General features: G+C 69.6%; 56 protein-coding genes, 1 tRNA gene and 1 other RNA gene (1 of these 58 running past the window's edge). 29 read left to right on the top strand and 29 right to left on the bottom strand.

Annotation, left to right across the window (positions count from 1 at the left end; all coding sequences use genetic code 11):
* Positions 1-206: 206 nt before the first annotated feature.
* Together IM725_RS06155 and IM725_RS06160 are read right to left on the bottom strand one after the other, a co-directional pair.
* On the bottom strand, positions 207-968 hold the full coding sequence (locus IM725_RS06155; RefSeq protein ID WP_193779695.1) for a L,D-transpeptidase: 762 nt from the start codon (positions 966-968) through the stop codon (positions 207-209).
* A gap of 150 nt (positions 969-1118) precedes the next feature.
* Positions 1119-1532 (bottom strand): cupin domain-containing protein, encoded by a 414-nt coding sequence (locus tag IM725_RS06160; protein WP_227753620.1) that lies wholly within the window; start codon positions 1530-1532, stop codon positions 1119-1121.
* Between the two features lie 290 nt (positions 1533-1822).
* On the opposite strand from IM725_RS06160, the gene IM725_RS06165 reads away from it, so the two are divergent.
* Positions 1823-2284 (top strand): hypothetical protein, encoded by a 462-nt coding sequence (locus IM725_RS06165; RefSeq protein WP_193779696.1) that lies wholly within the window; start codon positions 1823-1825, stop codon positions 2282-2284.
* Between the two features lie 233 nt (positions 2285-2517).
* On the opposite strand, the gene IM725_RS06170 is transcribed toward IM725_RS06165, so the two are convergent.
* Together IM725_RS06170 and IM725_RS06175 are read right to left on the bottom strand one after the other, a co-directional pair.
* Positions 2518-2593 (bottom strand) — tRNA-Asn (locus IM725_RS06170).
* A 51-nt stretch (positions 2594-2644) separates the two neighbouring features.
* Positions 2645-3814 (bottom strand): tetratricopeptide repeat protein, encoded by a 1170-nt coding sequence (locus tag IM725_RS06175; protein ID WP_193779697.1) that lies wholly within the window; start codon positions 3812-3814, stop codon positions 2645-2647.
* 62 nt (positions 3815-3876) lie between these two features.
* Here IM725_RS06175 and aat point away from each other — a divergent pair, with 62 nt between their 5' ends.
* The 3 genes from aat (at position 3877) to IM725_RS06190 (ending at position 6233) form a co-directional block, all read left to right on the top strand.
* Positions 3877-4623, top strand: coding sequence for a leucyl/phenylalanyl-tRNA--protein transferase (gene aat / locus IM725_RS06180; RefSeq protein ID WP_193779698.1), 747 nt, complete (start codon positions 3877-3879; stop codon positions 4621-4623).
* A complete protein-coding gene (locus tag IM725_RS06185) occupies positions 4620-5369 on the top strand; it encodes an arginyltransferase (protein WP_193779699.1) in 750 nt (249 codons plus the stop codon). Before aat ends, IM725_RS06185 begins: the two co-directional genes overlap by 4 nt.
* A 66-nt stretch (positions 5370-5435) precedes the next feature.
* Positions 5436-6233: an IclR family transcriptional regulator gene (locus IM725_RS06190; protein ID WP_193779700.1), complete on the top strand. Its 798-nt coding sequence runs from the start codon at positions 5436-5438 to the stop codon at positions 6231-6233.
* Between the two features lie 104 nt (positions 6234-6337).
* On the opposite strand, the gene pbpG is transcribed toward IM725_RS06190, so the two are convergent.
* The 6 genes from pbpG to IM725_RS06220 all read right to left on the bottom strand — a co-directional run bounded on the left by pbpG (position 6338) and on the right by IM725_RS06220 (position 13714).
* Positions 6338-7384, bottom strand: coding sequence for a D-alanyl-D-alanine endopeptidase (gene pbpG, locus IM725_RS06195; RefSeq protein ID WP_193779701.1), 1047 nt, complete (start codon positions 7382-7384; stop codon positions 6338-6340).
* A 141-nt stretch (positions 7385-7525) separates the two neighbouring features.
* Positions 7526-9064, bottom strand: a complete 1539-nt coding sequence (locus IM725_RS06200; protein WP_193779702.1) for a 2-isopropylmalate synthase — start codon at positions 9062-9064, stop codon at positions 7526-7528.
* Positions 9065-9247: 183 nt separating this feature from the next.
* Positions 9248-10069, bottom strand: a complete 822-nt coding sequence (gene pssA / locus IM725_RS06205) for a CDP-diacylglycerol--serine O-phosphatidyltransferase (RefSeq protein WP_193779703.1) — start codon at positions 10067-10069, stop codon at positions 9248-9250.
* 73 nt (positions 10070-10142) lie between these two features.
* On the bottom strand, positions 10143-11159 hold the full coding sequence (ilvC, locus tag IM725_RS06210) for a ketol-acid reductoisomerase (protein ID WP_193779704.1): 1017 nt from the start codon (positions 11157-11159) through the stop codon (positions 10143-10145).
* A 179-nt stretch (positions 11160-11338) separates the two neighbouring features.
* The gene (gene ilvN / locus IM725_RS06215; RefSeq protein ID WP_193779705.1) at positions 11339-11830 is read right to left on the bottom strand and encodes an acetolactate synthase small subunit; all 492 of its coding nucleotides are present in this window, start codon (positions 11828-11830) and stop codon (positions 11339-11341) included.
* A 96-nt stretch (positions 11831-11926) separates the two neighbouring features.
* Entirely contained in the window at positions 11927-13714 is a 1788-nt protein-coding gene (locus IM725_RS06220; protein ID WP_193779706.1) for an acetolactate synthase 3 catalytic subunit, read from the bottom strand.
* A gap of 256 nt (positions 13715-13970) precedes the next feature.
* Between IM725_RS06220 and IM725_RS06225 the strand changes: the two genes are divergently transcribed.
* Genes IM725_RS06225 through IM725_RS06250 form a run of 6 tightly spaced genes read left to right on the top strand, consistent with a single transcriptional unit; the run spans position 13971 to position 17250 of the window.
* Positions 13971-14537, top strand: a complete 567-nt coding sequence (locus IM725_RS06225) for an RNA polymerase sigma factor (RefSeq protein WP_193779707.1) — start codon at positions 13971-13973, stop codon at positions 14535-14537.
* Positions 14534-14965 carry a DUF3619 family protein gene (locus IM725_RS06230; RefSeq protein WP_193779708.1) on the top strand — a complete coding sequence of 144 codons (432 nt, stop codon included), beginning with the start codon at positions 14534-14536 and terminating at the stop codon, positions 14963-14965. The genes IM725_RS06225 and IM725_RS06230 overlap by 4 nt, the downstream gene beginning before the upstream one ends.
* Before the next feature lie 22 nt (positions 14966-14987).
* Positions 14988-15704 (top strand): DUF3106 domain-containing protein, encoded by a 717-nt coding sequence (locus IM725_RS06235; RefSeq protein WP_193779709.1) that lies wholly within the window; start codon positions 14988-14990, stop codon positions 15702-15704.
* 4 nt (positions 15705-15708) lie between these two features.
* Complete coding sequence (locus tag IM725_RS06240) at positions 15709-16215, top strand: RDD family protein (protein ID WP_287065509.1); 507 nt, start codon at positions 15709-15711, stop codon at positions 16213-16215.
* Between the two features lie 34 nt (positions 16216-16249).
* Entirely contained in the window at positions 16250-16666 is a 417-nt protein-coding gene (locus IM725_RS06245) for a diacylglycerol kinase (protein ID WP_193779710.1), read from the top strand.
* Positions 16663-17250, top strand: coding sequence for an LOG family protein (locus IM725_RS06250; protein WP_193779711.1), 588 nt, complete (start codon positions 16663-16665; stop codon positions 17248-17250). The genes IM725_RS06245 and IM725_RS06250 overlap by 4 nt, the downstream gene beginning before the upstream one ends.
* Before the next feature lie 96 nt (positions 17251-17346).
* Here IM725_RS06250 and IM725_RS06255 read toward each other — a convergent pair whose 3' ends face one another.
* Together IM725_RS06255 and IM725_RS06260 are read right to left on the bottom strand one after the other, a co-directional pair.
* Positions 17347-17685, bottom strand: coding sequence for a P-II family nitrogen regulator (locus tag IM725_RS06255; protein WP_193779712.1), 339 nt, complete (start codon positions 17683-17685; stop codon positions 17347-17349).
* A 72-nt stretch (positions 17686-17757) separates the two neighbouring features.
* A complete protein-coding gene (locus IM725_RS06260) occupies positions 17758-19422 on the bottom strand; it encodes an NAD+ synthase (protein WP_193779713.1) in 1665 nt (554 codons plus the stop codon).
* Here IM725_RS06260 and IM725_RS06265 point away from each other — a divergent pair.
* Positions 19421-20614, top strand: coding sequence for a GNAT family N-acetyltransferase (locus tag IM725_RS06265; RefSeq protein WP_193779714.1), 1194 nt, complete (start codon positions 19421-19423; stop codon positions 20612-20614). The two genes, IM725_RS06260 and IM725_RS06265, sit on opposite strands and share 2 nt — an antisense overlap.
* 31 nt (positions 20615-20645) lie before the next feature.
* Here IM725_RS06265 and ppa read toward each other — a convergent pair whose 3' ends face one another.
* Complete coding sequence (gene ppa, locus IM725_RS06270; RefSeq protein ID WP_193779715.1) at positions 20646-21182, bottom strand: inorganic diphosphatase; 537 nt, start codon at positions 21180-21182, stop codon at positions 20646-20648.
* Between the two features lie 239 nt (positions 21183-21421).
* Between ppa and IM725_RS06275 the strand changes: the two genes are divergently transcribed.
* From IM725_RS06275 to IM725_RS06310, 8 genes are all read left to right on the top strand, one after another.
* On the top strand, positions 21422-23611 hold the full coding sequence (locus IM725_RS06275) for a sodium-translocating pyrophosphatase (RefSeq protein ID WP_193779716.1): 2190 nt from the start codon (positions 21422-21424) through the stop codon (positions 23609-23611).
* A 135-nt stretch (positions 23612-23746) separates the two neighbouring features.
* On the top strand, positions 23747-24565 hold the full coding sequence (locus tag IM725_RS06280) for a metal-dependent hydrolase (RefSeq protein WP_193779717.1): 819 nt from the start codon (positions 23747-23749) through the stop codon (positions 24563-24565).
* 116 nt (positions 24566-24681) lie between these two features.
* Entirely contained in the window at positions 24682-26115 is a 1434-nt protein-coding gene (locus IM725_RS06285) for an aldehyde dehydrogenase family protein (RefSeq protein WP_193779718.1), read from the top strand.
* A 22-nt stretch (positions 26116-26137) separates the two neighbouring features.
* Positions 26138-26899 (top strand): SDR family oxidoreductase, encoded by a 762-nt coding sequence (locus IM725_RS06290; RefSeq protein ID WP_193779719.1) that lies wholly within the window; start codon positions 26138-26140, stop codon positions 26897-26899.
* Positions 26900-26953: 54 nt separating this feature from the next.
* Positions 26954-28060 (top strand): GTP 3',8-cyclase MoaA, encoded by a 1107-nt coding sequence (moaA, locus tag IM725_RS06295; protein ID WP_193779720.1) that lies wholly within the window; start codon positions 26954-26956, stop codon positions 28058-28060.
* Between the two features lie 2 nt (positions 28061-28062).
* Complete coding sequence (mobA, locus tag IM725_RS06300; protein ID WP_193779721.1) at positions 28063-28674, top strand: molybdenum cofactor guanylyltransferase MobA; 612 nt, start codon at positions 28063-28065, stop codon at positions 28672-28674.
* Positions 28671-29942: a molybdopterin molybdotransferase MoeA gene (gene moeA / locus IM725_RS06305; protein ID WP_193779722.1), complete on the top strand. Its 1272-nt coding sequence runs from the start codon at positions 28671-28673 to the stop codon at positions 29940-29942. Before mobA ends, moeA begins: the two co-directional genes overlap by 4 nt.
* 129 nt (positions 29943-30071) lie before the next feature.
* Positions 30072-30416, top strand: coding sequence for a cell envelope biogenesis protein TolA (locus tag IM725_RS06310; RefSeq protein ID WP_227753621.1), 345 nt, complete (start codon positions 30072-30074; stop codon positions 30414-30416).
* A 63-nt stretch (positions 30417-30479) separates the two neighbouring features.
* Here IM725_RS06310 and IM725_RS06315 read toward each other — a convergent pair whose 3' ends face one another.
* The 4 genes from IM725_RS06315 to IM725_RS06330 form a co-directional block, all read right to left on the bottom strand.
* Complete coding sequence (locus IM725_RS06315; protein WP_193779723.1) at positions 30480-33644, bottom strand: efflux RND transporter permease subunit; 3165 nt, start codon at positions 33642-33644, stop codon at positions 30480-30482.
* Complete coding sequence (locus tag IM725_RS06320) at positions 33641-34804, bottom strand: efflux RND transporter periplasmic adaptor subunit (RefSeq protein ID WP_193779724.1); 1164 nt, start codon at positions 34802-34804, stop codon at positions 33641-33643. Before IM725_RS06320 ends, IM725_RS06315 begins: the two co-directional genes overlap by 4 nt.
* A 162-nt stretch (positions 34805-34966) precedes the next feature.
* Positions 34967-35431, bottom strand: coding sequence for a ribonuclease HI (rnhA, locus tag IM725_RS06325; protein ID WP_193779725.1), 465 nt, complete (start codon positions 35429-35431; stop codon positions 34967-34969).
* The gene (locus IM725_RS06330) at positions 35428-36216 is read right to left on the bottom strand and encodes a class I SAM-dependent methyltransferase (RefSeq protein WP_227753622.1); all 789 of its coding nucleotides are present in this window, start codon (positions 36214-36216) and stop codon (positions 35428-35430) included. The genes rnhA and IM725_RS06330 overlap by 4 nt, the downstream gene beginning before the upstream one ends.
* On the opposite strand from IM725_RS06330, the gene gloB reads away from it, so the two are divergent.
* A complete protein-coding gene (gloB, locus tag IM725_RS06335; protein WP_193779726.1) occupies positions 36215-36991 on the top strand; it encodes a hydroxyacylglutathione hydrolase in 777 nt (258 codons plus the stop codon). The genes IM725_RS06330 and gloB overlap by 2 nt on opposite strands.
* On the top strand, positions 36988-38541 hold the full coding sequence (locus tag IM725_RS06340; RefSeq protein WP_193779727.1) for a transglycosylase SLT domain-containing protein: 1554 nt from the start codon (positions 36988-36990) through the stop codon (positions 38539-38541). Before gloB ends, IM725_RS06340 begins: the two co-directional genes overlap by 4 nt.
* A gap of 7 nt (positions 38542-38548) precedes the next feature.
* Here the strand turns inward: IM725_RS06340 and IM725_RS06345 are convergent, their stop codons facing one another.
* The 7 genes from IM725_RS06345 to dnaX all read right to left on the bottom strand — a co-directional run bounded on the left by IM725_RS06345 (position 38549) and on the right by dnaX (position 44818).
* Positions 38549-39388 carry an ABC transporter permease gene (locus IM725_RS06345; protein WP_193779728.1) on the bottom strand — a complete coding sequence of 280 codons (840 nt, stop codon included), beginning with the start codon at positions 39386-39388 and terminating at the stop codon, positions 38549-38551.
* A 2-nt stretch (positions 39389-39390) separates the two neighbouring features.
* Complete coding sequence (locus IM725_RS06350) at positions 39391-40206, bottom strand: ABC transporter ATP-binding protein (RefSeq protein ID WP_193779729.1); 816 nt, start codon at positions 40204-40206, stop codon at positions 39391-39393.
* A 13-nt stretch (positions 40207-40219) separates the two neighbouring features.
* On the bottom strand, positions 40220-41251 hold the full coding sequence (locus tag IM725_RS06355) for an ABC transporter substrate-binding protein (RefSeq protein ID WP_193779730.1): 1032 nt from the start codon (positions 41249-41251) through the stop codon (positions 40220-40222).
* 121 nt (positions 41252-41372) lie between these two features.
* Positions 41373-41789, bottom strand: a complete 417-nt coding sequence (locus IM725_RS06360) for an MAPEG family protein (protein WP_193779731.1) — start codon at positions 41787-41789, stop codon at positions 41373-41375.
* 30 nt (positions 41790-41819) lie between these two features.
* On the bottom strand, positions 41820-42410 hold the full coding sequence (recR, locus tag IM725_RS06365) for a recombination mediator RecR (RefSeq protein ID WP_193779732.1): 591 nt from the start codon (positions 42408-42410) through the stop codon (positions 41820-41822).
* A complete protein-coding gene (locus IM725_RS06370; RefSeq protein WP_193779733.1) occupies positions 42410-42742 on the bottom strand; it encodes a YbaB/EbfC family nucleoid-associated protein in 333 nt (110 codons plus the stop codon). Before IM725_RS06370 ends, recR begins: the two co-directional genes overlap by 1 nt.
* A gap of 12 nt (positions 42743-42754) precedes the next feature.
* Positions 42755-44818, bottom strand: coding sequence for a DNA polymerase III subunit gamma/tau (dnaX, locus tag IM725_RS06375; RefSeq protein ID WP_193779734.1), 2064 nt, complete (start codon positions 44816-44818; stop codon positions 42755-42757).
* Between the two features lie 72 nt (positions 44819-44890).
* Between dnaX and ffs the strand changes: the two genes are divergently transcribed.
* The 8 genes from ffs to IM725_RS20335 all read left to right on the top strand — a co-directional run bounded on the left by ffs (position 44891) and on the right by IM725_RS20335 (position 51525).
* Positions 44891-44987: signal recognition particle sRNA small type (ffs, locus tag IM725_RS06380), an RNA gene on the top strand.
* Positions 44988-45099: 112 nt separating this feature from the next.
* Complete coding sequence (locus tag IM725_RS06385) at positions 45100-45363, top strand: hypothetical protein (protein ID WP_193779735.1); 264 nt, start codon at positions 45100-45102, stop codon at positions 45361-45363.
* A 124-nt stretch (positions 45364-45487) separates the two neighbouring features.
* Positions 45488-45892, top strand: coding sequence for a hypothetical protein (locus tag IM725_RS06390; RefSeq protein WP_193779736.1), 405 nt, complete (start codon positions 45488-45490; stop codon positions 45890-45892).
* Positions 45893-46093: 201 nt separating this feature from the next.
* Entirely contained in the window at positions 46094-46426 is a 333-nt protein-coding gene (trxA, locus tag IM725_RS06395; RefSeq protein ID WP_193779737.1) for a thioredoxin, read from the top strand.
* A gap of 200 nt (positions 46427-46626) precedes the next feature.
* Complete coding sequence (rho, locus tag IM725_RS06400) at positions 46627-47892, top strand: transcription termination factor Rho (protein ID WP_193779738.1); 1266 nt, start codon at positions 46627-46629, stop codon at positions 47890-47892.
* 231 nt (positions 47893-48123) lie between these two features.
* Positions 48124-48378, top strand: a complete 255-nt coding sequence (locus tag IM725_RS06405) for a type B 50S ribosomal protein L31 (RefSeq protein ID WP_193779739.1) — start codon at positions 48124-48126, stop codon at positions 48376-48378.
* 76 nt (positions 48379-48454) lie between these two features.
* Positions 48455-50155: a hypothetical protein gene (locus IM725_RS20330; protein ID WP_287065478.1), complete on the top strand. Its 1701-nt coding sequence runs from the start codon at positions 48455-48457 to the stop codon at positions 50153-50155.
* Positions 50152-51525: an MATE family efflux transporter gene (locus IM725_RS20335; protein ID WP_287065475.1), complete on the top strand. Its 1374-nt coding sequence runs from the start codon at positions 50152-50154 to the stop codon at positions 51523-51525. The genes IM725_RS20330 and IM725_RS20335 overlap by 4 nt, the downstream gene beginning before the upstream one ends.
* On the opposite strand, the gene phoR is transcribed toward IM725_RS20335, so the two are convergent.
* The 5 genes in view from phoR to pstA are tightly spaced (at most 16 nt apart) and all read right to left on the bottom strand, a layout consistent with a single transcriptional unit that may run on beyond the window.
* Complete coding sequence (gene phoR / locus IM725_RS06415; RefSeq protein WP_193779741.1) at positions 51443-52798, bottom strand: phosphate regulon sensor histidine kinase PhoR; 1356 nt, start codon at positions 52796-52798, stop codon at positions 51443-51445. The two genes, IM725_RS20335 and phoR, sit on opposite strands and share 83 nt — an antisense overlap.
* Positions 52799-52814: 16 nt before the next feature.
* On the bottom strand, positions 52815-53528 hold the full coding sequence (gene phoB / locus IM725_RS06420) for a phosphate regulon transcriptional regulator PhoB (RefSeq protein ID WP_193779742.1): 714 nt from the start codon (positions 53526-53528) through the stop codon (positions 52815-52817).
* A gap of 7 nt (positions 53529-53535) precedes the next feature.
* Positions 53536-54240: a phosphate signaling complex protein PhoU gene (phoU, locus tag IM725_RS06425; RefSeq protein ID WP_193779743.1), complete on the bottom strand. Its 705-nt coding sequence runs from the start codon at positions 54238-54240 to the stop codon at positions 53536-53538.
* A gap of 16 nt (positions 54241-54256) precedes the next feature.
* Positions 54257-55030, bottom strand: coding sequence for a phosphate ABC transporter ATP-binding protein PstB (pstB, locus tag IM725_RS06430; RefSeq protein WP_193779744.1), 774 nt, complete (start codon positions 55028-55030; stop codon positions 54257-54259).
* Between the two features lie 8 nt (positions 55031-55038).
* A protein-coding gene (gene pstA, locus IM725_RS06435) for a phosphate ABC transporter permease PstA (protein ID WP_407692505.1) crosses the window boundary here: on the bottom strand, positions 55039-55397 show its end. Its footprint extends 463 nt past the window's final position; the window shows 359 of its 822 coding nt (coding positions 464-822); its start codon lies off the right edge, out of view — the gene reads right to left on this strand; the stop codon is at positions 55039-55041.

Raw genomic sequence — 55397 nt, forward strand, 5'->3', positions numbered from 1 at the left:
GCCCACGCCGGCCCCGCGGCCGTACCGCAACTGAGCGCGGACGCCCCACCCCGTGCAGCCCTTGCCGCACGGGGTGGGGCTTTTGAAGCAACGGCCTGCACAGGACGGGCGCGAACGCACCGGCATCGCGCGCAGCTGCTGCGCAGGCCTGCGTCCGTGGATGCGCGCGCGCACCGGCTCTCGCGAGAGGCGGATGGCGATGTGAGCTACTGCGCGACCGGGTCCGTGGACCCGCTGTCGGCGGTGTGCGTGGCCACGGCTTCCCCGGGCGCGCTGCGCCCGGGTTCCACCTCGGGCCCGATCAGGCTGGCCAGGGGCCGGGATTCCGGCAGGATGTACACGATGCCGCCTTGCGGCGCAAACACGGGCTGCACCACCTGCTCGAAGAAGCGCACGGGCACGTTGATGCAGCCATAAGTGATGCGGCGGTCCTGCGGACGCGGGCTGCGCAGGCGCTCGAGCCGGTGCTCCGCGGGCACGTTGGTCACCACGCGATGCAGCGCGAGGGCCTGGTCGTAGTCGACCCAGAGAATGTCCTCGCCCTTGGGGCCACGGCCCATCACGGCGCGGAACCGGCCAGCGGGCGTCACGCGCTCCTCCGGGCGGATGCTGGCGATGGGCCGCAGGCCGATGCCGGGCTCCACGGCGTCACCTCGCGCGGTGCCCACCAGGGCCGGGCTCGCGCCACGCAGCTCGCCGGCGCCGTCGTACACCTGCACCTGGCTGTTGCGCTTGTCGATGATGACGAAGGGCAGCCCGCCGGCGTCATGGGTGGCGCGGGCCCAGGCCAGCAGGCGCGCGGCATCGCCCTGTGGCGCGCCGACCGCTGCGTTGCCGGTGACAGACGCCGCCTCCTGCGCAGCGCAAGGCAGGGCCGCACCCCAGGCGGCTGCGGCGAGGACCAGGGGGGCGAGTGCTCCCAGGGGAAGTTCCCACGCCCTGCCCGACCCGATGCGCCGCATTGCCATTGCCAGCCCTCCCATGACCTCGTGCATTCTGGGCGTCGGGCGGCCCCCCCGGGACGGCACGGCGGCGCGACCGGAGGTCGGCGCACTTCCCGCGGGGGCCGGGCCGGCGGCTGACATGCCGGCGCCAGCGGCGCCGGGCGCTGCGCTGGCTTACTTCACGAAGTCGTAGAGCGGCTTGTCCTTGTCGACGATGTGCACCGTCAGCAGCTTGAGGGGCGTATCGCCCACGACCTTGAAGGCCCCGTGCTTCACGTCACGCAGGTTCATCGAGGTCAGGCCGGTGGGCAGCATGGACGGCGCCTGGCCCGGTGCCTCGACCATGGCGCCCTGCAGCACGTGGAAAGCCTCGACGCCGTGGTGCACGTGCAGCTCGCTGCTCTCGCCGGGCTTGAGCTCGACGATCGACGCGATGACTTCCATGTTGGGCGCGCCCGTGAGGTCGGTGCGCTTCTGTTCCTTGCGGTTGGGCGAATCGCCCAGGGTCTGGGCTGTGAGGCCCGTGGCCACGCCCAGGGCAAAGATGAGCCCGCCGGCGAACATCAGGAAGGATTTCTGGCTTTTCATGCGTGTCTCCTCACCGCGAAGATTGCGGCGGCCCATGGTGCGGCGCAGCCACGCTCCGCGTCAAGGCGCGCCGGTGCGGCAAGGCAAAGAAAGAGGGCCGGCGCTTTCGCACTGGCCCTTTGGAATCTGGCTCCTGGACCTGGGCTCGAACCCGGGACCTACGGTTAACAGAGATAAATAGCCTCTTATTTTCAACAACTTAGGCCCGCCACGCTCCTCACGTTTCGCTAAACCTCACCAAGACCGTCGCGTTCTCTGGACCTGGACGGCGGTCGCAGTAGCATCTCCTGATGCGACCTTTGAGTTTGCCTTTCGTGCTGTTCTTTGCTTGCTGCGCCGCTGCACCAGCGACCCGCGCCGCAAGTTTCGGGATAACGGATCTGACGAGTGACCTGCAGCAGCCATGTGTCACATTCCACTCGTCCGCGAGCTCAGGTGAACGTATCAAAGTGGTCCTTCTTCCGTCTCAAAAGGTCGTCGGTGCGCGGATCACCGAAAGAATCCAGGAGTGCGGTTCTGACCAGGAAAAGGGTTTCGCGTACAAGCTTGAAATTGATGAGGCACTCGACCAAGAACGTGCGCTGATAGCGGTTCGGGGGCGTGTTCCTCCGACCATGACGTTCAAGGAGTGCGCCACGTCGGAGTCCCTGCACCTGACGGCTTGGGTCAAGGGCCGCCGGGTGTGGCACGGCTACTACTACTTGGGCTACGACGTGGCGCCAGACTGCCAGCCGGAAGAGGTCAAGCAATGACGTGCTTGCGCGCTCCTGCCCAGCCTGGATCGTGCTGAACTGTGCTGTGACGTTCTCGGCGATGCTTGTGGGCCGATGCACGGATTGCACCTGGGCGTCTGGGCACCGGCAGGCGGGGACGTCCTGCGACGAGCGCAAGGACTTGGGGGCTGGAAGTCGAGAGAGATGGCGGATCGCTACGCCAAGCAGAAAGAGAAAAGGCCCAGCACTTTCATGCTGGGCCTTGCGATCTCTGGCTCCTCGACCTGGGCTCGAACCAGGGACCTACGGATTAACAGTCCGGCGCTCTACCGACTGAGCTATCGAGGAACAGCCTCAGATTATAGCGAGGTTTCGGCTCGATTTCGAGCCAGCTCTTCTTCAGCGCAAAAAACTTTGGATCTTCCGGCGCAGCAGGCCGATCTGCTCCTGGGCCAAGCCCATCTCGACCAGCGTGCGCAGTTCGGCATCCGCACGTACGCCGTCTCCGACGCGGCCGTACGCGACGGCGAGCAGGCGGTGCAGCTCGTCGTGGCCGATCGAGATCTCGCGGGCGCGCTCCAGCGCCCGCACCGCCGCCTGCGGCTGGTCCGCCAGCAGGGCTTCGCGGCCGCGGCCTATCCAGTAGTCGGGGTCCAGCGCCTGCCGCGCCGCGATGGCCTTGGCCAGCGCAGCCGCTTCTTCCACGCGGCCCTGCGCGAGCACGAGCGCGTGCAGGCCCTGCAACGCCACCCATGAATCCGGCGCCAGGGCCAGCGCATGCCGCAGGCTGGCCTCGGCGGCCGCCTCATGCCCGTCCGCACGCAAGAGGGCAGCCAGGTTGGCATACACCGCCGCGTAGCCGGGCTGGGCCCGGGCGGCCGCGCGGAAGTGCGCGTAGGCGCGCTTACGCTCGCCGGCGGCGAAGGCCTGCACCGCCACGTTGTTGAAGTAGCGCGCCAGCACCTCGTTCTCGTCCAGCGGCCTGCCGCGGCGGCGGCTCGCCATGTCGGGCTCGAAGTCGATCGCGATGTCGTGCGCCTGCGTGTCCAGGGGCTCCTTCAGCGCGCCGGGCAGCAGCAGATTCACATGCGAGTTCACGAAGTCCATCTGCCCCTGCCGGTCGAACAGCCAGGGCCCATCGACCTCCTGCATCTGCGCCGGCATGTCCAGCGCGCGGGCCACGGCATAGGCCAGCACGGTGAGCGAGAGGCAGTCGCCGCGGGCCTCGCGCCAGGTGTCGGCCGCCACCGTCGAGTGGCCGGCGCGGTAGCGGAAGGCCTGGACCCCGTCCGGCCCGTACACCGTGGCCAGCAGGATCCTGAGCTTGTCGCGACGCCCGGGCGTTGCCTGCACCTGCGCGGCCAGCCGGGCCCGGAGCTCGGGCGGCAGGGCATACAGCGACTGCCGGGTCACCGCGGGATCGTCGCCCGCGGAGGCGAAAAAAGGCGCGTCCTGCCAGAGGCCGGCGGGCTCGGCGCCAGTCTGCGGCGTGGACGCGCAGGCGGCGAGCAGGATCCCGGCCGCCGCCATCGAGGCGGTCGCGCGCAGCAGCGATGAGGTGCGTCCCATGGCGGAGCCCGTTCACCCCACAATAGCACCGTGCAGCGTGAACCGGAAATTTCGAGGCGGCGATGAACCTCCCCTGGCTGGCCCCGGGCGATGCGTTCCCCGACCCGTCCCGCGCCTGGGACGCCGCGCAGCCGGCCCCGGGCCTGCTGGCGGCGGGCGGCGCGCTGGACGTGGACAGCCTTCGCCGCGCCTACTCGCAGGGCATCTTTCCCTGGTTCAGCGAAGGCCAGCCCATCCTGTGGTGGAGCACCGACCCGCGCATGGTGTTGCAGCCGCAGGACTTCCGACTGCACCGTTCGCTGCGCAAGACCCTGGCCCGGCTGCGCACCCTGCCCGGCTTCGAGCTGCGCTTCGACAGCGACTTCGAGGCCGTCATCCGTGCCTGCGCCGGCAGCGAACGGCCCGGCCAGAACGGCACCTGGATCGTCCCGCAGATGGTGCGGGCCTACCTGGCCTTCCATGCCGCGGGTCATGCGCACAGCGTGGAGACCTGGCTGCACGGTGAACTCGTGGGCGGCCTCTACTGCGTGGCCATCGGCCAGGCCGTGTTCGGCGAATCCATGTTCACGCGCGTGCCCGATGCCTCCAAGGTGGCGCTGGCCGGCCTGGTCGCGTTCTGCCGGCACCACGGGGTGCGCCAGGTCGACTGCCAGCAGAACACCCGGCACCTGGCCTCGCTGGGCGCGCAGGAGATGCCGCGCCGGCAGTTCCTGTCAGAAGTCGCCCGGGCCGTGCGCAAGCCCGCCCTCGACTGGCGCTTCGACCCCGTATACTGGGACGAACTCCTGCAGCCACCGCACGCAGCGTGACGCACCTCAAGGACCTCCCGCTCCAGACACTGCAGTTCTATGCGACGGCGCCCTACCCGTGCAGCTACCTGCCGGGCCGGCAGGCGCGGTCGCAGGTGGCCACGCCCAGCCACCTGATCCACAACGACGCCTACTCGGACCTGGTGACCAGCGGCTTCCGCCGCAGCGGCATGTTCACCTACCGACCCTACTGCGACGGCTGCCGCGCCTGCGTGCCGTTGCGCGTGCTGGCCGACAGCTTCAAGCCCGATCGCAGCCAGCGGCGCGCCTGGAAGCAGCACGCCAACCTGCAGGCGCGCGTGCTCAAGCTGTGCTTCGTGCCCGAGCACTACCACCTGTACCTGCGCTACCAGAACGGGCGGCATGCCGGCGGCGGCATGGACCACGACAGCATCGACCAGTACACCCAGTTCCTGCTGCAAAGCCGGGTGAACTCGCGCCTGGTCGAGTTCCGGGAACCGCGGCCGGACGGCCAGCCCGGCGCGCTGCGCATGGTGTCCATCCTGGACGTGCTCAATGACGGGCTGTCCGCGGTCTACACCTTCTATGAGCCCATGGAAGGCGTCAGCTACGGCACCTACAGCGTGATGTGGCAGATCGAGCAGGCGCGCCGCCTCAAGCTGGCGCACGTCTACCTGGGCTACTGGATCGGCGAGAGCAGCAAGATGAACTACAAGGCCCGCTACCTCCCCCACGAGGTGCTGCTGGACGGCCAGTGGGTTCCGGGCGACACCGCGGGCACCTGATCCGCTGCTTTTCAGCCAGCGGCATTTTCACAAGGTAAAATGCCGGCGGACTTTGCAAGGTTCGCCATGAGAAAAACGGAACCCGGGGCCCCCGCCACGCCGACCATCCAGGTCATCGAGCGGATGTTCGCCCTCATCGATGTGCTGGCTTCCCGCGAAGAGCCGATTTCACTGAAGGAAATCAGCGAGAAGACCGGCCTGCACCCCTCGACCACGCACCGCATCCTGAACGACCTGGCCACGGGCCGTTTCGTGGACCGGCCCGAGGCCGGCAGCTACCGCCTGGGCATGCGCCTGCTGGAACTGGGCAACCTGGTGAAGGCGCGGCTGAACGTGCGCGATGCCGCGCTCTCCCCCATGCGCGAGCTGCACCGGCAGATCCAGCAGCCGGTCAACCTGAGCATGCGCCAGGGCGACGAGATCGTGTACGTGGAGCGCGCCTACAGCGAGCGCTCGGGGATGCAGGTGGTGCGCGCCATCGGCGGCCGTGCCCCGCTGCACCTCACCTCCACCGGCAAGCTGTTCCTGGCGGCCGACGAGCCGCAGCGGGTGCGCGCCTATGCCACACGCACGGGCCTGGCCGGCCACACGCGCAACAGCATCACGCAGCTGCCGGTGCTGGAGCGTGAGCTGGCGAAGGCGCGCCAGTACGGCGTCGCCCGCGACAACGAGGAGCTGGAACTGGGCGTGCGCTGCATGGCGGCCGGCATCTACGACGACCAGGCGCGCCTGGTCGCCGGGCTGTCGATCTCGGCTCCGGCCGACCGGCTGGACGAAGGCTGGCTGAGCAAGCTGCAATCCACCGCCGCCGAGATCTCGCAGGCGCTGGGCTACAAGCCCCCGGCCGCCGTGCGCGCGGCCTGAGCCCCCGCGCCACCGCAGGCGTGGTCCTGCGGCCTCAGGCGGCGCAGAAAAAACAAAGGGCCCCGTGGGGCCCTTTTTGTTTGCGGGTGCGGCGAGGGCTGCGGTCAGCCCGACACCTGGCGCACCAGGGTGTTGCCCGTTGCGGCCGGTGCGGCGGGGACGGACACAGGGAGCGTGCCGGCGGCGGCACGCGCCTCCACCCAGTGACGCACGCGCTCGGCGTCGGCGATGCGGCTGAGCTTGCCCGCGGAATCCAGGAACACCATGATCAGCTTGCGGCCGGCCACCTTGGCCTGCAGCACCAGGCACTGGCCGGCCTCGTTGATGAAGCCGGTCTTCTGCAGGCCGATGTCCCAGTTCGGGTTCTTCACCAGGCGGTTGGTGTTGTTGAACTGCAGGGTGCGCTTGCCGATGGCCACCTCGCGGCCCGGCGTGGTGGTGAAGTCGCGCAGCATGGGGTCCGCGTAGGCGGTGTTCACCAGGGTGGCAAGGTCGTGCGCGCTGGACTGGTTGCTGCTCGACAGGCCGGTCGGCTCGACGTAGTGCGTGTCCTTCATGCCCAGCATCTGCGCCTTCGCGTTCATGAGGGAGACGAAGGTCTGCAGGCCACCCGGATAGGTGCGGCCCAGCGCGTGCGCCGCACGGTTCTCGCTGGACATCAGGGCCAGGTGCAGCAGCTCCTCGCGCGAGAGCGTGGTGCCCACGCGCAGGCGCGAGCTGCTGTGCTTCTCGGTGTCCACGTCGTCCTGGGTGATGGTGATCATCTCGTCCATGGGCAGCTTGGCCTCGGAGATGAGCAGACCCGTCATGAGCTTGGTGAGCGACGCGATGGGCAGCACCGCCTGGTCGTTCTTGGAGAACAGCACTTCATGCGTGTCCTGGTCGACCACCAGCGCGACATTGGACTTCAGGCCCAGGTTGTCGCTCGCGTGCTGCAGGCCCTGCATCTCGCCGAAGGAGGGCTTGGCCGGAATGTAGGCGGCCTGCACCATGCGCCCGCGCTTGCCGTTGCCGGCGAACACGCGGTGCACGCGCTGCTTGGCTTCGCTCTTCTTGCGCGTCGCCGCGTCGGCCGTGCCCGGAAGCACCACCGCGATCGACACGGCGGCCACGCAGGCGACCTGCACCCATTTCCTGAACGTTTGGCTCATTGCGATCGAGGTTTTGCGCACCCAAAGACTCCCTGAACGCCACACCCATGCGTCCCGTTTACCGGAAAAGCGAGAAACTTACACATTATCAAGCACTTATGTAACGTTTCTCACTCGGTGTGTCAATTATAAGGACTCGCTTCAGCCCTGTGCAGCCACTCGATCAGCTTTACTTTGTAACTTGTTGAGGGCGCTCAGGTAAGCCTTGGCGGAGGCCACCACGATGTCGGGGTCGGAGCCCACGCCATTGACCACCCGGCCCGAATTCTGCAGGCGCACGGTGACCTCCCCCTGACTTTCGGTCGAACCGCTGATTGCATTCACCGAATAAAGGACCATTTCCGCCCCGCTTTTTACGCAGGACTCGATGGCCTTCAGCGACGCATCGACCGGGCCGTTGCCGTCCGAGTCGGCCGCCACCTCCTTGCCGTCCACCGTGAACACCACGCGCGCGTGCGGCTTCTCGCCGGTTTCGCTGTGCTGCGCGAGCGAAACGAACTGGAAGGCTTCGTGCGCGTTGGCGGCGGCTTCGTCGCTGACCAGCGCCAGGATGTCCTCGTCGAAGATCTCGCTCTTGCGGTCGGCCAGCTCCTTGAACTTCGCGAAGGCGGCGTTGATGTCGGCCTCGCTCTCCATCTGCACGCCCAGCTCCAGCAGGCGCTGCTTGAAGGCATTGCGGCCCGACAGCTTGCCCAGGACGATCTTGTTGGCGCTCCAGCCCACGTCCTCGGCGCGCATGATCTCGTAGGTGTCGCGCGCCTTGAGCACGCCGTCCTGGTGGATGCCGCTGGCGTGGGCGAAGGCGTTCGCGCCCACCACCGCCTTGTTCGGCTGCACCACGAAGCCGGTGGTCTGGCTCACCATGCGGCTGGCGGCCACGATGTGATGGGTGTCGATGTTCAGCTCGAGGCCGAAGTAGTCCTTGCGGGTCTTCACCGCCATCACCACCTCTTCCAGCGAACAGTTGCCGGCACGCTCGCCCAGGCCGTTGATGGTGCACTCCACCTGGCGCGCGCCGCCGATCTTCACGCCGGCCAGCGAGTTGGCCACTGCCATGCCCAGGTCGTTGTGGCAGTGCACGGACCAGATCGCCTTGTCGGAGTTGGGCACGCGCTCGCGCAGGGTCTTGATGAAGTTGCCGTAGAGCTCGGGCACCGCGTAGCCCACGGTGTCGGGCACGTTGATGGTGGTGGCGCCTTCGGCGATCACGGCCTCGAGCACGCGGCACAGGAAGTCCATCTCGCTGCGGTAGCCGTCCTCGGGCGAGAACTCGATGTCGGCGCACAGGTTGCGCGCGAAGCGCACCGAGAGCTTCGCCTGCTCCAGCACCTGCTCGGGCGACATGCGCAGCTTCTTCTCCATGTGCAGCGGGGACGTCGCGATGAAGGTGTGGATGCGCGAGCGGTTGGCACCCTTCAGGGCCTCGGCGGCGCGCGAGATGTCGCGGTCGTTGGCACGGGCCAGCGAGCAGACCGTGGAGTCCTTGATGGCCTGGGCGATGGTCTGCACGGCCTCGAAGTCGCCGTTGGAACTGGCCGCGAAGCCGGCCTCGATCACGTCGACGCGCAGGCGCTCGAGCTGGCGCGCGATGCGCAGCTTTTCGTCCTTGGTCATCGATGCGCCCGGTGATTGCTCGCCGTCACGCAAGGTGGTGTCGAAAATGATCAATTGGTCTGCCACGGTCGTTCCTTTGAAGGTCTTGGGGTCACCAGCAGTCCCCCAATGAGAAACGGCCCGCTGCTGGTGCAATACGGGCCGTTTGTCCGGTTCTGTCGCGTGCGCGCTACCGTCTCCGCCCGTAGGGGATTAGCAGTAGGGCCAGCGACAGGCGGTTCATGTCACCAACTTTAGCACATCTGTCCATCAGTGATGCAGCCCGCGCTCTTCGGGCTCCTCGGTGGAAGTACTGATCACGCTGGTCTGCTGGCCCTTGAAGCGCCGCCAGCCGTAGACGGCGTAGCCCGACAGCCCGTACACCACGAAGATGCCGAACAGCACCGTCGGCGGATGGATGCCGATCACCGCGATGGCGAGTGCGATCAGCACGATCACGGCGAAGGGCACGCTCTTCTTCATGCGGATGTCCTTGAAGCTGTAGAAGGGCACGTTGGTGACCATGGTGAGGCCGGCGTAGAGCGCCACGCCGAACATCACCCACTCCAGCTCGTAGCCCTTGCGCTCCAGCTCGTTCATCAGCCAGATGAAGCCCATGACCAGGGCCGCGGCCGCCGGCGACGGCAGGCCCTGGAAGTAGCGCTTGTCCACCACCCCGGTGTTGACGTTGAAGCGCGCCAGGCGCAGCGCGGCACAGGCGCAGTACACGAAGGCGGCGATCCAGCCCCAGCGCCCCAGGCCCTTGAGCGACCACTCGTAGGCCACCAGCGCGGGCGCCGCGCCGAAGGAGACCATGTCGGAGAGCGAATCCATCTGCTCGCCGAAGGCGCTCTGCGTGTTGGTCATGCGGGCGACGCGCCCGTCCAGGCTGTCGAAGACCATGGCGGTGAAGACGCCCATCGCCGCCAGGTCGAAGCGGCCGTCCATGGCCATCACGATCGCATAGAAGCCGCCGAACAGCGCCGCGAGCGTGAACAGGTTGGGCAGGATGTAGATGCCCTTGCGACGGCGGCGCACCGAGATGCCGGTGCCCGCCATGTCGTCGTCCTCGCGCTCGTTGCCGTCGTGCATGGCCGGAAGTGTAAGCGCGAATACGCATGAAAAAGGCCGCACGAGGCGGCCTTGCGGGGGATGCGCGCGAGCGTCAGTTGCGGGTCTGGTCGACCAGCTTGTTCTTCGCGATCCAGGGCATCATGGCGCGCAGCTGGCCGCCCACCTTCTCGATGCTGTGCTCGGCCATGTTGCGGCGGCGCGCGGTCATCGACGGGTAGTTGGTGCGGCCTTCCAGGATGAACATCTTGGCGTAGTCGCCGTTCTGGATGCGCTTGAGGGCGTTGCGCATGGCGGCGCGCGACTGCTCGTTGATCACCTCGGGGCCGGTCACGTACTCACCGAACTCCGCGTTGTTGGAGATCGAGTAGTTCATGTTGGCGATGCCGCCTTCGTAGATCAGGTCCACGATCAGCTTCAGCTCGTGCAGGCACTCGAAGTAGGCCATCTCGGGGGCGTAGCCGGCCTCGACCAGGGTCTCGTAGCCCATCTTGATCAGTTCGACGGCGCCGCCGCACAGCACGGCCTGCTCGCCGAACAGGTCGGTCTCGGTCTCTTCCTTGAAGTTGGTCTCGATGATGCCGGCCTTGCCGCCGCCGTTGGCCATGGCGTACGAGAGGGCCAGGTCACGGGCGCGGCCCGAGCGGTCCTGGTGCACGGCGACCAGGTGGGGCACGCCGCCGCCTTGCGCGTAGGTGGAGCGCACGGTGTGGCCGGGGGCCTTGGGCGCGACCATCCAGACGTCCAGGTCGGCACGGGGCACGACCTGGTTGTAGTGCACGTTGAAGCCGTGGGCGAAGGCCAGCGAAGCGCCCTGCTTGATGTTGGGCTCGACGTTGTTCTTGTACACCTCGGCGATCTGCTCGTCGGGCAGCAGGATCATGACGACGTCGGCCGACTTCACCGCCTCGTTCACTTCCAGCACCGTCAGGCCGGCCTTGCCGACCTTGTCCCAGGACGCGCCACCCTTGCGCAGGCCGACCACGACCTTGACGCCGCTGTCGTTCAGGTTCTGCGCGTGCGCATGGCCCTGCGAGCCGTAGCCGATGATGGCGACGGTCTTGCCCTTGATCAGGCTCAGGTCGCAGTCCTTGTCGTAGAAAACCTTCATCTCACTCTCCAAAAAATTCGAAAAATTGATACTGCGCCGCGGGGCGGTCGGTCCAACCTAACCGCCTATTGTCGCCGAGCCAGGAAGCCCTCCATCCAGGGCCACCGTGGAACCGGCTTTGCCGGGCCACTGGTGGCGCCCCCTGGGGGGAGGCGCCGCAGGCGCTTCGGGGGGGTTACTTACACCCTCAGGATCCGCTCGCCGCGGCCGATGCCGCTGGAGCCGGTGCGCACGGTCTCCAGGATGGAGGCCCGGTCGATGGCTTCCAGGAAGGCATCGTTCTTGGACTGGTCGCCCGTCAGCTCGATGGTGTAGCTCTTGTCCGTGACGTCGATGATGCGGCCGCGGAAGATGTCCGCCATGCGCTTCATCTCCTCGCGCTCCTTGCCCACGGCGCGCACCTTCACCATCATGAGCTCGCGCTCGGTGTAGGCGCCCTCGGTGAGGTCGACCACCTTCACCACCTCGATGAGGCGGTTCAGGTGCTTGGTGATCTGCTCGATCACGTCGTCCGAGCCGGTGGTCTGTATCGTCATGCGCGACAGCGACGGGTCTTCCGTCGGCGCCACGGTGAGCGATTCGATGTTGTAGCCGCGGGCCGAGAACAGGCCCACCACGCGGGAGAGAGCGCCGGGCTCGTTCTCCAGCAGCACTGCGATGATGTGTTTCATGTTTGCCTCCGGCTCCTCTTCTCGCCGCCCTCCCCGCCCGGCGGTAACCGGGCGGCTTGGCGGTCGATAGATTCGCCGATTTACGGTCTTGGGGGATTAAAGGTCTTCGGAACCCAGCAGCATCTCGGTGATGCCCTTGCCGGCCTTGACCATGGGGAACACGTTCTCGGTCGGGTCGGTGCGGAAATCCATGAACACCGTCCGGTCCTTGAGCTTGCGGGCCTCGCGCAGCGCGGGCTCCACGTCACGCGGGTGCTCGATCAGCATGCCCACGTGCCCGTAGGCCTCGGCCAGCTTCACGAAGTTGGGCAGCGCGTCCATGTAGCTGTGGCTGTAGCGGCCCTCGTAGTCGAGTTCCTGCCATTGGCGCACCATGCCCAGGTAGCGGTTGTTCAGCGAGACGACCTTGATCGGCGTGTTGTACTGCAGGCAGGTGGAGAGCTCCTGGATGCACATCTGCACCGAGCCTTCGCCCGTCACGCAGAACACCTCGCTGTCCGGCTTGGCCAGCTTGATGCCCATGGCGTACGGGATGCCCACGCCCATGGTGCCCAGCCCGCCGGAGTTGATCCAGCGCCGCGGCTCGTCGAAGCGGTAGTACTGCGCGGCCCACATCTGGTGCTGGCCCACGTCGGAGGTGATGTAGGCGTCGCCGTCCTTGGTCATGTTCCACAGCGTCTCCACGACATACTGCGGCTTGATCACCTCGGTGTTCTTGCGGTCGTACTTGAGGCAGTCGCGCTTGCGCCAGCCGTCGATGGTCTCCCACCAGGCGCCCAGGGCCCCGGTGTCGGGCTTCAGGCCGGACTCGCGGATCATGGCGATCAGCTCGCCCAGCACGTCCTTCACGTCGCCCACGATCGGGATGTCGACCTTGACCCGCTTGGAGATGCTGGAGGGGTCGATGTCGATGTGGATGATCTTGCGCTCGTTCTGCGCGAAGTGCTTGGGGTTGCCGATGACGCGGTCGTCGAAGCGCGCGCCCACCGCCAGCAGGACGTCGCAGTTCTGCATGGCGTTGTTGGCTTCCAGCGTGCCGTGCATGCCCAGCATGCCCAGGAACTTGCGGTCGCTCGCGGGGTAGGCACCCAGGCCCATCAGGGTGTTGGTGCAGGGGTAGCCCAGCATGTCCACCAGGGTGCGCAGTTCCTCGGTGGCGTTGCCCAGGATCACGCCGCCGCCGGTGTAGATGTAGGGCCGCTTGGCCGTCATCAGCAGCTGCAGGGCCTTGCGGATCTGCCCGCCGTGGCCCTTGCGCACCGGGTTGTACGAGCGCATCTCCACCTTCTCGGGCTGGCCGGTGTAGAGGCACTTGTTGAAGGAGACGTCCTTGGGGATGTCCACCACCACCGGGCCGGGGCGGCCGCTGCGGGCGATGTGGAAGGCCTTGGCCAGGGTGTCGGCCAGGTGCCGCACGTCCTTGACCAGGAAGTTGTGCTTGACGATGGGGCGCGTGATGCCCACGGTGTCGCACTCCTGGAAGGCGTCCAGGCCGATCGCCGCCACCGGCACCTGGCCGGTGATGATGACCATGGGGATGCTGTCCATGTAGGCCGTGGCGATGCCGGTGACCGCGTTGGTCACGCCCGGGCCGGAGGTCACCAGGGCCACGCCGACGTCGCCCGTGGCGCGGGCATAGCCGTCGGCCGCGTGCACCGCCGCCTGCTCATGGCGCACCAGCACGTGCTGGATGGTGTCCTGCTTGTAGAACGCGTCGTAGATGTGCAACACCGCGCCGCCGGGGTAGCCCCAGATGAACTTCACGTTCTCGGCCTGCAGGGCCTTGACGAGAATTTCCGCACCGCGGAGTTCCTGGGGGTGGGACGCGCCGCCGGCCGAACCGGCCGCCGCTGCGGAGCTGAGCTCCGCCTTCGAGATTTCCATGATCAACCTTTGCGATTTTCGCCAACGAAAAACCTTGGGTGCCCCTGGGCCCGCCCTTGTGAGGCAGCTGCGGGACTTAGAGCCACGGGCCATGGGCGGGCACTTCGCACCGCCGGATCCGGACTCGTTTGCCTTTTGACTTGCCCCCGGATTATCGCACTGCAACACAGCCGGGGCAAACGCGAGCCCGGCTGGCTGACATAATTTCGGGTTTGCCGCACCTCTGCGGCGCATTCCCAGACCTTCGCAACCCCACTTGGCCACCGAAAAAGAACTCGCCGACTTCCTGCGCAGCGTGGAAAAGCGGGCCTTCAAGCGCTCCGTCTACCACGTCCGCGACGAGGAGGCCGCGCTCGACATCGTGCAGGACGCGATGATGAAGCTGGCCGAGCACTACGGGGACAAGCCGCCCGAGGAACTGCCCATGCTGTTCCAGCGGATCCTGTCCAACTGCACCCTGGACTGGTTCCGGCGCCAGAAAACCCGCAACGCGCTGTTCTCGAACATGAGCGATTTCGAGGGGGCGGGCGACGACGGCGATTTCGACCTGCTGGAAACTTTCCAGGCCCAGGACGGCTCTCAGCAGGCGGAAAGCGCCGAAGACGTCACCCGGCGGGCGCAGATCTTGCGAGAAATCGAGGCCGAAATACAGGAATTGCCCGCGCGTCAACGTGAAGCCTTCCTGATGCGTTACTGGGAGGACATGGACGTTGCCGAAACGGCGGCGGCCATGGGCTGCTCGGAAGGCAGTGTCAAGACGCACTGTTCCCGCGCGGTGCAGGCCCTCAGCAAAGCACTGAAGGCGAAGGGAATTCAACTATGACGACCACGCATCTCATCCCGTCTGCGCAGGACGCATTCGGCCAGCGGGTGGCCCGGCGCCTCGCCGCGGGCACGGCCGACCTGCCGTACGACGTCAGCGAGCGGCTGCGCGCCGCCCGGATGCAGGCGGTCGCCCAGCGAAAAAAGGAAGCGCTCGGCCTGCGCCGGGCGCCAGCCGTGGCCGCCACCGGCGGCGGCAGCGCCACGCTCAACTTCGGCGACGAGGGCCTGACCTTCTGGAGCCGGATCGCCTCCGTCCTGCCGCTGCTGGCCCTGGTCGCCGGCCTGGTCGCGATCCACACGGTCGAGAACGAGCAGCGCGCCCGCGAAGTGGCCGAGGTCGACGCCGCCCTGCTGACCGACGACCTGCCGCCCGCCGCCTACGCCGATCCCGGCTTCGTCGAGTTCCTGAAATCCAGCGGCCAGTGAGGCCGCCTTTGCGCGAGCCCACGTGAGCCAGCCTCCCGCCACCCGCCCCTTGCACCGCGCCCTGTTCGCACTGGGCGTGGCGGCGCTGGCGAGCCTGTGCCTGGCCCAGGGCGTGCCGCCGGCGGCCGGAACCGCAGTGCCGGCCGCCTCGGCCGCCAGCGCTCCCCGCGCGGCCGCCCGGCCGAACGGCCAGGGCGCCCGCGGCATCAGCCGCCAGGCCACCCGTCCCCAGTGGCGCGAACTGGGGCCGGCCCAGCAGAAGGCCCTGGCGCCCCTGGCGCCCAAATGGGACACCCTGAACGAGCCGCAAAAGCGCAAGTGGCTGGCCATGTCCAGCAACTTCTCCCGCATGGCCCCGGAGGAGCAGGCCAAGCTGCACAGCCGCATGACCGAATGGGTCAGCCTGAGCCCGCAGCAGCGCATCCAGGCCCGACTGAACTACGGCGAGGCCCGCAAGATCCCGGCCGACGACAAGCGCGCCAAGTGGGAGGCCTACCAGCAGCTCTCGCCCGAGGAGAAGCGCCGCCTGGCCGCCGCTGCGCCCAAGGCGCCAGTCACGGCCGCGGCCGCCGTGCGGCCGGTGGCGCCCGGCAAGCTGGCGGCCGTGCCCCATCCGCGGGCCTCGGCGCCGCTGGTGGAGGGGCGTTCGCCCCGGATCGCGGTGGCGCCGCATCAGCTCGACCACAACACGCTGCTGCCGCAGCCGGCCCCCGCCCACGAGGCGGCCGGCGCGCGTTGACCCCGTGACGCCCCCGCTTCGCAGGCGCCTGGCCTGCATGCTCTACGAGAGCATGCTGCTGTTCGGCATCTCCTTCGTCGCCACGCTGGCCTTCAGCGTGCTCACGCAGATGCGCAGCGGCATCGACGCGCACCGGCCCTGGCTGATCGCCTTCCTCGGGCTGGTCTTCGGCCTCTACTTCAGCTACTGCTGGAGCAAGGGCCAGACCCTGGCCATGCGCACCTGGCGCATCCGCGTCACCGACCGGCAGGGCCGTCCCCTGACCCCCGCCCGGGCGGTGTTCCGCTACGCCTGCAGCTGGCTCTGGCTGCTGCCCCCCATCGCCTTCATCGCCCCCATGCACCTGTCGGGCTGGGGCATGGCCGGGGCGGTGGCCGGCTGGATGGCGTTCTGGGCCCTGATGAGCTTCAGCAACCCGGACCGGCAGTTCCTGCACGACCTGCTGGCAGGCACCCGGCTGGTGGACGCGCCGCGCCACCAGGGCGTGCCCGGCGTGCTGCCCGCTGCCTGAGCTCCTGTCACGGGGCTGCAGCACAATCGATGCCATGTCGACGCCGCCCGAGGTCATCCCCTCCCCCGCCGCCAATCCGCAGAAGCTGCGCACCGGCCTGAGCCGCGTCTGGCACGCGACCGGCTATTCGCTGCAGGGCCTGCAGGCCGGCTGGCAGGAGACCGCCTTCCGCCAGGAGGCCCTGGCCGCGGTGGTGCTGGTCCCCGCCGCCTTCTGGCTGGGGCGCAGCTGGGTCGAGACCGCCCTGCTGGCGGGCTCGGTGCTCATCGTCATGATCGTCGAACTGCTCAACACCGGCATCGAAACCGCCGTCGACCGGATCGGCCCCGAGTGGCATGCGCTGTCCAAGCGCGCCAAGGACATGGGCAGCGCCGCCGTGCTGCTCAGCCTGCTGCTGTGCGCGGGCATCTGGTGCGCGGCCCTCTGGGAACGCTTCTCCAACCTGCCATGAACCCGAAGTTCTCCATCTGCGTCTACTGCGGCTCACGCCCCGGCCGTGACCCGCGCTTCACACAACTCGCCACGCACGTGGGCCGCTGGATCGGCAGCCACGGCGGGCAGCTTGTCTACGGCGGCGGCAACAACGGCCTCATGGGGACGGTGGCGGACGCCACGCTGGCGGCCGGCGGCCGCGTCGTGGGCGTGATCCCGCACGCCCTGGTCGAGCGCGAGTTCGCCAAGCTCGACTGCACCGAACTGCACAAGGTGGACACCATGCACCAGCGCAAGCAGATGATGGCCGAACGCTCGGACATCTTCCTCGCGCTGCCGGGCGGCATCGGCACGCTGGAGGAGCTGTTCGAGGTCTGGACCTGGCGCCAGCTCGGCTACCACGACAAGCCGATCGGCGTGCTCAACGCGGGCGGCTACTTCGACGCGCTGCTGGCTTTCCTGGCCGGGTCCGTGGACCAGGGCTTCATGGGGGACTGGCAGATGGACCTGGTGCGCGTGGGCAGCGACCCGGATGCGCTGCTGGAAGCCCTGGTGGACGCGCGCGGCACGGGCGCGGCGGGGCTGGGGCTGGACCAGATCTGAAGCGGCTGCAGCCGGGCCAGCAGCTGGCGCACGGCGCAGGCCGGGCCGCAACGGGCGCGTGCGCCCGTGCGCAGGCGGCGCGGCCCGGCCCGGGGCTCAGACCGCCGATTCGTCGGTCTCGCCGGTGCGGATGCGCACCACGCGCTCGACGCTCGTGATGAAGATCTTGCCGTCGCCGATCTTGCCGGTGCGCGCGGCCTTGACGATGGCGTCCACGCAGCGCTCGACGTCGCTGTCCTTCACGACCACCTCGACCTTGACCTTGGGCAGGAAGTCGACCACGTACTCCGCACCGCGGTACAGCTCGGTGTGGCCCTTCTGGCGGCCGAAGCCCTTCACCTCGGTCACGGTCAGGCCGGTCACGCCGCAGTCGGCGAGGGCCTCGCGCACCTCCTCGAGCTTGAAGGGCTTGACGACGGCGGTGATCTGTTTCATGGGTTCCCTCTGCGTTCTCAGGCGTTGATGCGTTCAGCCGTAGGATAGCGCGTCATGGCAGGGCTTGCGGCCTCAGGCCGAGAATTTGCCGGTGATGGGGTAACGCCAGTCCTTGCCGAAGCTGCGGTGCGTGACGCGTATGCCCACCGGCGCCTGGCGGCGCTTGTATTCGTTGATCCGCACCAGCCGGGCCACCCGCTCCACCAGCGCCCGCTCGAAGCCCGCGGCGATGACCTGCTCCACGCCCTCGTCCTCCTCCATGTAGCGCCGCAGGATCGCATCCAGCACCTCGTACGGGGGCAGGCTGTCCTGGTCCACCTGGTCGGCCCGCAGCTCGGCGCTGGGCGGCCGGGTGATGATGCGCTCGGGGATGGGGGCGGCGCCGCGGCCGTAGGGGTCGTTCTCGTTGCGCCAGCGGGCCAGGCGGAAGACGGTGGTCTTGAGCAGGTCCTTGATGACGGCGAAGCCGCCCGCCATGTCGCCGTACAGCGTGCAATAGCCGGTCGCCATCTCGCTCTTGTTGCCGGTGGTCAGCACGATGCTGCCGAACTTGTTCGACAGGGCCATCAGGAACACGCCGCGGATGCGCGCCTGGATGTTCTCTTCCGTCGTGTCCTCGGGCCGGCCGGCGAACTCGGCCGCCAGGGAGGCCTTGAAGGCCTCGAACTCGGGCACGATGGAGATCTCGTCGTAGCGCACGCCCATGCGCTGGGCCATGTCGCGGGCGTCGATCCAGGAGATGTCCGCGGTGTAGGGCGAGGGCATCATCAGCGCGCGCACCTTCTGCGGTCCCAGCGCGTCCACCGCGACCGCCATCACCAGCGCGGAATCGATGCCGCCGGAGAGGCCCAGCAGCACGCCGGGGAAGCCGTTCTTGCCCACGTAGTCGCGCACGCCCAGCACCAGCGCATCCCAGAGCTCGGCCTCGGGGCTGGGCTCGGGCGCCACCGGGCCGCGCACGGTAAGCGCGTCCTGCGTGCGTTCGAACTCCACCATGAAGAGGTCCTCGCGGAAGCCGGGCGCGCGCGCCGCCAGCCGGCCCTGCGCGTCCACCACGAAGGAGGCACCGTCGAAGACCACCTCGTCCTGGCCACCCACCAGGTGGGCGTAGGCCACGGGCGCCTGCAGCGCCTGGGCACGCTCGGCCATGCGGGCGATGCGCTCGGCCGCCTTGCCCACGTGGTAGGGCGAGGCGTTGATCACCGCCAGCACCTCGGCGCCGCCCTCGCGGGCCAGGAGGGCCGGCTCCTCGAACCAGGCGTCCTCGCAGATCAGGAGCCCCACGCTCACCCCCTCGACCTGGAACACGCAGGTGCCCTGGCCGGGCGTGAAGTAGCGCCGCTCGTCGAACACCTGGTAGTTGGGCAGTTCGCGCTTGGCGTAGGTTTCCAGCACGCGGCCCTCGCACACCACGCTGGCCGCGTTGAAGCGGCGCTGCACAGCCACCGAACGGCTGCGGATGTCACCGCCCGTGGGATGGCCCACCACCACGTGCAGCCCCTTCAACCCCGCCAGCTCGCGGGCCACCGTTTTCACGGCATCATCGCAGGCAGTGATGAAGGCGGGGCGCAGCAGCAGGTCCTCGGCCGGGTAGCCGCAGATGGAGAGCTCAGGGGTCAGCACCAGGCGTGCGCCCTGCTCGTAGGCAGCGCGCGCGGCTTCGACGATCTTCCGGGCGTTGCCCTGCGTGTCGCCCACCACGAAGTTGAGCTGGGCAATGCAGAGTTTGAGGGTCATGACGGCAGGCAAAAAAGGCTCGATCGATTATGTCACCCGGGTGCACGAGACGCCGGGCACGCTGGACGCCGCCGCATGGGACGCGCTTTTGATGCAGCAGGCCGCACCCACGCCCTTCATGCGCCACGCCTACCTGGCCGCCATGCACGACAGCGGCAGCGCCGTGCCGCGAACGGGCTGGACGCCGCGCCTGCTCACGCTGTGGCAGGGCGACACGCTGGTGGCGGGGTGCGCGCTCTACCTCAAGGCCCACTCCTACGGCGAGTACGTGTTCGATTGGGCCTGGGCCAACGCCTACGAACAGCACGGCCTGCGCTACTACCCCAAGGCCCTGGTGGCCAGCCCCTTCACCCCGGTGCCGGGCACGCGCCTGCTGGCGGTGGACGAGCCGGCCCGGCGCGCCCTGGTGCGGGCCCTGCTGGCCTGGTGCGAGGCCAAGAAGCTGTCCTCCCTGCACCTGCTGTTCGCCGACGCGGCCGACGTCGCGGCCTGCGAGGCCGAGGGGATGATGCTGCGCCACACGGTGCAGTTCCACTGGACGCGCACCGGCTGGACAAGCTTCGACGATTTCCTGGCCAGCCTCAACCAGGAAAAGCGCAAGAAGATCCGCCAGGAGCGGCGCAAGGTGGCCGAAGCCGGTGTTTCGTTCCGATGGGCACGCGGCACCGACATCGCGGGGGAGGACTGGGCCTACTTCTACCGCTGCTACGAGCGCACCTACCTGGAGCACGGCAACCCGCCCTACCTCACGCCGGATTTCTTCGCCCGCATGGCCGCGGACATGGCGGACAACTGGCTGCTCTTCATCGCCGAGCGCGAGGGCCGGCGCGTGGCCTGCAGCCTGATCGCGCTGGAGCCCAGCTCACGCACCGCCTATGGGCGTTACTGGGGCGCGACGGAACGGGTGGACTGCCTGCACTTCGAAGCCTGCTACTACCAGCCCCTGCAATGGTGCCTGGAACAGGGCTGGGACCGCTTCGAAGGCGGCGCCCAGGGCGAGCACAAGATGGCGCGCGCCCTGCTGCCGGTGCGGACCACCAGCTGCCACTGGCTGGCCCGGCCCGACTTCGCCGACGCGGTGGAGCGCTTCCTGGAGCGCGAGGGCCGCTCGGTCGAGAGCTACCTGGAACACCTGGAACAGCGCACGCCCTTCAGGCGCGAGGGCAGCGGGCCGGCCACGCCGGCCGACTGAGCCGGGCCGCTGTCACGGCCCGGGCGCCAGGTCAGCCGTTGGCCTTCTTGTAGTTCTCGATCCCTTCGAGCACTTCCTTGCGGGCGGCCTCGGGGCCTTCCCAGCCGATGACCTTGACCCACTTGCCGGGCTCCAGGTCCTTGTAGTGCTCGAAGAAGTGGGCGATGGTCTTCAGGCGCAGCGGGTTCAGGTCTTCCGGCTTCTGCCACTGGGTGTAGATGGCCAGCACCTTGTCGACCGGGACGGCCAGCACCTTGGCGTCCATGCCGGCCTCGTCCTCCATCATCAGGATGCCGATGGGGCGGCAGGTCACGACCACGCCGGGGATCAGCGGCACGGGCGTGATCACGAGCACATCGACCGGGTCGCCGTCACCGCTGATGGTCTTGGGCACGTAGCCGTAGTTGGTCGGGTAGTGCATGGACGTGCTCATGAAGCGGTCCACGAAGATCGCGCCCGTTTCCTTGTCGACCTCGTACTTCACGGGGTCTGCGTTCATCGGGATCTCGATGATCACGTTGAACGACTCGGGAACGTGCTTGCCAGGGGAGACGAGGTCGAGGGACATGGTGGTTGCTTTGGATCAGGGAAGAAACACAAAACTCGGGATTAACCCTGATTTTACTTTCGCCAGCCTTGCTCGCGCTCGCAAGCGACATGCCGCTGACACGTGTTTGCCCGTATAGTGGCCGCGTTGGCCAATCCGGGTCCTGCGTCGTGGGATGCCGAGAGGAAGCAACGCAGCGGGGGCACCGCTCGCGTGGCGCCTCTTCGCAGAGAACAGACTCACGACAGGAGAAACTTGGAATGACTGGCAACTCGGCGCTGATACTCGCGCTCGTCTGCGGCCTTCTGGCCGTCGCTTATGGCTTCTGGGCTCGCAGCTGGATCCTGTCCCAGGACGCCGGCAATGCCCGCATGCAGGAGATCGCAGCCGCCATCCAGACCGGCGCGGCGGCCTACCTCGCGCGGCAGTACAAGACCATCGGCATGGTGGGCGTGGTGCTCGCGATCCTCATCGGCGTGTTCCTGGACGGCCAGACGGCCGTCGGCTTCGTGGTCGGCGCGGTGCTCTCGGGCGCCTGCGGGTTCATCGGCATGAACGTCTCGGTGCGGGCCAACGTGCGCACCGCCCAGGCCGCCACGCGCGGCATAGGCCCGGCGCTCGACGTCGCCTTCCGCGGCGGCGCCATCACCGGGATGCTGGTGGTGGGCCTGGGCCTGCTGGGCGTGACCGGCTTCTACTGGTTCCTGGCCGGCAACGGCCAGCTCACGCCGGACGCCAACCTGGCCAAGATGCTGAACCCGCTGATCGGCTTCGCCTTCGGCTCCTCGCTCATCTCCATCTTCGCGCGCCTGGGCGGCGGCATCTTCACCAAGGGCGCCGACGTGGGCGCTGACCTGGTGGGCAAGGTCGAGGCCGGCATTCCCGAGGACGACCCGCGCAACCCGGCCGTGATCGCCGACAACGTGGGCGACAACGTGGGCGACTGCGCCGGCATGGCGGCCGACCTGTTCGAGACCTACGCCGTGACCCTGATCGCCACCATGGTGCTGGGCGCGCTGCTGGTGGCGAACGCCGCCGCCAGCGCGGTGCTCTACCCGCTGGCGCTGGGCGCCGTCTCCATCGTGGCCTCGGTGATCGGCTGCTTCTTCGTGAAGGCCTCGCCCGGCATGAAGAACGTCATGCCCGCGCTCTACAAGGGCCTGGCCATCGCCGGCGTGCTGTCGCTGGTGGCCTTCTACTTCGTCACCACAGCCTTGATGCCCGACAACGCGATCACGGCCAGCGGCACGCAGATGCGCCTGTTCGGCTGCTGCTTCACCGGCCTCGCGCTGACCGGCGCGCTGGTGTGGATCACCGAGTTCTACACCGGCACGCAGTACGCGCCGGTGCGCCACATCGCGCAGGCCTCCACCACCGGGCACGGCACCAACATCATCGCCGGCCTGGGCGTGTCCATGCGGTCCACCGCCTGGCCCGTGCTCTTCGTGTGCGTGGCCATCATCGTCGCCTACAGCCTGGCCGGCCTGTTCGGCGTGGCCGTGGCCGCCACCTCCATGCTGAGCATGGCCGGCATCGTGGTCGCGCTGGACGCCTACGGCCCCATCACCGACAACGCCGGCGGCATCGCCGAGATGGCCGAGCTGCCCTCCTCGGTGCGCGACATCACCGACCCGCTGGACGCGGTGGGCAACACCACCAAGGCCGTCACCAAGGGCTACGCCATCGGCTCCGCCGGCCTGGCCGCCCTGGTGCTGTTCGCCGACTACACCCACAAGCTGGAAAGCTTCGGCAGCACCATCAGTTTCGACCTGTCGGACCCCATGGTGATCGTCGGCCTGTTCATCGGCGGCATGATCCCCTACCTGTTCGGCGCCATGGCGATGGAGGCCGTGGGCCGCGCCGCCGGCTCGGTGGTGGTGGAGGTGCGGCGCCAGTTCAAGGAGATCGCCGGCATCATGGAAGGCACGGCCAAGCCCGAGTACGGCCGCGCCGTGGACATGCTGACGGGCGCCGCCATCAAGGAGATGGTGATCCCCTCGCTGCTGCCCGTGGTGGTCCCCATCGTGGTGGGCCTGGCGCTGGGCCCCAAGGCCCTGGGTGGCCTGCTCATGGGCACCATCGTCACCGGCCTGTTCGTCGCCATCTCCATGTGCACCGGCGGCGGTGCCTGGGACAACGCCAAGAAGTACATCGAGGACGGCAACTTCGGCGGCAAGGGCTCCGAAGCGCACAAGGCCGCGGTCACCGGCGACACCGTGGGTGACCCCTACAAGGACACGGCCGGCCCGGCCGTCAACCCGCTGATCAAGATCATCAACATCGTGGCCCTGCTCATCGTGCCGCTGGTGGTGAAGTTCCACGGCGCCGAAGGCGCGCCCGCGCACGCGGTGCAGGCTCCGTCGGCCGTCAGCGCGCCGGCTGCAAGCGCCCCGGCGCCCGCGGCGGCGCCGGCCGAGGCTGCGCCGGCAGCGGCCGCCGCCAGCAAGTAAGCCAGGCACGCGCCCGCTCCGGCGGGTGTTGCCACGAGCCCGCCGCCGGCGGGCTTTTTCATGCCGGGCGCCTGGCAGGCCGCCCCGGCGTCCCTGGGCTACAGTCGGGGTTCCTGCCGCCTGGAACCCCTAAGCATGAGCCAGCTCGTCGTCCGCCGCCTGCTTGTCGACATGGAGCGCCCGATCGCGCCCCACTGGTGCGACGGCGACCCCTTCCGCACGGCGCTGTTCAACGCCTTGTCGATGAGCTTCCCGGTCGGCGAGCAGTTCTTCATCGATTCGCTGCGGGAGGGCTTCAAGGCACTTCCGCCCGAGGGCCAGGCGCGCTTTCGCGAGGAGTTGCAGGGCTTCGTGGGCCAGGAAGCCACCCACCGCCGGCTGCACGGCCTCTACAACGAGCACCTGGAGCGGCAGGGCCTGCGCAATGCCTGGGGCCCGCGCGCGGAACGCCGCATGAAGCGCCTGCAGGGGCTGGATGCGCGCCACCCCGTGGCCATCACGGCCGCGAACGAGCACTTCACCGCCATCCTCGCCGACTGGCTGCTTCGACACCCGGCCTTCCTGGGCCGGGACGACGAGCGCCTGGCCACGCTCTGGCTCTGGCATGCCTCGGAGGAGTCCGAGCACAAGAACACCGCCTTCGACCTGTACCACGCGCTGGGCGGCACGCACGAGTGGCGCATCCGCTGGTTCCGCCGCGCCACCTTCTTCCTGCTGTCGGACCTGGCACGGCAGACGCTGGCCAACCTGCGCCGCGACGGGACGCTCTGGCGCCTGGCCACCTGGAAAAGCGCCTGGCAGCACCTGTTCGGCCAGGACGGACTGGTCGCCGGGCTGCGCGGCCCCTGGCGCGAGTACCTGCGGCACGACTTCCACCCCAGCCAGCAGGACAGCAGCGCATCGGTGCGCTGGCTGGCCGAGCACGCCCAGGCCTTCCGGCCGGTCGGCGCCTGAGCGACGGGGCGCCGCGTCCCACCCGGCCCCGGGCGAGCACCGGCGCTTCGACGGCAGGGCATCGCCCTGTGCGGCGCGGGTTCTGCGCAAGCACCCGGCGCGGCAGAATGGCTCTCATGCAATTCCACTTCATCGGCAATGCACCCTGCCCGGCCTCCAGCGGCCGCACCCTGCCCGTGGTCGACCCGTCGGATGGGCAGGTCTACGACCAGATCCAGCGCGGCACCGCGCAGGACCTGGACGCCGCGGTGCAGGCCGCGCGCCACGGCCAGGACACGGCCTGGGGCCGGCTGGACGCGGCGGCTCGCGGGCGCCTGCTGATGCGCCTGTCGCACAAGATTGCCGAGCATGCGGAGGCGCTGGCGGCCATCGAGCAGCGTGACTGCGGCAAGCCGACGCGGCAGGCCCGCGCCGATGCGCAGGCACTGGCGCGCTACTTCGAGTTCTACGCCGGCGCCTGCGACAAGCTCCACGGCGAGACACTGCCCTACCTGGAGGGCTACAGCGTGCTGACCTGGCGCGAGCCGCACGGCGTGACCGGGCACATCATTCCCTGGAACTACCCGATGCAGATCTTCGGGCGCAGCGTGGGCGGTGCGCTGGCGGCGGGCAACAGCTGCGTGGTCAAGCCCTCCGAAGACGCCTGCCTGTCCATCCTGCGCGTGGCCCAGCTGGCGGCGGAAGCCGGCTTCCCGGCGGGCGCCATCAACATCGTCACGGGGCTGGGCCACGAGGTCGGCGACGCGCTGGCGCGCCACCCCGGGATCGACCACATCAGCTTCACCGGCAGCCCCTCGGTGGGCACCCTGATCCAGCAGGCCGCGGCCGAGCGCCACTGCCCGGTGACGCTGGAGCTGGGCGGCAAGGGGCCGCAGATCGTGTTCGAGGATGCCGACCTGGACGCCGTGCTGCCGGCGGTGGTCAACGCCATCGTGCAGAACGCCGGCCAGACCTGCTCGGCCGGCTCGCGCCTGCTGGTGCAGCGCAACCTCTACGAGCCCCTGCTGGAACGGCTGGCCCAGGCCTTCGACGGCCTGCGCGTGGGCCCGGCGGCCCTGGACCTGGACGTGGGCCCGCTGATCCGCGCGTCGCAGCAGCAGCGCGTGTGGGACTTCCTGTCCGACGCCCACGCCGCGGGCATCCCGGTGATGGCCCAGGGCCGGGTGGTCGACGAGGCGCCGGAGACCGGCTTCTACCAGGCGCCCACCCTGTTGCGCGACGTCCCGGCCACGCACCGCGTGGCCCAGGAGGAGGTCTTCGGCCCGGTGCTCGCCGCCCTGCCCTTCACGGACGAGGAGGAGGCGCTCGCACTGGCCAATGGCACCCGCTTCGGCCTGGTGGCCGGCGTGTGGACGCGCGACGGCGGCCGCCAGCTGCGCATGGCGCGGCGCCTGAAGAGCGGCCAGGTGTTCATCAACAACTACGGCGCCGGCGGCGGGGTGGAACTGCCCTTCGGCGGGGTGAAATCCTCCGGCCACGGACGGGAGAAGGGCTTCGAGGCCCTGTACGGCTTCACGACCCTGAAGACCGTGGCGATCCGCCACGGCTGAACCACCACCAGGAGATCAACGCATGCGAGTGCAAGGCAAATCCATCATCGTCACCGGCTCCGGCGGCGGCATCGGCGAAGGCATCGCCCGGCGGCTTGCGCAGGAGGGCGGGCGGATCCTCGTCAACGACATCAACGCCGAGGCCGGCGAGCGGGTCGCGGCCTCCATCCGCGCTGCCGGCGGCGAAGCCAGCTTCTTCGCCGCGGACGTCACGAAGTCGGCCGAGATGAAGGCCCTGGTGGATGCCGCCCTGCAGCGCCACGGCAGGCTGGACGTGATGGTCAACAACGCGGGCTGGACGCACCGCAACCGCCCGGCGCTCGAGGTGGGCGAGGACGAGTTCGACCGCGTCTACGCCATCAACGTCAAGAGCATCTACCTGGCCACGGTGCATGCGGTGCCCGCGTTCCGCGCCAATGGCGGCGGCGTGTTCATCAACATCGCCTCCACGGCCGGCGTGCGGCCGCGCCCGGGGCTGACCTGGTACAACGGCTCCAAGGGTGCCGTCATCACCACCAGCAAGTCGCTGGCCGCGGAGTTCGGGCCGGAGAACATCCGCGTCAACTGCATCAACCCGGTGTTCAACCCCGACACCGGCCTGTCGGCCGAGTTCGCGGGCGGCCCGGTGGACGAGGCACGGCGGGCGAAGTTCCGGGCCACCATCCCGCTCGGTCGCTTCTCGACCGCCCTGGACGTGGCCAACGCCGCGCTGTACCTGGCCAGCGACGAGGCGGCCTTCATCTCGGGCGTGTGCATCGAGGTCGACGGCGCGCGCTGCGTCTAGGGTCATCCCGGCCCGGGCCGCCCACGGGCCTGGGCGCAGGCACAATCGCATCCCATGACCGACCGCGTCATCCCCCTCCTCGACCAGCGCAGCGTGGCTGCGCCGCGCGGCCTTGCCGCCACGCCCACGGGCCTGCTGGGTGACCAGCTCGGCCGGCCCCTGCGCGACCTTCGCATCAGCGTGACCGACCGCTGCAACTTCCGCTGCAGCTACTGCATGCCCAAGGAGGTGTTCGACAAGGACCACGCCTACCTGCCGCACGCGGACCTGCTTAGCTTCGAGGAGATCACCCGCATCGCGCGCGTGTTCGCGGCGCATGGCGTGCGCAAGATCCGCCTCACCGGCGGGGAGCCGCTGCTGCGCAAGAACCTGGAGGTGCTGGTGGCCCAGCTGGCCGCGCTGCGCACGCCCGAGGGCGAACCGCTGGACCTCACACTCACCACCAACGGCTCGCTGCTCGCCCGCAAGGCGCGTGCGCTCCGGGAAGCCGGCCTGCAGCGCGTCACGGTGAGCCTGGACGGCCTGGACGACGTGGTCTTCCGGCGCATGAACGACGTCGACTTCCCGGTGGCCGAAGTGCTGGCCGGCATCGACGCGGCCAAGGCCGCCGGCCTGGGGCCCATCAAGGTCAACATGGTGGTCAAGCGCGGCACCAACGAGCACGAGATCATCCCCATGGCACGGCACTTCCGTGGCACGGGCATCGTGCTGCGCTTCATCGAGTACATGGACGTGGGCGCCACCAACGGCTGGCGCATGGACGAGGTGCTGCCCTCGGCCGAGGTGGTGCGGCACATCGCCCAGGAGTGGCCGCTGGTGCCGCTGGAGGCCGCCGCGCCGGGCGAGACGGCCCAGCGCTGGGCCTACGCCGATGGCGCGGGTGAAGTGGGCGTGATCAGCAGCGTGACGCAGGCCTTCTGCGGCGACTGCAACCGCGCCCGCCTGTCCACCGAGGGCAAGCTGTACCTCTGCCTGTTCGCCACGCAGGGGCACGACCTGCGGGCCCTGGTGCGCGGCGGCGCCGCCGACGAGGAACTCGCCGGCGCGATCGCCCGCATCTGGGAAGGGCGCGCCGACCGCTATTCACAGCTGCGGGGCAGCCTGCCGGCCGACGCCGGCCCGGGCGGGCGCCGCGTCGAGATGAGCTACATCGGCGGTTGAGCATGCTGGCACCGCAGGATGTGACGGGCGTGGTCCTGGCCGGCGGGCGTGGCTCGCGCATGGGCGGGGTCGACAAGGGCCTGCAGAACTTCAACGGCATGCCGCTGGCCCTGCATGCCCTCATGCGCCTGGGCATGCAGGTCGGCGAGACGCTGGTCAACGCCAACCGCAACCTGGCCGCCTACGAGGCTTTCGGCGCGCCGGTCTGGCCGGACGCCGCCGCCGATTACCCGGGGCCGCTGGCGGGCTTCCTGTGCGGGCTGGCGCATTGCGAAACGCCCTGGCTGGTCACCGTGCCCTGCGACACCCCGCTGTTCCCGCTCGACCTGGTCCAGCGCCTGGGCGAGGCGGCCCTGGCCCAGGACGCGGAGATCGCCATGGCCTGCGCGCGCGAAGAGGACGGCCAGCTGCGCACGCAGCCGGTGTTCTGCCTGCTGCAGGTCGGGCTCCTGGAGAGCCTGCTCGCCTTCGTCCAGTCGGGCGGCCGCAAGATCGACGCCTGGACGGCGCAGCATCGCGTGGCCACCGTGACCTTCGACCGCCCCGGGGACGACCCGCGCGCCTTCTTCAACGCCAACACGCTGGACGAGCTGCGGCGGCTGGAGCTGCCATGAAGTCGCTGTCGCAGATCGCGGCCGAGCTGCAGGGCTACGACCCCCAGGCGCTGGACGTGGACGCCGTGAACGCGTTCCTGGCCGCCCTGGTGCAGACCGTGGAGGAGGTCGAGGACCTGCCCATCGCGCAGGCGCTGGGACGCGTGCTGGCGCGCGACCTGGTCTCGCCGGTCAGCGTGCCACCGCACGACAACTCCGCCATGGACGGCTTCGCCTTCGACGGCAGCGCCCTGGTGGCAGGCCAGCCGCTGGACCTGCTGCCGCCCTCTGGCACGGCGCTGGCCGGCAAGGCCTGGGGCGGCACGGTGCCGCCGGGGGGCTGCGTGCGCATCATGACCGGCGCCATCATGCCCGCCGGGCTGGACACGGTGCTGCCGCAAGAGCTGGCCAGCCTGCTGCCGGACGGGCGGGTGCGGGTGACCGCCGGCCTGCTGCGCCAGGGCGACAACCGGCGCCTGGCCGGCGAGGACATCCAGCGCGGCAGCGCAGCGCTGCCGGCCGGTGAACGGCTGGGCCCGGCCGCCCTGGGGCTGGCCGCCAGCCTGGGCATCCCGACCGTGCCGGTGCGCCGGCCGCTGCGCGTGGCGTACTTCTCCACCGGCGACGAGATCCTCAGCCTGGGCGAGCCGCCGCGCGAGGGCGCGGTGTACGACAGCAACCGCTACACGGTGCGCGGCCTGCTGGCCCGGCTGGGCTGCGAGCTGCTGGACTTCGGCGTGGTCGGCGACGACCCGGCGCGCCTGGAGGCCACCTTCCGCGAGGCCGCCGCGCAGGCCGACGCCATCATCACCAGCGGCGGCGTGAGCGTGGGCGAGGCCGACCACACCAAGGCCATGATGGCCAAGCTGGGCGACGTGGCCTTCTGGCGCATCGCCATGCGGCCCGGCCGGCCCATGGCGGTGGGCCGCATCGGCCGTGCCGTGATGTTCGGCCTGCCGGGCAACCCGGTCGCGGTGATGGTGACCTTCCTCGCGTTCGTGCGCCCTGCCCTGCTGCGCATGATGGGCGCGCGGCCGCGGCCCCTGCCGCTGCTGCAGGCGCGCAGCGTGCAGCCCATCCGCAAGAAGCCCGGCCGCACCGAATACCAGCGCGGCACGGTGTCCACCGGCCCCGACGGCCGGCTGGAAGTACGGCTGACCGGCAACCAGGGCTCCGGCGTGCTCAGCAGCATGGTGCAGGGCAACGGCCTGGTCGTGCTGCACCACGGCCAGGGCAGCGTGGCCGCGGGCGACATGGTGGACGTGATGATGTTCGAGGGCGTGGTCTGAGACGGCCCCGGGCCAGGATGCGCCGCAGGCCGACGCGCCAAGCGGCGGCGTCCTACAACCCGGGGGTCGGCAGGCACGTTGAGTAAGAGGCCTGGCTTTTCGCCGGCTTTCAATCTCAAGGAACTCATCATGATGAACAAAGCTCTGATCACCGCCCTGCTCGCCACCGGCCTGGCTGGCACCGCCTTCGCCGCCTCGCACACCGGTGCCCCGATGGGCGCGGCCTCGGCCCCGTCCACCAGCGCGTCCTCCAGCATGGGCACCAGCTCGACCATGGCCCCCACCAAGGCGGACGTGAAGGCCGCCAAGAAGAAGGCCGATGCCGACTACAAGTCCGCCAAGGCCCAGTGCAAGCCCATGAAGGGCGACGAGAAGAAGGCTTGCGAGAAGGACGCCAAGGCCGCGCACGAGAAGGCCCTGGCCGACGTCAAGCGCGAGCAGGCCGAGGCCAAGGCCGCCGCGAAGAAGTCCTGACCCCCGGCTCGCCATCAGGCAGAAGGCCCGCACTCGCGGGCCTTTTTTGTGCCTGCCCAGTCCTTACTTGGCGATCAGGTCGTGTTCGGCCGGCGTGGCGCCGAACACCTTGCGGCCCAGCGCATCCAGGTCGCGCGGGGGGCCGCGCCCGCTGTAGCGCTCCAGCGCCAGGTAGATCGCGGGCGTGATGTAGAGCGTCACCACCTGCGAGAACACCAGGCCCCCCACCACCGCCAGGCCCAGCGGCTGCCGCAGTTCGGCCCCCGCGCCCAGGCCGAAGGCCATGGGCAGGGCGCCCATCAGCGCCGCCAGCGTGGTCATGAGGATGGGACGGAAGCGCAGCCGGCAGGCCTCGCGGATCGCGTCGACCGGCGCCATCCCATCCGTGCGCTGCGCCTCCAGGGCGAAGTCGATCATCATGATGGCGTTCTTCTTGACGATGCCGATCAGCATGAGGATGCCGATGGTGGCGATCAGCGTCAGGTCGAACCCGAACACCGCCAGGGCCAGCAACGCCCCCACCACGGCCGAGGGCAGGCCCGCCAGGATGGTGAGCGGGTGCACGTAGCTCTCGTAGAGCACGCCCAGCAGCACGTAGATCACCAGCAGCGCCGACACCAGCAGCACGGCCTGGCTGCCCTGTGAATCCTGGAACACCGCCGCGTCGCCGCCGTAGTTGGTGATCACCGAGGGCGGCAGCTGGATCTCCTGCGTGAAGCGGTCGATCTTGGCGGTCGCGACGCCCAGCGGGGTGCCAGGCGCGAGGTTGAAGGAGATCGTGATGGCCTGCAGCTGGCCCTGGTGGTTCACCGCCGTCGGGCCCACGGTGCGCTCGACGGTAGCGAAGGCGCTCATGGGCACCAGGGCGCCGTTGCGCCCGCGCAGCTGGATGCGCGAGAGGCCGTCCTCGAAGCGGCGGTCCGCGTCCGAGGCCTCCAGGATCACGAGGTAGCTGTTGGCCGCGCTGTAGATCGTGGACACCTGGCGCTCACCGAACGCGTCGTAGAGCGCGTTGCGGATGTCGCCGATCTGCGCGCCCAGCAGGTTGGCCTTGTCGCGGTCTATGCGCAGCGAGGCCTGCAGGCCGCGGTTCTGCGAGTCGCTGGTCACGTCGCGGAAGGCCGGGTCGGCGCGCATGCGCTCCATCATCCGGCCGCTCCAGTCGGAGAGCGCGTCGGCGCTCACGGACTGCAGCGTGTACTGGTAGCGGCTCTTGCTGATGCGGCCGCCCAGCTGCAGGTTCTGGATGGGGCGCAGGTAGACCGCGATGCCCGGCACGCTGCGGGCCGCCTTGCGCAGCGACTCCATCACCTGCGCCATCCGGGGCCGCTCGGAACGCGGCTTGAGCACCACGAACATGCGGCCGGCATTGAGCGTGCCGGTCGGGCCGCCGGCGCCTATGAAGGAGCTGACGTCCTGCACGCTGGGGTCGGCCTTGATCGCCGCGGCGACGCGGTCCTGCAGTGCCAGCATGGCCGTGAAGGAGATGTCCTCGGACGCCTCGGTGGTGACCTGGATCTGCCCGATGTCCTCTTCCGGGAAGAAGCCCTTGGGCAGGGCCATGCCCAGCCAGGCGGTGAGCGCGAAGGTGGCCGCCGCCAGGCCCAGCATCAGGCCGCGCCGCTGGAGCGACCACTCCAGGCTGCGCATGTAGGCGCCGTGCACGGCACGGAACAGCCGCTCGAAGCCGCGGTTGAGCGGGCCGCCCGGCACCTTGGCGATGTCCTCGTGCCCCTGGCCGTCGCCGTCCTCGTGGCGCAGGAAGCGGCTGGCCATCATGGGCACCAGGGTGAGCGAGACCACCGCGGACACCCCGATGGCCAGCGAGACCACCACCGCGAACTCGTGGAACAGCAGCCCGATCACGCCCGGCATGAAGAACACCGGGATGAACACCGCGACCAGCGAGACCGAGATCGAGACGATGGTGAAGCCCATCTCGCGCGCCCCCTTGAGCGAGGCCTGCAGCGGGGGCATGCCCCCCTCGATGTGGCGCACGATGTTCTCCAGCACCACGATGGCGTCGTCCACCACCAGGCCCACGGCCAGCGTGATGCCCAGCAGCGAGACGTTGTCCAGGCTGTAGCCCAGCGCATAGAGCAGCGAGAGCGCGCCGATCAGGGAGATGGGCATGGTCACCGCCGGGATCAGCGTGGCCGTGACGCGGTGCAGGAACAGGTAGATCACCAGCACCACCAGCAGCACGGTGATGGCCAGGGTCAGGTTCACGTCGTGCAGGGCCTCGCGGATGGAGACGGAGCGGTCGTTCACCAGCGAGATGTGGATGGACTGGGGCAGCTGCGCGCGGAACTGGGGCAGCAGCTTCTTGACCGCGTCCACCACCTGCACGGTGTTGGCGTCGGGCTGCCGCTGCACCGACAGCAGGATGGAGCGCTCGCCGTTGTAGCTGGCGGAGGTCTTGACGGACTCGAAGCTGTCCTCCACGGTGGCCACCTCGGACAGCCGCACGGGCGCGCCGTTGCGGGTGGCGACGATGATGCCCTCGAACTCCCTCGCATTGCGCAGCTGCGCGTTGGCCTGGATGGTCAGCGTCTGCTGCGGCCCGTCGAGCACCCCGATGGGCGTGTTGGAGTTGGCCGCCTTGATGGCCGCTGCCAGGTCTTCCAGCGTGAGGCCACGGGCGGCCAGCAACTCGGCGTTGGCGCGTATGCGCACGGCGAAACGCTTCTGCCCGTTCACGTTCACCTGGGCCACGCCGTCGATGGTGGACAGCGTGGGCGCGATCAGGTTCTCGGCGAAGTCGTTGAGCTCGGCCAGGCTCATCGAGGGCGAGTTCAGCGCGATGAAGAGCACCGGTGCGTCGGCCGGGTTCACCTTGCGGTAGGAAGGCAGTTCCGTCAGCTCTGCCGGCAACTGCCGCTGTGCGCGCAGCAGCGCAGCCTGCACGTCCACGGCGGCAGCGTCGATGTCGCGCGTGGATTCGAACTCCAGCGTGATCTGGCTGTTGCCCAGCGTGTTGATGGAACTGATGAGCTTGAGGCCGGCGATGGTGGAGAACTGCTTCTCGAGCGGCAGTGCCACCGAGCTGGCCATGGTGTCGGGCGAGGCGCCCGGCAGCTGGGCGTTCACCGCGATCACCGGCGTGTTGTAGCGCGGCAGGGCCGCGATCGGGATGCGCATCAGGGCCAGCACCCCGGCCACCACCAGCGCGGCGCTGAGCAGCACGGTCATGACCGGCCGCCGGATGCACAGCTCGGAGATGTTCACGCCGGGTCCTTGCGCGGCGGGGTGCTGGCGCGGCCGGCCGGGGCGGCGGCGGGCGCGCGCTCCACGCGGACCCGCGCGCCCGCGCGCAGGTTCTGCTTGCCTTCCAGCACCACGCTCTCACCCGGCTGCAGCCCGCGCACCACCGCGCGGTCTTCGGCGGTGTAGTCGAGTTCGACCTTGCGGGGCTGGGCGGTGCCGTCCTTGACGACGTACACGATGCGCCCCGCCGGGCCGGTGATGAGCGCGGCGACGGGCACCACGATCGCGCCGTGCAGCACGCGCACCGTGACGCGCGTGTTGACGTACTGGCCGGGCCACAGCGCCTGATCCGGGTTGGCGAATTCGGCCTTGGCGCGCACGGTGCCGACCTGCGGGTCCACCGTGTTGTCGACGAAGCTGAGCACGCCTTGCAGGGGCGCGGCCCGGCCGGGCACCACGGCCTGCACCGGCGCGCGGCGCCTGGCCGCCTGCAGCAGGTCCTGCAACTGGCCCTCGGGCACCGGGAAGCTCACCGCGATCGGGTCGAGCTGGGTCACGGTGACCAGCGGCGTGGCCGGCTGCACCAGCGTGCCGGCAAAGACGGGGATGGCCCCGGTCCGCCCGGCCACCGGCGAGCGGATCTCGTCGTAGCCCAGGGCCACGGCCGCGGCCTGCACGGCGGCCCGGTCGGCGGCGACGGCCGCCCGCTGCGATTCGACCTGCGACTGCACGGTGTCGGTGGCGCTGCGGGCGATGAAGTTCTGCGCCAGCAGGTCCTGGCTGCGACGGAACTGGCGTTCCAGGTCGGCCAGCGTCGCCTCGTCCTTCTGCACCTGCGCGCGCGCCTTCTCCAGGTTGGCCCGGTCGGCCCGTGCGTCCAGCGAAAAGAGAAGCTGGCCGGCGCGCACCGTCTCGCCCTCCTTCACGTGCACGCGGGTCACCACGTTGCTCACCTGCGGCCGCACGTCCACGCTGTTGAGGGACACGACGCTGCCGTTGACGCTGACGGTCACCGGCACATCCTGCTGCTGTGCCGTCGCCAGCGTCACCAGCGTGGCGGGCGCCGTGGCGGCCGTGGACGCGGCCGGGGCCTGGGCCCGGGCCTGCAGCCACCAGGCCGTGCCACCCGCGAGGGCCAGCACGGCCACCGCGGCCGTCGAAAGAAGGGTCTTGGATGCCATGGAGTGAGAGTCTGGGCGCCACGGGTCTGCCGCCCGTGTGATTGCATGCCAACGTTCCGGGGAATGTAGCAGCAGCCCAGCCGCTGCGCATGGGCAAGGACCCTGCGGCGCAGGGGCGTCCGGCGCATTGCAGGCCGCCAGGCGCCGGGTTTTACGCAGCCTTTACACGGCAGGCGCCGGCCGCCGGCCCAGCGCGACCTCCACGCCCAGGTTGGCCAGCGCGTCGGCGCGCTCGTTGCCCGGGTCGCCGTCGTGGCCGCGCACCCAGCGCCACTGGATCTGGTGGCCGCTGCGGTTCACCAGCTCGTCGAGCGTCTGCCACAGCTCGACGTTCTTCACCGGCTGCTTGGTCGCCGTGCGCCAGCCCTTGGCCTTCCAGCCGGCCAGCCACTCCGTCATGCCCTTGAGCACGTACTGGCTGTCCACGTGCAGGGTCACTGCGCAAGGCCGCCGCAGCGACTGCAGGGCCTGGATCACCGCCATCAGCTCCATGCGGTTGTTGGTGGTGGCGAGTTCGCCGCCGTACAGCTCTTTCACGTGGGCACCGGCGCGCATCAGCACGCCCCACCCGCCGGGTCCGGGGTTGCCCTTGCAGGCACCGTCGGTGTAGATCTCGACCGGATTCAATCCTGTCCTTCCATTTCAAAATAAGGGCTGGGTTGGCGGTTGGCCAACGGCACGGGCGCCGACGACAGCGCCTTGGCGGGCCGCCACGCATGGCCGATCAGCTTGGCCCCGCGCACGCGCTTGACCGCCACCAGGAAATACGCCGCACCGAGAATGGGCCACCAGCGTTCGCCGGCGTGGTCCATCCAGTCGAATCGCTCCAGCCAGCGCTCGGTGCGCAGCGCCGGCCGCCAGCAGCCGAAGCTGCTGGCCTCGACCTCGAAGCCCAGCAGCCGCAGCCAGTCGCGCATGCGCCAGTAGCCGATGAACTCACCGGCGCCGGGCAGGAAGAGCTCGCCGAAGCCCAGCCGGCGGTACAGGTGGGCGCGGCGCTGCCGCAGGCCCCACAGGCTGGCCGGGTTGAAGCAGCAGATCACGACCTTGCCTTCGGGCACCAGCACGCGCTCGACCTCGCGCAAGGTGGCGTGCGGATCGACATTGAGCTCCAGCGTGTGCGGCAGCACCACCAGGTCCAGGCTGTGGGCCTCGAACGGCAATGCGGCAAAATTGGTGACCAGGCCGGGCTGCACCGCGCTGCCCGCTGCCGGCGGCTCCTGGCTCGCCAGCCATTTGTAGGGCATGCGGTTGGACGCCAGCGCATCCAGCTCGCACAGGCCCAGCTGGAGGGCGTGGTAGCCGAAGATGTCGCCGACCGCACGGTCGAACTCCGCGCGCTCCCAGGCCAGAAGGTACCGGCCGGGGGCGGTTTCGAACCACTCCTGCATTCCTATAATCGGCTCGCTCATGAAGTTGATCCCGTTACCGGCGTTCGAGGACAATTACCTGTGGTTCCTGCACGACGGGCAGCGGGCGCTGGTGGTCGATCCGGGTGACGCTGCGCCAGTCCTGGACCGGCTGCAGCAGGAAGGCCTGCGGCTGGAAGCGATTCTAGTCACGCACCACCACCGCGACCACACGGGCGGGGTCGACGCCCTGCGCGACGCCACCGGGGCCACGGTGTATGGCCCGGCGCGCGAGAACATCCCGCGGCCCTACGCCCCCCTGGCGGGCGGAGACAGCATCCAGGCCCTGGGCCTGTCCTTCGCCGTCCTCGACGTGCCCGGCCACACCGCCGGCCACATCGCCTTCTACTGCGCGGCCATGGACGGCCATCCCCTGCTCTTCTGCGGCGACACGCTGTTCTCTGGCGGCTGCGGCCGCCTGTTCGAGGGCACGCCGGCCCAGATGCTGGCCTCGCTCGACAGCCTGGCGGCCCTGCCGGGCGACACCCGGGTCTGCTGCACCCACGAATACACACTCTCGAACCTGAAATTCGCGGTGGCGGTGGAACCCGGCAACGCGGAACTGATCCATTACCGGACGCAGTGCGAAGCACTGCGGGCCGCGGGCCGTCCCACGCTGCCCTCCAGCATCGCGACGGAACTGCGCATCAACCCTTTCCTGCGCGTACGGCGGCCCGCCGTGGCGCAGTCGGCGCAGGCCCGTGACGGCAGCACCCCCCCGGACGATCCGGCCGCGGTGCTTGCCACCCTCCGGCAATGGAAGAACGAATTCAGATGAGACTGCTGCACATCGCCGGCCTGTCACTGCTGCTGTGGCTGGCCGGCTGCGCCACCACCGGCGCGCCCGGCACGGCCCCCGCCCCGGGCCAGGCCCCGGCCAAGCCGGTCGAGTTCGGCGTGATGGCCGCGCCGGACATCCCGGGCGGCGAACTCAAGCCGATCACCGCGGCCGAGGCCGCCTCGCGGGGCGTGGCCCCCCTCAGCCCGCCCGTGGACCTGTGGGACCGCATCCGGCGCGGCTTCCGCATGCCGGACCTGGACAACGACCTGGTGCGCCAGCAGGAGCAGTGGTACGCCTCCCGGCCCGACTACATCCAGCGCATGACGGACCGCTCGCGCAAGTACCTGTTCCACATCGTCGAGGAACTGGAGCGCCGCAACATGCCGACCGAGCTGGCGCTGCTGCCCTTCATCGAGAGCGCCTTCAACCCCGAGGCGGTGTCCAGCGCGCGTGCGGCGGGCATGTGGCAGTTCATGCCGGCCACGGGCCAGACCTTCGACCTCAAGCAGAACGTGTTCCGCGACGACCGGCGGGACGTGCTCGCCTCCACCCGCGCCGCGCTGGACTACCTGCAGAAGCTCTACAACATGTTCGGCGACTGGCAGCTCGCGCTGGCTGCCTACAACTGGGGCGAAGGCAGCGTGGCCCGCTCCATCGCGAAGAACCAGCGCATGGGGCTGGGCACCAGCTATTCGGACCTGTCCATGCCGGCGGAAACGCGCAACTACGTGCCCAAGCTGCAGGCGGTGAAGAACCTGGTGGCCAACCCCGACACCTACCACGTCGAACTGCCGGTGATCGAGAACCACCCCTACTTCACGACGGTCGCGATCAACCGCGACATCGACGTGAAGATGGCGGCCCGGCTGGCCGATGTCCCACCCGAGGAGTTCCGCACCCTCAACCCGTCCATGAAGCGCCCGGTGATCCTGGCGGCGGGCCAACCGGAAATCCTGCTGCCCTGGGACAACGCCGCGGTGTTCCAGCGCAACTTCGAGGCCTACAAAAGCGGCCAGCTGGCCACCTGGACCGCCTGGAGCGTGCCCACCACCATGGGTGCGGCCGAAGCCGCGCGGCGCGTGGGCATGACCGAGGCCGAACTGCGTGCGGCCAACACCATCCCGCCGCGCATGCTGATCAAGGCCGGATCCGTGCTGATCGTGCCGCGCACGCCCGAGCAGCAGGACGACGTGGCGCCGCGCGTGGCCGACAACGCCCAGCTGAGCCTGGCGCCGGAGATCACGAACCGCAAGGTGATGGCGAAGGCGGGACGGCGCGAGACGGTGGCCACGATGGCACGCCGCTACCGCGTGACCCCGGCGCAGGTGGCGGAGTGGAACGGGGTGGCGACCAACGCCACCTTCCACCCCGGCCAGCAGGTGGTGCTGTTCCTGCCCGTCAAGGCCGGCCGGGCGGCGGTCGCCGCCGGCAAGGGCGGCAAGGCTGCCACGCACGCGCGGCCCGCGGCCAAGGCCGAGTCCGCCACGGCGCGCCACGGCAAGGCGAAGAGCAAGGGCAAGGCGCACAAGCGCGCCGGCGCGGGCTGAGCGCGCCCTAGAGCTTTTCCGTTTCGCCCTGGCGCGGCTGCCAGGTCATGAGCCGGGCCTCGATGCGACCGACCAGGCCGTCCAGCGCCAGCGCGAAGGCCGTGAGCACCACGATGCCGGCGAACACGGTGTTGACGTCGAAGGTGCCCTCGGCCTGCAGGATGAGGTAGCCCACGCCGCGCGCCGAGCCCAGGTACTCACCCACCACCGCCCCCACGAAGGCCAGTCCCACGGAGGTGTGCAGGCTGGAGAACACCCAGCTCGTCGCGCTGGGCAGGTAGACCGTGCGCAGCAGCTGCCGGTGGTTGGCACCCAGCATGCGCGCGTTGGCGAGGATCACGGGGCTCACCTCGCGCACGCCCTGGTACACGTTGAAGAAGACGATGAAGAACACCAGCGTCACCGCCAGGGCGACCTTGCTCCAGATGCCCAGGCCGAACCAGAGGGCGAAGATGGGCGCGAGGATCACGCGTGGCATGGAGTTCGCGGCCTTGATGTAGGGGTCCAGGATGGCGCTGGCCGTGGGCGCGAGCGCCAGCCACAGGCCCAGGCCCAGGCCCAGCAGCGTGCCGATGCCGAAGGCCAGCACGGTCTCCAGCAGGGTCACGCCCAGGTGGATGTAGATGTCGGCGTTGCCCGGCAGGCCGTCGGGGAAGAGCGCGTTCGGCGGCAGGCTCCAGGGCAGGAACCACGACCACACCCGGCCAGCCACCTGCACCGGCTCGCCGATGAAGAACGCGGTCTGTTCGTTGCGCGAGGCCAGCTGCCAGCCGGCCAGGAGCAGCACCAGCACCACCAGCTGCCAGGCCCGCAGGTTGCGCTCACCGGGCCGCAGGGCACGCCACATGCTCAGGCCGCCTTCTTCAGTTGCTGGGCATAGCCCTTGAGCACCTCTTCGCGCAGCACGCCCCAGATCTGCGAATGCAGCTCGACGAAGCGGGGTTGGCCGCGGACCTCGGCCACGTCGCGCGGCCGCGGCAGGTCGATGCTGAATTCGCCGATCGGGTGCGTCGCAGGCCCGGCGGACAGCACGACCACCCGGTCGCTCATCGCGATGGCCTCGTCCAGGTCGTGGGTGATGAACAGCACGGCCTTGCGCTTGGCGGCCCACAGGTCCAGCACCTCGTTCTCCATCAGCTGCCGGGTCTGGATGTCCAGCGCCGAGAAGGGCTCGTCCATGAGGATGATGTCCGGGTCCAGCGCCAGCACCTGTGCCAGGGCCGCGCGCTTGCGCATCCCACCGGACATCTGGTGCGGGTAACGGTCACCGAAGTCGGCCAGCCCGACGCGCGCCAGCCAGGCCTGGGCCTGCTCACGCGCCTGGGCCTGCGGCACGCCTCGGTACTGCAGGCCGACCATCACGTTGTCCAGGGCGCTGCGCCAGGGCATGAGCGCCTCGGCCTGGAACATGTAGCCGGCGCGCGCATTGATGCCGGCCAGCGGTTCGCCGAACACGCGCACCTCCCCGGCCGAGGGCGCCAGCAGGCCCGCGCCAATGTTCAGCAGCGTGGACTTGCCGCAGCCGGTGGGCCCGACCACGGACACGAACTCACCGGGCGCGATGCGCAGCGTGGTGTCGGCCACCGCCGTGTACCGCCCACCGCCCTCGCGGGCGCGGAAGGTGACGGTGATGCCGTTGAGCTCGAGGGCGGCGGGCGCTTGCAAGGGACGCGGGCGATCAGGCCTTGAACTTTTCCTTCGCCCGGCGCGCGAACTCGTTGGTGTAGGTGCGCGAGAGGTCGATCTTGTCCGGCTTCACGCTGGGCTCGAAGCTGGCCAGGGCCTTGAGCGCCGTGCGCGGGCCTTCCTCGGGCATGAGGCCGTCGATCGCGATCGCCTCGCGCACCTTGTTGAAGGAGGCCAGGTAGAGCCCGCGGTCGCCCAGCAGGTAGTTCTCGGGCACGGTCTTGATGATGTCCGAGGGGCCGGCGGTCTGCAGCCACTTCAGGCCGTGGACAATGGCGTTGGCCAAGGCCTGGCAGGTGTTGGGGTTGTTCTTGACGAAGTCGGCGTGGGTGTAGAGGCAGGCCGCCGGCATGGGGCCGCCGAAGACCTCCTGCGTGCCCTTGAGCGTGCGGGTGTCGCTGATGATCTTCACGTCACCCTTCTGCTCCAGCATGGTCATCACCGGGTCGGTGTTGCAGATCGCGTCGATCTGGCCCGAGCGCAGCGCCGACAGCGCGCCCGCGCCCGTGCCCACGCCGACGAAGCTCACGTCGCTGGCCTTGAGGCCGCCGCGCGAGAGCACGAGGTTGGCCACCATGTTGGTCGAAGAGCCCGGCGCCGAGACGCCGATCTTCTTGCCCTTGAGGTCCTTGAGCGTCCTGTAGCTGCCCATGGTCTTGGTGGACACGCCCATCGCGATCTGCGGCGCCCGGCCCTCGAGGACGAACGCCTCGATGAACTGGTTCTTGGCCTGCATGTTGATGGTGTGCTCGAAGGCACCGCTCACCACGTCGGCCGAGCCCCCCACCAGGGCCTGCAGCGCGCGCGAGCCGCCGGCGAGGTCGGAGATCTCGACGTCCAGGCCCTCGGCCTTGAAATAGCCGAGCTGCTCGGAGATGGTCAGGGGCAGGTAGTAGAAGGCGGCCTTGCCGCCCACGGCGAGCGCGATGCGCGGCTTTTCGATCCTGCCCTGTGCGCGAAGCGAAGGCGCAGCCAGCGAAGCCGCTGCGAGGGCTGCCGCGGTACTGAAGCAGCGGCGGGACATGCGGAGATTGCGCATGGGAAAACCTCTCTTTTCTTTATCTCCGCAAGCGTAGGGATCCCCATGTTGCACCGCATCGGGACGATCCCGTGCGGGTTTCCACGTAACCTTCGGAAGAAAGGTTTCAGCGGTAACCGAAGAAGAGGATCCCGGCGTTCACGGCGAAGGCCGTGATCCACACCAGGGTGCGCGCGCTGGCGAGGTCGGCCACGTACATCGCGATGTAGATGATGCGCAGCGTGATGAACACCACCGCAAGGATGTCGATGATGGACTGGGTCGCGCCCATCTGCTGGGCCGCGAGCACCGCGGCGATGAAGAACGGCAGCGCTTCGAAGCTGTTGGCCTGCGCCGAGTTCGCGCGGGCGCGCCAGTCGGCCTGGCGGGCGAGCCAGCCCCTCGGGTCGGCGTTGTCATAGCCGCCTTCGCGCCGCGGCCTGCCGAACATGCCCGACTTGGCGATGCCGGCGCACACGATGGGCAGCACGCAGGCGATGAAGATGCACCAGTTCGCAATGGTGAAGTGCGCCGTGTTCGGCATGGGGGCCCTCCTCGTTGTGGGTGTGATCGTTCAGCGCCGGTCGACCAGCGCGTGCGCGATCGTACCCAGATCGACGTATTCGAGCTCGCTGCCCGCGGGAACCCCGCGCGCGAGCCGCGTGACCTTCAGGCCACGCGCCCTCAGGGCCTCGCCGATCACGTGGGCGGTGGCCTCGCCCTCCGCCGTGAAGTTGGTCGCCAGGATCACCTCCTGCACCTGGCCGTCGGTGGCGCGCTCGAACAAGGTGGCCAGCCCGATGTCGCGCGGGCCAATGCCGTCCAGCGGGCTCAGCTTGCCCATGAGCACGAAGTACAGGCCCTTGTAGGCCCCCGTGCGCTCCACCGCCGCCTGGTCGGCCGGCGTCTCCACCACGCACAGGCGGGTGGCGTCGCGCCGCGGGTCCAGGCAGGTGGCGCAGACCTCGCCTTCGGTGAAGGTGTGGCAGCGCGCACAGTGCCGGATGCGCGTGGCCGCCTGCTCCAGCGCCTGCGCCAGCAGCTGGGCGCCCGGACGGTCGTGCTGCAGCAGGTGGTAGGCCATGCGCGAGGCGGATTTCACCCCCACGCCCGGCAGGCGCCGCAGCCCCTCGACGAGGGCCTCCAGCGCGTTGTCATGCGCCATCAGAAGGGAAACTTCATCCCGCCGGGCAGGCCGGGCATGCCGGCCGTGATCTTGCCCAGCTTCTCCTGCGAGGTCTCCTCGGCCTTGCGCACGGCGGCGTTGAAGGCTGCGGCGACCAGGTCCTCGAGCATGTCCTTGTCGTCGGCCAGCAGGCTGGGATCGATCGCGACGCGCTTGACGTCGTGCTTGCAGGTCATGGTGACCTTCACCAGGCCGGCGCCGGATTCGCCGGTCACCTCGATGGTCCCCAGCTCGTCCTGGGCCTTCTTGAGGTTGTCCTGCATGGCCTGCGCCTGCTTCATGAGGCCGGCGAGTTGTCCCTTGTTGAACATGTCTTGGAATCCTTAGGTCGGTTTGATGCTGCCAGGCACGATTTTCGCGCCAAAGTCGCGCATCATGTCCTGCACGAACGGGTCCTGCAGGATGATCTGTTCGGCCGCGCGCTGCCGGGCCTCGGCCGCGGCCGCGTTGCGGCGGGCCGGGCTGTCCGTCACGACCCCGACCTCGACGGCCAGCGTGACCGCATGGCCGGCCGCATTCAGGGCCGTGCGCAAACGCTCGCGGCTGGCGGGCTGGTTCAGCGATTCGCGCTCCACCCGCAGCACCCAGTGGCCCTCGTCGCGCCCGACCAGCTGCGATTGCAGCGCCAGCTCACGCACCAGGGCCGTGATGCTTTCCTGCTGCACCATGGCCATCACCGTCGCATGCCAGAAGTCGCCTTCCTCGGTGGGCTGCAGGGGCGCGGGTGCGGCCACCTCGCGTCGCGGCTCGGGTTGCACCCGCACCGGCACGCCCAGCACCTCGCCGTTCGCAGCCGGCACGGGCTGGCCCGGCGCGGGCCCGGCGCCGCGCGCTTCGCGCACCGGCAGCACCTGGCCGGGCGGCGCGCTGGCCGCCGGCACCGCGCGGACCGCGGCAGGCGCAGGCTGGGACCCGGCGGGGCGTACCAGGGTCGCAGCCGCCCAGTCGGCCGCGAGGTCCGCGGGCTCGGCGGGTACGGCGTCGACGTCTTCCCAGGGGGGCAGGTTGTCGGGTGACCCGGCGGGCTGCGGCCGGCGGGCGGCCGGCGACGGGACGGGCGCCGCGGGCGGCATGACACCAGCCGCTGCGGCCGCTGCAGGGGGTGTGGATTGCGCAGGCAGGGCCTGCGCCTCGGGGACGCCGGCCTGCGGGGGGACGGCGGCCGCCACGGCCGGGCCCGTCTCGCGCGCAGGCTCAGGCTCGGGCCTGGTTGGCGGCGGCGGCGCGGCCGCAGTTCGGGCGGCGGCAACCGGCCCGCCGGCGTCAATCAGAGTTTTTTTTTCCGCCGCCGGCGACCGGAAGGCCAGCAGGCGCAGCAGAACCATCACCAGGGCGGCGTATTCATCCGTCGCCAGGCCCAGCTCGGCGCGGCCATGCAGCACGAGCGAGTAGAGCAGTTGGGTCTCGTCGGCCGGCAGCCCCTGGGCCAGGCGGGCCATCACGGCGGCGTCCGGGTCGTCGTCGGCCCGCGCGTTGGGCACCGCCTGCAGCACCGCCATGCGCTGCAGCACGGCCGCCATCTCTTCCAGGGTGGACCCCGCGCTCAGCCCATGGGTGCGCAGCGCATCCACCAGCTCGACCACCGCGGCGCCATCGCCCCGCGCGAGCGCATCGATGAGGCGGAAGACATGGGATCGGTCCACGCTGCCCAGCATCTGCCGCACCGCGGCCTCCAGCACCGTGCCGCCGCCGAAGGCAATGGCCTGGTCGGTGAGCGACAGCGCATCGCGCATGGAGCCGCGCGCGGCGCGGGAGAGCAGCCGCAGCGCCAGCGGCTCGCACGGCACGCCCTCGGCCTCCAGCACCTCGGACAGGTGCGCCTGCACCGTCTCGGGCGCCATGGGCCGCAGGTTGAACTGCAGGCAGCGCGACAGCACCGTGACGGGCACCTTCTGCGGGTCGGTGGTGGCCAGCACGAACTTCAGGTACTCGGGCGGCTCCTCCAGGGTCTTGAGCATGGCGTTGAACGCATGCCCCGTGAGCATGTGCACTTCGTCGATCATGAAGACCTTGAAGCGGCCCTGCACCGGCTTGTAGACCGCCTGCTCCAGCAGCGCCTGCACTTCGTCCACGCCGCGGTTCGAGGCGGCGTCGAGTTCCACGTAGTCGACGAAGCGGCCGGCGTCGATCTCGGTGCAGGCCTGGCAGATGCCGCAGGGCGTGGCCGTGATGCCGCCCTGCCCGTCCGGGCCCTGGCAGTTCAACGACTTCGCCAGGATGCGCGACACGGTGGTCTTGCCCACGCCGCGCGTGCCGGTGAACAGGTAGGCGTGGTGCAGGCGCTGCTGTGTGAGCGCGTTGCCCAGCGCCTGCACCACGTGCTCCTGGCCCACCATTTCACTGAAATTGCGGGGCCGGTACTTGCGGGCGAGCACGAGGTACGACATCGCGGCGATTCTACGGGCTGCGATCATCACGGTCGCGCTGCGGCGCCCCGCACTGCGCCTACAATACGTCCTGACGGGCCTCCCCGCATGGTGAAGCGGCCAACCGGGTCAGGTGGGGAACCAAGCAGCCCTAACTGTGGAGCCAGTGCCGGGGGTAAGGCTCGTCAACCTCCCTTCTCCTTCCTCTTCTTCGAGCGCGCCCGGCGCCTGCTCGGCCGTGCGAACCGGTTGACCCGCCGCGGGCCACACCTCACACTCGGCCCTCTTTTTCTGGAGGTTCGATGGAAGACGACGAAGTGCTGGCGACCGTCCAGGCACTCTTCAAGCTGTGCGGCTCCATCCTCGGCAAGGTGGAGGCGCTGCAGGTGACCCAGGACGCCCTGATCGCCACCGCCGTCGAGGCGTCGCCCCCCCTGCTCGACCCCCTGCAGGGGCAGCTGCGCAGCCTGGCCGCCGCACGCGACGGGGCCGTGCAGGACATCGCGCTCGACGCCTTCCGCAACCAGGTCGCCAACGTGCAGGCGAAGCTCTCCGCCCTGCGCTAGGCCGTCCGCGCAGGCCGGCTGCGGCCTGCATGCACGCGCCTGCCCCTCCCACCCTGCAGGTCGCAGCCGTCCGACACGCGCCCGCGCGCGCGGGCGGCACAGTGGGTTCACCAGGAGGTGAACCATGTTCGCGCGCCGCACGCGCCCCGCCGATCTCCCGCCGCAGGCCCTGGGCCTGCGCAGGGGCCCGGCCGGGCCGGCGGCCCGCACCCGGGCAGCGCTCGCTCTGGCCGCCTTCGCGTGGGCCTGCGGCCTTCCCGCCCACGCCGCCGAGGCCGTGCCGCGCGACACGCCCCCCGCAGGCGCCTGGCAGCGGGTCCAGCGGGGCCCCGCCAGCGCCATCGCGCTCATCCACGCCCGCGACGCCGTGCTGGCGAAGGCCGTGCAGGAGCGGCCGGCCCAGGCCCTGCCCCAGGCGGGCTTCGTCGCCGACCACGGCGGCATCGCCTGGCAACTCGAGGGCGGCGGCCGCATCACCGTGCGGCGCCAGCATGGCAAGCCCATGCTGTTCTTCCGCCGTGAGTTCTAGAGCAGGACCCAGGCCCGCCGGTGCCACCCTGCCGCGGCGCCAGGCGGCGCATCCCAGGGGCGCCAGCCATGGCCTTCGCTATCGCGGCGATAGCAGGCGGTGTCGCCGCGGGCACTGCCGCGGTGCCTGCTTTCTGTCAAAATGAACCCACAAAACACGGCTGCGCAGCGCGCGCGGCCACCTCCAGAGGAACCCCGCACCATGGCCAGCGACCTGATCAAGCACATCTCCGACGCCAGCTTCGAAGCCGACGTCATGCAGTCCGAGCAACCCGTGCTCGTGGACTACTGGGCTGAATGGTGCGGCCCGTGCAAGATGATCGCTCCCATCCTGGACGAAGTCGCCAGCTCCATGGACGGCAAGCTGCAGATCGCCAAGATGAACGTGGACGAGAACCGCGACATCCCGGCCAAGTTCGGCATCCGCGGCATCCCCACCCTGATGCTGTTCAAGGGCGGCGAGCTCAAGGGCACGCTGGTGGGCGCCAAGCCCAAGGCCGAGATCGTCGCCTTCGTCGAGCGCCAGCTGGCCTGAGGCTTCGCACTGCGGCCGCGCTTGCAGGCGCGGCCTGGCATCCCGCCGGGCCACCGCCCGGCATTTTTCCTGCATAATCCCGATCAGTTTCAACCGGCGGCAACGCCTCCGGTCTGAACCCCGGTTCGAGAGGCCCCCTCGCCTCGGCATCGAACCTCCCCCAGGAACGACAAGAACAAAGCTCCGCAAGGAGTCCCTCCATGCACCTGAACGAACTCAAGGCACTGCACGTCTCCGAAGTGCTCAAGCAAGCCGAGGAACTGGAGATCGAGAACACCGGCCGCATGCGCAAGCAGGAGCTGATGTTCGCCATCATCAAGAAGCGCGCGCGCGCCGGTGAACAGGTGTTCGCCGACGGGGTGCTGGAGATCCTGCCGGACGGCTTCGGCTTCCTGCGCAGCCCGGACACCAGCTACACCGCGAGCACCGACGACATCTACATCTCGCCCAGCCAGGTGCGTCGCTTCAACCTGCACACCGGCGACATGATCGAAGGCGAGGTGCGCACGCCCAAGGACGGCGAGCGCTACTTCGCGCTGACCAAGCTGGACAAGGTCAACGACGGCCCGCCCGAGCAGAACAAGCACAAGGTCATGTTCGAGAACCTGACCCCGCTGTTCCCAAAGGAGCCCATGAAGCTCGAGCGGGACGCGTTCAAGGGTGAAGAGAACATCACCGGCCGCATCATCGACATCATCGCGCCCATCGGCAAGGGCCAGCGCGCGCTGCTGGTCGCGCCGCCCAAGAGCGGCAAGACGGTGATGATGCAGCACATCGCGCACGCGATTTCGGCCAACTACCCCGACAGCCACATGATGGTGCTGCTGGTGGACGAGCGGCCCGAGGAAGTGACCGAGATGCAGCGCTCGGTGAAGGCCGAAGTCATCGCCTCCACCTTCGACGAGCCGGCCGCCCGCCACGTGCACGTGGCCGAGATGGTGATCGAGCGTGCCAAGCGCCTGGTCGAGCTCAAGAAGGACGTGGTCATCCTGCTGGACTCCATCACCCGCCTGGCCCGCGCCTACAACAACGTGGTGCCCTCCTCCGGCAAGGTGCTGACCGGCGGCGTGGACGCCAACGCCCTGCAGCGCCCCAAGCGCTTCCTGGGCGCGGCGCGCAACGTCGAGGAAGGCGGCTCGCTGACCATCATCGCCACCGCGCTGATCGACACCGGCTCGCGCATGGACGAAGTGATCTTCGAAGAGTTCAAGGGCACGGGCAACTGCGAGATCCACCTGGACCGCCGCCTGTACGAGAAGCGCGTCTTCCCGTCCATCCAGCTCAACCGCTCGGGCACCCGCCGCGAAGAACTGCTGCTGGCCCCCGAGATCCTGCAGAAGACCCGCATTCTGCGCCAGTTCATGTACAACATGGACGAGATCGAGGCGATGGAGATGGTGCTGAAGTCGATGAAGGCCACGAAGACCAACGTGGAGTTCTTCGACATGATGCGTCGGGGGGGGTAGGACGCCCCCCGATGCGGCCCACCTGGGCCGCCTCCCCCCACTGGGGGGCAATGCAGTGCCCCGGCAGAGCCGGGCCACGCATTCCAGAACGGCCTTCGCGGCTGCGCCGCTCGGCCTGGCAAATCGCTCATTTGGGGCGGTTTGTTGTTTTGGCTATAATCGCTGGCTAAGCTTTTTCGCGGTAAGTAGGTCGGATCCGCTGGCCCGGCTGCCGCACATGACGAGGACCCCATGAAAGAAGGCATTCACCCCAACTACCGCGAAGTGCTCTTCGTGGACCTTTCCAACGGCTTCAAGTTCGTGACCCGCTCCTGCGTGGCCACGCGCGAGATGGGCAAGACCGACGACGGCCGCGAGCTGCCGCTGTTCAAGCTGGACACCTCCAGCGAGTCGCACCCCTTCTACACCGGCACCCAGAAGTCCGTGGACAACATGGGCGGCCGCGTCGAGCGCTTCCGCAACCGCTTCGGTACCGCCAAGAAGTAATCGGCTTCGCGCCACGCGAGGGCAGCCCGGGAAACCGCGCTGCCCTTTGTTTTTACGCTCTGCATAATCGCACGCAGTGACCCAGCCGACCCCCGCCATCGTCGCCCAGGATGCGGTGCGCCGCCTGCCGCGGCTGGCGCTGCTGCTGTTCTGCCTCGCCTACGTGGTGCCCGGCTTCCTGGGCCGCGGCCCCTGGAAGAACCAGGACATCACCGGCTTCGGCTACATGCTGGAGATTGCACGGGGCCACGCGCGCTGGCTGGCGCCCGCCATGCTCGGCCAGGGGCCCGAGTTCGGCGCCCTGCTGCCCTACTGGCTGGGCGCAGCCGCCATCCGCATCGCGCCCGCGGTCATCGCGCCCGACCTCGCGGTGCGCATCGCCTACGCCCTTCTGCTGGCGCTGACGCTGGCCGCCACCTGGTACGCGACCTACTCGCTCGCCCGCAGCCCGCTCGCGCAGCCCGTGCCCTTCGCCTTCGGCGGTGAGGCCCATCCGCGCGACTACGCGCGCGCCGTGTCCGACGGCGCCCTGCTGGCCCTGGTGGCGACGCTGGGCCTGGCCCAGTTCGGCCACGAGACCACGCCCTCCGCGGCCCAGCTGGCGTTCGCGGCCCTCTCGTTCTACGGCCTTGCGGGGCTGCGCTACCGCCTGCTGGCGCCGGGCCTGGCGCTGGTCGCCGGCCTTTGCGGCCTGTCGCTGAGCGGGGCGCCCGCCATGGGCCTGTTCTTCGCCCTGGGCGGGCTGGCAGTCCACCTGCTGGACCGCGCGCCTGGGCGCGAGGACGACCCGCCCGCACCGGCCTGGCCTGCCGCCCTGGTGATCGTGGGTGCCGGTGCGGCTGCTGCAGCCCTCGCCTTCGGGCTGGACTTGTGGCACTGGCGTGTGCACGACAGCGTGCGCGACCTGGAATGGACGGCCATCGGCAAGCTGCTGGTCTGGTTCACCTGGCCCGCCGGGCCGATCGCCCTGTGGACCCTGTGGCGCTGGCGCAGGCAACTGCTGAGCCGGCACGTGGCGCTGCCGCTCTGGTTCGCCGGCGTGGCGTTCGGCGCCATGCTGCTGACCGATTCGACCGACCGCTCGCTGCTGCTGGCCCTGCCGCCGCTGGCGGCCCTGGCGGCCTTCGCCCTGCCCACGCTGCGACGCAGCGTCTCGGCCCTGGTCGACTGGTTCACGCTGCTGTTCTTCAGCGGCTGCGCCATCACGATCTGGGTCATCTGGCTGTCCCTGCAGACCGGCATCCCGGCGCAGCCGGCCGCCAACGTGCGCCGGCTGGCGCCCGGCTTCGAGCCCAGCTTCTCGGTGCTCGCCTTCGGCGCCGCGCTGGCCGCGACGCTGGCCTGGTGCGCGCTGGTGCGCTGGCGCACCGGCCGCCACCGCCAGGCCATCTGGAAGAGCTTCGTGCTGCCCGCGGGCGGCGCCGCGCTCTGCTGGCTGCTGTTGATGACCCTGTGGCTGCCTGTGCTCGACTACGCACGCAGCTACCAGCCGCTGGTGCGCGCCGTGCAGGCCCGCATGGGTGCCAGCCAGGGCTGCGTGGCGGTCGCCGGCCTGACGCGCCCCCAGGTGGCGGCCCTGCTCTACCACGGCGGCATGCAGCTCGAACCGGCCGCGAGCCGCCAGGCGGCCTGTCCCTGGCTGCTGGTGGCCGAGCCCATGGACCCGTCCACGCCGGTGGTGATCGACCTGCACGCCTGGCAACGGGTGGAACGCGTGCGCCGCCCCGTCGACAAGACCGAAAGCCTCGCGCTCTACCGCAAAGTCCCGCACCGGTGAGCGAGTTCCGCACCATCCTGCGCCACGCCCTGACGGTGCTGGTGGGGCAGCTGGCCCTCATGGGCTTCGGCATGACCGACACCATCGTGGCCGGCCGCTACAGCGAAGGCGCGCTCGCCGCGCTGTCGGTGGGCACCGCGGTCTACATCACCGTCTTCGTCGCCTTGAATGGCGTGCTGCAGGCCCTGCTGCCGATCTGGGCCGAGCTGCACGGCGAAGGCCGGCCGCAGGCCGTGGGCCGCTCGGTGCGGCAGGGCCTGTACCTCGCCGGCCTGCTCCTGCTGGCCGGTGGCACGGCCCTGCTGTTCCCGGCGCCGCTGCTGCACTGGACCCAGGTGCCCGCGGCGCTGGAGGGCGACGTTCGGCACTACCTGGCCGCGCTGGTGTTCGCGCTTCCCGCTGCGCTGCTGTTCCGCATGTATGCCTCCTTCAGCCAGGCCGTGGGCCACCCGCGCGAGGTGACGGCCATCCAGGCCGCGGCCCTGGTCCTCAAGGTGCCGCTCACGCTCTGGTTCGTGAATGGCGGCCTGGGCCTGGCGTCCATGGGCGCCGCAGGCTGCGCCTGGGCCACCGTGGCCGTCACCTGGCTCATGCTCGCCAGCGCAGCCTGGCGCGTGCGCACGCCCGCCAGCTTCCGCCCGTACGAAGTGCTGCATGCGGTGGAGGCGCCCGACTGGCGCCAGATCGCGGGCTTCGCCCGGCTGGGCGTGCCCGCGGGCCTGTCGGTGATGGTGGAAGTCACCTCGTTCACGCTCATGGCCCTGTTCATCGCGCGACTGGGCACCGCCGCCGCCGCCGCGCACCAGATCGCCGGCAACCTGGCCGCCGTGATGTACATGGTGCCTTTCTCGCTGGCCATCGCCACCAGCGCCCGCGTGAGCTACTGGCTGGGCGCCGGCCACGCGGCCCGGGCGCGGCACGCAGCGGCCACCGGGCTGCGCATGGCCGCCGTGATGGCGGTGGTGCTGGCGGCCACCATGGCCCTGGGGCGCGCGCACTTCGCGGCGGTGTACTCCGCCAGCCCCGAGGTGGTGGCCATCGCGACCGTGCTGCTGGCCTGGGTGGTGCCCTACCACCTGGGCGATGCGACCCAGGTGATGTGCGTGTTCATCCTGCGCTGCTTCCGCGTGACGGTGGCGCCGCTGGTGGCCTACTGCCTGCTGCTGTGGGGGGTCGGGCTGACCGGCGGCTACCTGCTGGCCTACCGCGGGCTGGCCGGCCTGCCGGCGCAGGAATCGCCCGCCGCCTTCTGGGCCGCAGGCGCCGTGGCCCTGCTGCTGCTGGCGCTCATCCTGCCGCCGATTCTGTGGCGGGCCGTGCGGCGGGCGACGATGCCGCCTGGGGACGCAGCCGCGAGGCCGGGAACGTGAGCGCGAACCGCGAGCCCACGCCCAGCGTGCTGGAGATAGCCAGCTCGGCCCCGTGGCGCTGGGCCACGTGCTTCACGATGGCCAGGCCCAGCCCCGTGCCGCCGGTGTCGCGCGAGCGGCTGCGGTCCACGCGGTAGAAGCGCTCCGTCAGGCGCGGCAGGTGCTCGGGCGCGATGCCCGGGCCGCTGTCGGTCACCGAGAATTCCACCCGGCCGTCCTGCAGCACCAGCCAGCGTACTTCGATGGACCCGCCGGACGGCGTGTAGCGCACCGCGTTGGTCACCAGGTTGGCCATGGCGCTGTGCAGCTCGTGCGCGGCACCGGAGAGCTCCAGCGCGGGCGGCGGCTCGAAGCGCAGCTGCTGCGATTTGCCCAGGGCAGCGATCAGGCCCCGCCCCTCGTCCTCGGCCTGGGCCGCGAACAGCGCCAGCGGGCTCCACTCCAGGGCGCCGGGCAGGGGGCTGCCCTCCAGGCGCGAGAGCGTGAGCAGGTCGCTGACCAGCCCCTGCATGCGCTGCGCCTGCTGCGCCATCATGGCCAGGTAGCGCGCCTGCTCCTCCGGCGGCAGCGAGAGGTTCTGCAGCGTCTCCACGAAGCCCGCCAGCACCGTGAGCGGCGTACGGATCTCGTGCGAGACGTTGGCCACGAAATCGCGCCGCATCACCTCCGCCTGCTCGACCCCGGTGACGTCGCGCGAGAGCAGCAGCTTGCGGCCGTTGCCGTAGGGGTGCAGTTGCACCGACAGCTTGCGCGGCCGTCCCGGCGTGCTGTCGCGCGCCGGGATCAGCACCTCCCGCCCGTAATGGCCGCTCGCGTAATAGGCGTTGAAGTCCGGGTCACGCAGCAGGTTGCCGATGTGCTGCAGCAGGTCGCGCTTGGGGTCTATGCCCAGGTGCTCGGCGGCCGTGAGGTTGGACCACTCGATGCGGCCTTCGGGGTCGAGCAGGATCACGCCGTTGGGCGAGGCCTGGATCGCGGCCAGGAACTCCTGCAGGCGGCGCTCCGCCTCGGCGGCGGCCTGGTCCCGCGTGCGCAGGCTGCGGCGCACCCGGTCGCCCAGTTCGCCCCACAAGCCGCCGGCGGGCGCCGCCGCGGGGTCGGCGCCCGTGCGCAGCCAGCGCAGCATGCGAAGGCCCCGAAGCAGGTCCAGCAGGAACCAGCCGGCCGTGCCCAGCAGCGTGCCGGCCAGGGCGCCCTCAAGCCTGCCCAGCAGGTAGCCCAGCAGTGCGCCGCCGAGCTGGCAGGCCAGGAAACTGATGACGCGCCAGGACACGGCGGGTGGACCGGCCTCAGGCCGCGGCGCCGTCAGGCACCTGGGCCTGCGCGCTCAGGCGGTACCCGGCCCCGCGCACGGTCTCGACCATGGCGCCCGCCACGCCCAGCGATTCGCGCAGGCGCTTGACGTGCACGTCCACCGTGCGCTCCTCGATGAAGACGTGGTCGCCCCAGACCTTGTCGAGCAGCTGCGCGCGGCTGTGCACGCGCTCGGGATGGCGCATCAGGTAGTGCAGCAGCTTGAACTCCGTCGGGCCGACCTTGAGCGGCTTGTCCTGCCAGCTCACGCGGTGGGTGGCCGCATCGAGCACGAGACGGCCCACGCTGACCGCATCGTTGGCCTGCTCGGGCGCGCGGCGCCGCAGCACGGCACGGATGCGCGCCAGCAGCTCCTGCGTGGAGAAGGGCTTGGTGATGTAGTCGTCGGCCCCGGCGTCCAGGCCCTGCACCTTGTCCGGCTCGTCGCCGCGGGCCGTGAGCATCAGGATGGGAACGTTCTTGGTGCGCGCGTCGGCGCGCCACTTCCGGGCCAGGGCCAGGCCGCTCTGGCCCGGCAGCATCCAGTCCAGCAGCACCGCGTCGGGCAGCACCGCGTCGATCTCACGCTGCGCCGAGGCACCATCCTCGGCCCAGATGGGCGTGAAGCCGTTGTGGCGCAGGTTCACGGCGATCAGTTCGGCGATCGAGGGCTCGTCCTCGACGATCAGGATGCGTGGCAACTGCTTCATGGATGCCTCACTTGATCGCCGACTCGATCGCTTCCATCGAGCTGTGGCGCACGTCGGCGCCCTTGACGACGTAGATGATGAATTCGGCGATGTTCTTCGCGTGGTCGCCGATGCGCTCGATCGCCTTGGCCAGGAACAGCAGGTCCAGGCTGGCGGAGATGGTGCGCGGATCTTCCATCATGTAGGTGATCAGCTTGCGCACGAAGCCGTCGAACTCGGCGTCGATCTGGTCGTCCTCCTTGAGGATGGACACCGCGGCCGCCGTGTCCAGCCGAGCGAAGGCGTCCAGCGCCTTGCGCAGCAGGCCCGCGGCCAGGTCGGAGGCCATGCGCAGCTCGGACGAGGGCAAGGCGCGCACGCTGCCGCTCTTCTCGATGATGGACTGCACCATGCGCGCGATCTTGGCGGCCTCGTCGCCCACGCGCTCGAGGTTGGCGGTGGTCTTGGAGATGGCCATCAGCAGCCGCAGGTCGCGGGCGGTGGGCTGGCGGCGGGCGATGATGGAGGACAGCTCGCGGTCGATGTCGACCTCCATCGCATTGACCTGGATCTCGATCTCGACCACCTTCTGGGCCGACTCCTGGCTGAACTGCTCCAGCGCGTGCATGGCGAAGCGCAGCTGCGACTCGACCAGGCCGCCGAGTTCCATGACCCGGGACGAGACGCCGTTGAGTTCGCTGTCGAACTGGGTGGAAAGATGCTTGTCGGGCATGGTGACGCCTCCTTGCTCAGCCGAAACGGCCGGTGATGTAGTCCTCGGTCTCCTTGCGCTTGGGCTTGAAGAAGATCTGCTCGGTCTCCCCGACCTCGACCAGGTCGCCCAGGTACATGTAGGCGGTGTAGTCGCTGCAGCGCGCCGCCTGCTGCATGTTGTGGGTCACGATGACCACGGTGTACTCGTTCTTGAGCTCGGCGATCAGCTCCTCGATCTTGGCGGTGGAAATCGGGTCCAGCGCGGAACAGGGCTCGTCCAGCAGCAGCACTTCCGGCTTGATCGCGATGCCGCGCGCGATGCACAGGCGCTGCTGCTGGCCCCCGGACAGGCCGGCACCGCTCTGGCCCAGCTTGTCCTTGACCTCGCCCCACAGGGCGGCCTTGCGCAGGGCCCACTCCACGCGCTCGTCCATGTCGGCGGCGCCCAGGTTTTCGAACAGGCGCACGCCGAAGGCGATGTTGTCGTAGATCGACATCGGGAACGGCGTCGGCTTCTGGAAGACCATGCCGACCTTGGCCCGCACCAGGGCGACGTCCTGCTTGGAGGTCAGCAGGTTCTCGCCGTCCAGGATGATCTCGCCCTCGGCCCGCTGCTCGGGATAGAGCTCGAACATGCGGTTGAAGGTGCGCAGCAGCGTGGACTTGCCGCAGCCCGAGGGTCCGATGAAGGCGGTGACCTTGTTCTCGGGGATGTCGAGGTTGATGCCCTTGAGGGCGTGGAACTTGCCGTAGTAGAAGTTCAGGTTTCGCACCGAGATCTTCGGCTGCACGGCGGTGGCGGTCGTCATGGGTCGCCTCAGTGCTTGTTGCGGGTCAGGACGCGCGCCAGGATGTTCAGGCCCAGCACGGCCGTGGTGATGATGAAGACGCCGGCCCAGGCCAGCGACTGCCAGTTCTCGTAGGGGCTCATCGCGAACTTGAAGATCACCACCGGCAGGCTGGCGATCGGTTGCGAGAGATCGGAGGTGAAGAACCAGTTGTTGAGCGCGGTGAACAGCAGGGGCGCCGTCTCGCCGGCGATGCGCGCCACGGCCAGAAGCACGCCGGTGACCACGCCGGCACGGGCCGCCTTCAGCGTGATGCTGGTGATGACCTTCCACTTGGGCGTGCCCAGGGCATAGGCCGCCTCGCGCAGCCCCGGCGGCACAAGCGCGA

Origin of the sequence: Ramlibacter aquaticus, from assembly GCF_015159745.1 — a bacterium.
Taxonomy (GTDB): domain Bacteria; phylum Pseudomonadota; class Gammaproteobacteria; order Burkholderiales; family Burkholderiaceae_C; genus Ramlibacter; species Ramlibacter aquaticus.

Excerpts from the sequence above, each read along its gene's own strand:
- moaA (WP_193779720.1), top strand. The coding sequence starts at position 26,954 with ATGACCGACCGCGTCATCCCCCTCCTCGACCAGCGCAGCGTGGCTGCG.
- pssA (WP_193779703.1), bottom strand. The coding sequence starts at position 10,069 with ATGCACGACGGCAACGAGCGCGAGGACGACGACATGGCGGGCACCGGC.
- IM725_RS06190 (WP_193779700.1), top strand. The coding sequence starts at position 5,436 with ATGAGAAAAACGGAACCCGGGGCCCCCGCCACGCCGACCATCCAGGTC.
- gloB (WP_193779726.1), top strand. The coding sequence starts at position 36,215 with ATGAAGTTGATCCCGTTACCGGCGTTCGAGGACAATTACCTGTGGTTC.
- IM725_RS06360 (WP_193779731.1), bottom strand. The coding sequence starts at position 41,789 with ATGCCGAACACGGCGCACTTCACCATTGCGAACTGGTGCATCTTCATC.
- IM725_RS06160 (WP_227753620.1), bottom strand. The coding sequence starts at position 1,532 with ATGAAAAGCCAGAAATCCTTCCTGATGTTCGCCGGCGGGCTCATCTTT.
- IM725_RS06260 (WP_193779713.1), bottom strand. The coding sequence starts at position 19,422 with ATGACCCTCAAACTCTGCATTGCCCAGCTCAACTTCGTGGTGGGCGAC.
- mobA (WP_193779721.1), top strand. The coding sequence starts at position 28,063 with ATGCTGGCACCGCAGGATGTGACGGGCGTGGTCCTGGCCGGCGGGCGT.
- pstB (WP_193779744.1), bottom strand. The coding sequence starts at position 55,030 with ATGACGACCGCCACCGCCGTGCAGCCGAAGATCTCGGTGCGAAACCTG.
- rho (WP_193779738.1), top strand. The coding sequence starts at position 46,627 with ATGCACCTGAACGAACTCAAGGCACTGCACGTCTCCGAAGTGCTCAAG.
- IM725_RS06250 (WP_193779711.1), top strand. The coding sequence starts at position 16,663 with ATGAACCCGAAGTTCTCCATCTGCGTCTACTGCGGCTCACGCCCCGGC.
- moeA (WP_193779722.1), top strand. The coding sequence starts at position 28,671 with ATGAAGTCGCTGTCGCAGATCGCGGCCGAGCTGCAGGGCTACGACCCC.
- IM725_RS06245 (WP_193779710.1), top strand. The coding sequence starts at position 16,250 with ATGTCGACGCCGCCCGAGGTCATCCCCTCCCCCGCCGCCAATCCGCAG.
- ilvN (WP_193779705.1), bottom strand. The coding sequence starts at position 11,830 with ATGAAACACATCATCGCAGTGCTGCTGGAGAACGAGCCCGGCGCTCTC.
- IM725_RS06220 (WP_193779706.1), bottom strand. The coding sequence starts at position 13,714 with ATGGAAATCTCGAAGGCGGAGCTCAGCTCCGCAGCGGCGGCCGGTTCG.
- recR (WP_193779732.1), bottom strand. The coding sequence starts at position 42,410 with ATGGCGCATGACAACGCGCTGGAGGCCCTCGTCGAGGGGCTGCGGCGC.
- IM725_RS06255 (WP_193779712.1), bottom strand. The coding sequence starts at position 17,685 with ATGAAACAGATCACCGCCGTCGTCAAGCCCTTCAAGCTCGAGGAGGTG.
- IM725_RS06355 (WP_193779730.1), bottom strand. The coding sequence starts at position 41,251 with ATGTCCCGCCGCTGCTTCAGTACCGCGGCAGCCCTCGCAGCGGCTTCG.
- dnaX (WP_193779734.1), bottom strand. The coding sequence starts at position 44,818 with ATGTCGTACCTCGTGCTCGCCCGCAAGTACCGGCCCCGCAATTTCAGT.
- IM725_RS06155 (WP_193779695.1), bottom strand. The coding sequence starts at position 968 with ATGGCAATGCGGCGCATCGGGTCGGGCAGGGCGTGGGAACTTCCCCTG.
- ilvC (WP_193779704.1), bottom strand. The coding sequence starts at position 11,159 with ATGAAGGTTTTCTACGACAAGGACTGCGACCTGAGCCTGATCAAGGGC.
- IM725_RS06285 (WP_193779718.1), top strand. The coding sequence starts at position 24,682 with ATGCAATTCCACTTCATCGGCAATGCACCCTGCCCGGCCTCCAGCGGC.
- phoU (WP_193779743.1), bottom strand. The coding sequence starts at position 54,240 with ATGCCCGACAAGCATCTTTCCACCCAGTTCGACAGCGAACTCAACGGC.
- IM725_RS06290 (WP_193779719.1), top strand. The coding sequence starts at position 26,138 with ATGCGAGTGCAAGGCAAATCCATCATCGTCACCGGCTCCGGCGGCGGC.
- IM725_RS06370 (WP_193779733.1), bottom strand. The coding sequence starts at position 42,742 with ATGTTCAACAAGGGACAACTCGCCGGCCTCATGAAGCAGGCGCAGGCC.
- IM725_RS06265 (WP_193779714.1), top strand. The coding sequence starts at position 19,421 with ATGACGGCAGGCAAAAAAGGCTCGATCGATTATGTCACCCGGGTGCAC.
- IM725_RS06340 (WP_193779727.1), top strand. The coding sequence starts at position 36,988 with ATGAGACTGCTGCACATCGCCGGCCTGTCACTGCTGCTGTGGCTGGCC.
- IM725_RS06280 (WP_193779717.1), top strand. The coding sequence starts at position 23,747 with ATGAGCCAGCTCGTCGTCCGCCGCCTGCTTGTCGACATGGAGCGCCCG.
- IM725_RS06385 (WP_193779735.1), top strand. The coding sequence starts at position 45,100 with ATGGAAGACGACGAAGTGCTGGCGACCGTCCAGGCACTCTTCAAGCTG.
- IM725_RS06320 (WP_193779724.1), bottom strand. The coding sequence starts at position 34,804 with ATGGCATCCAAGACCCTTCTTTCGACGGCCGCGGTGGCCGTGCTGGCC.
- IM725_RS06405 (WP_193779739.1), top strand. The coding sequence starts at position 48,124 with ATGAAAGAAGGCATTCACCCCAACTACCGCGAAGTGCTCTTCGTGGAC.
- phoB (WP_193779742.1), bottom strand. The coding sequence starts at position 53,528 with ATGAAGCAGTTGCCACGCATCCTGATCGTCGAGGACGAGCCCTCGATC.
- ppa (WP_193779715.1), bottom strand. The coding sequence starts at position 21,182 with ATGTCCCTCGACCTCGTCTCCCCTGGCAAGCACGTTCCCGAGTCGTTC.
- aat (WP_193779698.1), top strand. The coding sequence starts at position 3,877 with ATGAACCTCCCCTGGCTGGCCCCGGGCGATGCGTTCCCCGACCCGTCC.
- IM725_RS06165 (WP_193779696.1), top strand. The coding sequence starts at position 1,823 with ATGCGACCTTTGAGTTTGCCTTTCGTGCTGTTCTTTGCTTGCTGCGCC.
- IM725_RS06275 (WP_193779716.1), top strand. The coding sequence starts at position 21,422 with ATGACTGGCAACTCGGCGCTGATACTCGCGCTCGTCTGCGGCCTTCTG.
- IM725_RS06310 (WP_227753621.1), top strand. The coding sequence starts at position 30,072 with ATGATGAACAAAGCTCTGATCACCGCCCTGCTCGCCACCGGCCTGGCT.
- trxA (WP_193779737.1), top strand. The coding sequence starts at position 46,094 with ATGGCCAGCGACCTGATCAAGCACATCTCCGACGCCAGCTTCGAAGCC.
- IM725_RS06330 (WP_227753622.1), bottom strand. The coding sequence starts at position 36,216 with ATGAGCGAGCCGATTATAGGAATGCAGGAGTGGTTCGAAACCGCCCCC.
- IM725_RS06345 (WP_193779728.1), bottom strand. The coding sequence starts at position 39,388 with ATGTGGCGTGCCCTGCGGCCCGGTGAGCGCAACCTGCGGGCCTGGCAG.
- IM725_RS06175 (WP_193779697.1), bottom strand. The coding sequence starts at position 3,814 with ATGGGACGCACCTCATCGCTGCTGCGCGCGACCGCCTCGATGGCGGCG.
- IM725_RS06230 (WP_193779708.1), top strand. The coding sequence starts at position 14,534 with ATGACGACCACGCATCTCATCCCGTCTGCGCAGGACGCATTCGGCCAG.
- pbpG (WP_193779701.1), bottom strand. The coding sequence starts at position 7,384 with ATGAGCCAAACGTTCAGGAAATGGGTGCAGGTCGCCTGCGTGGCCGCC.
- IM725_RS06390 (WP_193779736.1), top strand. The coding sequence starts at position 45,488 with ATGTTCGCGCGCCGCACGCGCCCCGCCGATCTCCCGCCGCAGGCCCTG.